We start from the raw sequence: 57,671 nt of genomic DNA, 5'->3' as shown, positions 1-57,671 counted from the left end.
GACAATGACCATATGGTAAGAGCGCTAGGCGTTAATACGGATTCAGTGATTCTCATGGGGTTGGCTCTTTCTAATGGATTAGTGGCCTTGTCCGGTGCGCTGATAGCTCAGTCTCAATCGTTCGTGGATGTTGGTATGGGGATTGGTATGGTCGTGATCGGGCTGGCCTCAGTGATTATTGGGGAAGTGGTTTTTGGCACAAAGACTCTGCTTAGAAGGCTTATCGCGGTCGTTCTGGGGTCCATTCTTTATCGATTGATTATCGCCTTTGCACTTGAAATCGGAATGCCCCCGACAGATTTAAAGCTTGTTTCAGCGGTTATTGTTGCCTTGGCAATGGCTATGCCCATCATTAAGAAGCGCCTTTCTGTTGTGAAGCGGAAGTTAACGGTGACACATCATGAAAGGAGCAAATAACCTGATGCTTAGAGTAGAAGCGTTACGTAAGACGTTTGGTCAAGGAAGCAACAATGAAAAAGTGGCTCTTGATGAAGTCAACCTAGCCCTGCAAGAAGGGGAATTTGTGACGATTATCGGAGGCAATGGTGCCGGGAAATCCACACTGCTTAACTGTATCTCTGGGGTATATGAAATAGATGAGGGTAAGATTATCATAAATTCGGTGGATATGACATTCGATCCAGAGTTTAAACGCTCCAAACATATCGGGAGGGTGTTTCAAGATCCATTGAGGGGAACGGCCTATGATATGACAATCGAAGAAAACTTAGCCATCGCTTTTGCCAAGGGGAAATCGGTGGGTTTAAGTCCAGGGGTGACGAAAAAGGATACTATCCATTTCAAGGAGCGACTAAAGCTCCTTGATCTGGGTCTTGAGAATCGAATCAAGCAGAAGGTAGGACTCCTTTCTGGTGGACAGCGGCAAGCCCTTACGCTTTTGATGGCGACGATTGTAAAACCTAAGCTTTTGCTTCTTGACGAACACACAGCAGCCCTCGATCCGACAATTGCACGGAAGGTCTTGGATTTGACTCGTAAAATTGTCTCTGAGGAGAAACTTTGTACATTAATGATCACCCATAATATGAAAGCTTCGTTGGAATTCGGGACAAGGACGATTATGATGCATGAAGGGAAAATCATCATGGATCTTCAAGGTCAGGAGAGAAGCAATATGACCGTGGATCGACTGATCGAGCAGTTTGAGAAAAAAAGCGGAGAAGAGCTTGATAATGACAGAATGCTTTTGAGTTAAATTTGTCTTGCAAGGTGCATATTGCGGGTCGAAACGGTTAATAATATGATCATAAGGGTACGTAATTGGTTGAGCCGAGATTTATATATGCTCTAATGGGTGTGTATGGGTGGGCTAAAGATTATGTTCAGGTGGTAAAACACTTGTATCTAGTCAGAGGGAAGATTTTTTATGGTGGGGAAAAGCTTTGATACAGTCTTACGATTGTTTTGGGGTTCAAACTTACCGTAAAGAATCGAGCTAAGATTTTTCAGGGTGTTGAAGGTTTCTTACCAACCATATGTCGTTTGATATATGCATGTGTAAGAATTTCTGGTCATGTATAACCGTGAGGCTGTATATGGCTGGGTAGATATCTTGAAAGGTTGAACGAATCATCAATATAGGTGATGACTTGCTTGCTGATGGTCGCAAGATCATAGTTACGTAATAAGTGATCTGTATTGGTGTTAGGGAGATCATTACGTGCTCTTATATGTAGGCGACCTGTACAATCTTTAACAGGTCGCCTCTTTATTGTCTGGAAATGATTCTTGTTTTTTGCAGATTGAAATTGAAAGTGTATTAGACGAAAAGGAAGGCTAAAGCCATGATAGCGTAGGCTGCCAGAAGCTGTGCACCTTCAAGCCAGTTGGAGCGCCCATCCATACTAATCATTGCGGTAATCACGGTACCCATGATAATGACGATGAGTTCATATCCTGTAAAGAGCAAATCAAGAGGTCGGCCCATGAAATATCCTATAAATACCAGCAGGGGGGCAACGAAGAGCGCTATTTGAGTACTGGAACCGATGGCGATTTCTAGACTGATTTCCATTTTGTTTTTTAAGGCCATCATTACGCTGGTGGAGTGCTCGGCAGCATTGCCGATGATGGGGATCACTATGACTCCAATGAAAAGTTCGCTAATGCCCAGAGTTTTTACGACAGGTTCAATTCCTCCAACCAGAAATTCACTTTCAATGACCACAAAAAACGTGGCAATAAGTAAAATCAGCAAGGCTTTTAACTTTGACCACTTTGGAGTTTCTGAATGGTCTAGGCTGGGACGAAAAACGTCCTTATGTGTATGAAGAGAAAATATTAGACTTAGTAAGTAAATCAGCATCAACACTGTAGCTACTCCTAGGCTTAAGGGCTCTGCAGCGGGATTGGTGTGTGTGTTAATAAAGACTGCAGGAATGATCAGTCCGGTAACTGCCATCAGTAGCATCGAAGTGTGCATACCAGCTGCTGCCCTATTAAATTTCTGAGTTTTAAACTTAAAACCACCTAGAAGCATGCTAAGCCCTAATACCAGGAGAAGATTACCGATGATAGATCCTGTTATAGAGGCTTTGACTACTTCTGCTAGACCCGCTCTTAAGGCGAAAATGGTGATGATGAGTTCTGCCGCGTTGCCAAAAGTGGCATTAAGCAAGCCTCCAACTCTAGGACCAACATAGATTGCTATTTCTTCTGTGGCTTTACCCATATACCCGGAAAGGGGAATTATGCTTAAACTAGCAGCAACAAAAAGTAAGACGGGCGAGTAGTCCATCAATCGCAGAAGAATGCTGATGGGAATAGCCAAAAGTAATAGATTGAGAAACTTCATTATTTAAACCTCCTCTAACTTCAATAATATTTACTAACAATCATTAAATGATATTAATAGTAGGTGTGTCAAATATAATGCTGGTTTGGGATACTTTAAAAAGTTATAATAGTTCTTGGTGTTTGACTGAGGATCGGTATGAGAAATTACCTTTATGATCAGATGAGATTAGGCAAGGCTGGAGGCACTTGGTCCCAGCTTGTTTTTACGTAGAAAGGGTGAAAGAATTTGGATATGGATGAAAAAGGATGCGTTAGTTCAATCGATACTAAGTTGAATGATTTAAAATTAAGATTCGCGGAGATAAAGGATGTTATTCTGATTTTAGGGTTCATCAAGGAATTGGCTGACTATGAAAAAATGCTGAATGAAGTTGTAGCAACAGAAGAAGTTTTAAGAGAATCTCTGTTTGAACGGAAAATGGCTGAGGTTATTATTGGCGAATACAAAGGTATTCCGATTGGTTTTGCTTTATTCTTTCACAATTTTTCTACGTTCTTAGGAAGGCCAGGCATTTACTTAGAAGATTTATATGTCAAACCCGAAATGAGAGGAATGGGGATTGGGAAGACTATGCTTTCCTTTCTAGCGAAATTGGCGGTTGATCGGAAGTGCGGTAGATTAGAATGGTGGTGCCTAGACTGGAACAAACCCTCTATTCAATTTTACAAGCAATTAGGAGCGGTCCCTATGGATGAGTGGACTGTATACAGGGTCGATGATCAAGCTTTAAATCACTTAGCGAGGAATTTTGATGAGTAACATGCGAGAAGAAACCCGCAAATTAATTAAATTTGAGGGAGGCTGTTTTTATGAAAGATTTGAGATTAGCAGGACTGAATTCTGAGCGGAGTACCATTGAGGTTAATGGGGTAACTATTGGCGGAAAAGAAATTATTCTAATAGGTGGGCCTTGTGCTGTAGAATCGAGTATCCAGATGAGCCAGGCTGCCGAGACGGTAAAAAGGGCAGGAGGAAAGATCCTGCGTGGTGGGGTTTTTAAACCGCGCACCTCTCCCTATAGTTTCCAAGGTTTGGGGCAAGAGGGACTCAATTATTTGGTTCAAGCCGCTAAAGAACAGGGCCTACTGTGTGTAACTGAAGTGACAGATGCTCCAAGCCTTGACTTAGTGGTTGACAAGGTCGACATAATTCAAATAGGTGCCCGAAATATGCAGAATTTCGAGCTTCTTAAATTAGCTGGCAAAATCAATAAGCCAATTATCCTGAAAAGGGGCTTGTCTGCAACCATCGAGGAATGGTTGTTGGCCGCCGAATATATTTTAGCTGCTGGTAATCCTCATGTTATCCTTTGTGAACGGGGAATTCGCACCTTTGAACCCAGTACCAGGAATACCTTGGATTTAAGTGCCGTTGTAGTCGCCAAAGAACTTTCTCATCTACCAGTTATTGTTGATCCAAGTCACGCAGCGGGCAGAAGAGACTTGATATCATCCTTATCGAAGGCTGCACTTGCCGCTGGCGCGGATGGTTTGTTGATTGAGATGCACCCTAATCCGATCGAGGCTGTAAGCGATGGACCTCAGTCTCTATACCCAGAAGAGTTTGTCCAATTAGCCCGAGAACTTGGTGTGGTCGCCGAATCAGTCAAGAGAGTCTTCTTGGGTGGAGAGGGTAACCTCGAATCCCTGCGAACAAGTATTAATGACATTGATCAAAGTATCATCGAACTATTAGCGGCTCGCATGCAGCTCGTAAATAAATTAAGCTCTCAAAAACGACTGGATCGGGTCAAGGATGCAAGCCGGGAAAAAGAAATTATTCAGCGTTTAGTTAACTTGGCCACAGATCTACAACTTCCTTCAGAATTAGTAAAAAGAATTTATTCATTAATTTTTGAGTTTGGAGTTCAATCTCAAATTAAAAGTAGACTTGCTCAGGAAAAAAAATTAGACCTATCGTTCTACCCCACAGGAAGTAAATGATGTGCCACATCAATGATACAAGATGAGAGATAATGAAAAAAAGAGGGGTTTCTATAACATGCTCGAGCGTCATGCGATTAAATATTTAGCACCAGGATGGTTTGCTATGATCATGGGCACAGGGGGGCTCGCAAATATCTTATATCAATGGCAAACTGTCTTTTTTGCAGGACACATTTTAGGAATGGTTTTAGCGATACTAGCGGATGTCCTTTATTTCGTGGTTCTTGTCCCCTGGATTATCCGCTGGATTTCTTTTTTCGAGTACGCGCAAAGGGACCTTCACCACCCGGTTGCTGGTAACTTTTTTGTGACTATGCCCGTAGCCACTGTCATTGTTGGAACAAATATTTATACTATCTGGAGCGGATATTTGGGCGGATCTCTGACCTTTATACTTACGACCTCGGCTTGGATAATAGCGAATGTAGGAGTAATATTCTTTACCTTTTATACGACCTTTAGAATCATGCAACTTGAAGTAGCGCCTAATCCAGAAACAACGAATTTTTCCTGGATTATGGCGCCCATTGCCAATATGGCTTTGTTGTTGATAGGTAATCCCGTCTTAAATTTAAGTTTAAAGTATGCACCGACATGGAGTATGTCCATCTTAATGGCGAACATAGCCATGTTTGGTATTGGCTTCTTTTTATTTATCTTTATTAGTGCTGTGATTTTCGTTCGTCTCGTGCAACATCCGCTTCCACCTGCAGGGTTGACTCCCACGTTCGGCATTTTTCTAAGCGCAATTGGCCTTGCGGTAAGTGCAATTGTTGATATTGCAAAGAATGCTCAAAACATGGGAGTTTTGTCCTCCGTTGATTTAGCTAATATTGGAGCAGCGATTATTTGGGGTTTTGGCATTTGGGTGGTTGGAATCATTGGAATGATTTGTTTTTATCACTCCCGTAGAGAAGGGATTCCATTCGGTTTGGGATGGTGGGCCTTTATCTTTCCCCTGGCAGCCTATACAATAGCCAGCCAGAAAATAGCGGCGATTTTTCACTCTCCCCTTACATATGGATATGGAGCTTTCTTAACGATACTTCTTATTCTTCTATGGTTCTATGTGTTTTTAAAGACTGTTGTGGGGGTCGTCAGTGGAAGACTGTTCATGGGTAGTCCGATTTCTCAACTGAAAAATAACTTTCATTGACATAATTGCGATTTTCTAGTCACTTTTACTGTGGCGTTGCTTTCGCAGCTTTCCATGATGCTGCGTACTCCTCAAACGTCTTTTGGACGGTTTCCCCGATTTCACGATAAGCTTCGTCGTTCAAGTTGGCAAGAGACGTTCGAATGGACCACTCCGGTCCGCCGAATCCGCCGCCGTTGAGGAGCACAATAGAAGATTCCTCTGCTAGCCGAAATAGAATGTCAGTGGGCTCATAGTTCTCTTCTAAGTACTGAACGAATTCGTCACCGTACTTGATCTTTGCCCATACTAATAGATCGATCTGACTATAGTAAGCAGCATCAAATACATCATTGCGTAACTCTAGACCGAAGCCTTCGTACAGTAGTGCTTGTCGATGGTGACAAATTTCCTGTGTCAGCTTCTTATAACGGTTCTCTTTATCAAGCAATGCAAAGAGCGCAAAAAGACTCATTTGTACCTGCTGAGGAGTGGATAAACCTGCCGTATGATTCAGAGCGACTTGACGGCTATCCGCAACCATTCGATCAATAAAACGAAGTTGTTCAGGATTTAAAGTCATGGTTCCATAGCGTTCAGCCAAAGCGGCTTTTTGTTCGTTCGGCTGTTCTTTTAGTAAATGATCAAAGACATTGTCTTGATGAAGGGCGATAACTCCAAGACGCCAACCCGTTGCTCCGAAATATTTAGAGAATGAATATACTCCGAGGGTATTAAACGGCAAATCCGCCATGAGCGAGCGAAAGTCATTGACGAACGTACCATATACATCATCCGTAATGATCATTAAATTCGGATTGTGTTCCTTGAGAACCTTCAAGAGGTAGTCCTTTGACTCTGTTCTAATTGCTACAGAGGGTGGGTTACTAGGGTTCACAACGAATAATGCCTTGATACTGGGATCGGTTAGTTTTTCGATCTCTGAATTGGGATATTGCCAAGTATTAAACCCACGTTCATCGATTTCATTTGCTCTAATCCTGACAACATCAAACTGATAGCGTGATAGATGTGGAATCTCCAGATACGGAGTAAAAGTTGGCACCATAAGCGCAACTTTGTCTCCGATGGACAGTAAATTGTTAGCAATTAAAGAGTCGAATATATAACACATCGCTGCAGTGCCACCCTCAACGGAGAACAAGTCGTATTTTCCGGGAGGAGAAACTTTATCACACATTTCTTGAATTAGATAACTATGAACAACCTGTTCGAGGTGAACGAGCATCCGATCCGGTACTGGGTAGTTATCGCCAATGATCCCATCCACAAGTTCATGTACCCATGTATCCGGGTTAAACCCCAGATTGGTGGTGCCATAATCAAGGCTGGCCTGGAGAAAATCGACTCCGGGTGAGTCTTGATGCTTTTCAAGGTAGGTTCTCAGACGTTCTGCGATCCTTTTTTTCCCAGGCATGCCGGCGAGATCCTTATCTTTCCAAACACTACGGGTTTCCTCCATAGCAAATTGGCCTAGAGTAAAGAAAGCTTCTCGTGGAGTGGCTGCAATCCAATTGGGGTTGCCTCTTCCGGCGTTGAGCATTGCCCAAAGGCTAGTATCACCATGTTTATGTGCAAGGCTAATTAATTTGTTTTTAAGTTCAAAAGGGCTAAGTGGCTCGTAAGAACGTTCCATTTCTCGGCGAAGGGTGTTGTCGTTATTTATGGTGATCATTCCTTCCTGATTTGAACTCCTTGGTTAATCTGGTTTCTTAAGGTCTATTAGTATTGTGCCGTAAAACTATCTCTACTTGTCATAAATCAATGCTATAACTGTACTCTGCGCTGTACTCGTGGCATTTATACGCTTCTCTTGTCAGGGGTGAATTGGAGAACGTGGAGAACGATGTTTCACTATAATCATATTATGAGTAATGAAACAAGGTTAGATGCGTTTAATTGTACTAACTTTGGCGCAACTCCCACACAGATTGAAGATTGGACTAATAGGGGCTAATCTAGAACTGAATATTTCTTCAGTCTCATTAGATTGAAGAGACCTGGAAGAAGATAAGGTTGATACGAATTGAGATGAGACCATGGAGTTTTCCGTCCTTTCCGGACAGAGGGCTCTTTTTGTTTATTATGAAGTCGAAAGCTCCGTAGGCTTAAATGGCACAACAAAGAAAAATAGTTTACAAATGCGAAGGAGAAGAGAAACACCTAGTTTTTTGACTACTAAGTGCAATAGTAGTCAAATTTAGCGTAGTAAATTTCTTCCAAGAGAAAAGAGGGATTCGATGGCGGATGGAGAAAGTGATTTAACAACGTAGACTTATTAGGATGGTTATCTAACGCCTAGCATGACCTAGATTATTAGTAGGAAAGGGTGGAAAGACCTAGGGGTTTTAACGACTCGGAAAAATTGGACTAATAATTTCTAAGTATGGAGGGGTAATAATGTTAAAAGGGCTATGTGTGGTTGATTTTTCACGGTACTTACCAGGACCATTTGCTAGTCTCCGTCTTGCTGACTTAGGTGCGGAGGTAATTAAGGTTGAACCACCGTTGAGTGGTGATCCTGCCCGCCAAATGGGTGGAGAACTAGGAGGAACAGGTTTATTGTTCTTGGCCAACAACCGTGATAAAAAAAGCGTCACAATTAATCTTAAAGAAAAGCCTGGTCAAGAGTTGGCCTTTATGCTGGCTAGTAAGGCGGATGTTGTAATCGAGAGTTTCCGACCAGGCGTGGCCGATGCTCTTGGTATAGGCTATCAGGCCCTAAAGAAAGTACGACCAGATTTAATATACTGTTCGCTGACAGGTTTTGGACAATCAGGACTATTAAGCGATTTAGGAAGTCACGATCTAAACTATATGGCACTAAGCGGGGTATTGGTACAAATGAAGGATAAGCAAGGTAGGCCTGTTCAGCCATGTCTTCAGTTTGCCGATATGATTGGTGGAATTGGTGCTTCTGAGGCTATATTGGCGGCCTTAGTAAAACGTTCTCTGACTCACGAGGGATCGTATTTAGATTATGCTATCACAGATACCCTAATTGGGATGACGACTTTACACTCCTTAATTCAGAAGGTGACGGGAACGGGTTATGGGATTTCTGATATTACAGGGGGAATAATTGCGTACAATATTTATGAAACGGGTGATGGTCGTTATCTCAGCCTTGGGGCGTTGGAGAAGAAATTCTGGGTTAATTTCTGTCGCGCAGTTAATCAGGAAGACTGGATTAAAGATCATTTTAGTCCCGCGGACATGGCTAATGCAACGTACATTGATCTTATGAAACTTTTTAAGAGCAGAACATTTGCTGAGTGGGCAGAGTTTGGGCTAAAGGTGGACTGCTGCCTGATGCCCATTTTAGAAAACGATGAGATGATGAGTCATGACTACGTAGCGTCTAAGAGTTTGGTATGGGAGCAGAAAACAGACAGCTGGGGAAATCTAATACAGGTAGCCACCTCTGTGGGCGGTGTAGGTAGTAACGTAACAGCCACTGAACCTCCGACGCTGGGCCAACACACCCAAGAAGTTTTGCGAAATTTACTTGGCGCAACTCCCAGTCAGATTGAAGATTGGACTAAACAAGGGATAATTTAGCACATATTATTTAAAAGATTAAAGCATAATTTTAGTCTTAAAATTTCGCACTTGAATGCTAGGGTGGCAATTATTATGTGGGATTTTGTAATGTGAGGTAAGATGAACAATTCGGTTATCTAGAAAGTTCCTTGACAACAATGAACCGCTATCTTATAATAGTAAAAATTATACACAGTAGCTGATGATGAGAAATAGTATGTCTTAATGGGAGTGTCTTAGCGAGTCAGAGGTGGTGAGAGTCTGATACAATCTCTTTGACTGAATGGTTCTCAGAGGTGTGATCCGAACGCTCCGAGGCAAGTAGGTGATTCCGGGGGTTTCCCGTTATAGAAACAAGGGTATCGAGGAAAGAGTTTTTTCTCCGTACCTGAAAGATTGAGGTATTAGGTAATTTTTACTTCTATAGTCCAATTACGTTTCTTTGACTGGACTAGAAAAGAGTTACCTATACGAATTAAGGTGGTACCACGGAGCTTTCCGTCCTTTTAGGATAGAGGGCTCCTTTTGTTTTACCCATCAAAAATCCCATGAAACAAAATAGCATAAAGAAGACTGTAAAGTTCATAAGTACGAAAGGAGATTTTCCAATGGTAATGGTCGAGAAAATACATGTTTTAACAGCTGAGAGGTGCGAAACAAGTGGGCATTTTGGGCCCTATGGTGGTGCCTATGTTCCAGAAACACTAGTACCCGCTTTGAGTGAATTGGAGGAAGCTTACAATAAGTCTCGCCAAGATGAGAGTTTCCAACGAGAATTTAAAGAGTATTTACAAAAGTACGTCGGGCGCCCTTCTCTATTATATGAAGCCAAGCGCTTAACGGAGCATCTGGGTGGGGCTCGAGTTTTTCTTAAAAGAGAGGACCTCAATCATACTGGCGCTCATAAAATTAACAACACGATAGGGCAGGTTCTCCTTGCAAAACGTATGGGCAAGAAACGAGTGATTGCCGAGACAGGTGCGGGGCAACATGGAGTCGCCACGGCCACGGCTTGTGCTCTGTTTGGTCTTCCGTGCGTGGTTTATATGGGAGAAGAAGATGTTCAAAGACAACACTTAAATGTCTTGCGCATGCGGTTACTAGGAGCGGAGGTTCGTACAGTAACCCTAGGTTCGCGTACACTCAAAGATGCAATTAATGAAGCTCTTCGGGATTGGGTGACGAATGTCGGAGAGACATTTTATTGTTTCGGGACAGCAGCCGGACCGCATCCTTATCCAACCATTGTTCGGGACTTTCAAGCAGTGATTGGGCAGGAGACGAGGGAGCAGGCCATAGAGGAGGTAGGAAAGCTTCCGGATGTTGTTATAGCTTGTATCGGCGGAGGAAGTAATGCGATTGGAATTTTCCATCCGTTTATCGCTGACACAGAGGTAAAACTAATCGGAGTGGAAGCTGGTGGAACAGGGAACAACAAGGGAGAAAATGCAGCTAGTCTATGCCTAGGCGAACCGGGGGTTCTGCATGGTGCCTATAGTTTTTTGTTGCATGATGAGGATGGCCAGATCGTAGTTACGACCTCTATTTCCGCAGGACTCGATTATCCAGGTGTTGGACCTGAACACAGCTATCTCAAAGAGAGTGGCCGGGCGGAATACGTCAGCATATCTGATCGGGAAACCCTTGAAGCGTGTACCTTACTCTGTCAAACTGAAGGAATTTTACCGGCCCTGGAAAGCGCGCATGCCGTTGCATATGCGGCGAAACTTGCCCCTAGGCTCTCAAAAGATCAGGTGATCGTCGTAAATCTTTCGGGAAGGGGAGATAAAGACGTAGAAACTCTGGCTCAGTATTTGGAAGGGGGGAGCAAATCATGAGTGAAAGACTTAACGCTGTTTTTAGAAGTGCTCCTATTGGAGTAACTCGTCTTGTTTCCTATTTAATGGCAGGAGATCCTAATGTAGAAACGAGTCTTCGTCGCCTACGAGGGCTAGTGGATCATGGAGTGGATGTATTAGAACTGGGGGTTCCCTTTAGTGATCCGATGGCGGATGGACCGGTTATTCAAGCTGCCGCCGAGAGGGCCCTAAACGGGAAAATGACGGTTAAACGAACCTTAGATCTTGTTCGGGAATTCCGCAAGATCAATGAAACGACACCGCTTCTCTTAATGAGCTATCTCAATCCGTTGCTCACTTATGGGTGGGACCATTTGATGGAGGATTCTGCTGACGCAGGGGTTGATGGGTTCATTTTGCCAGATTTGCCTTGGGGAGAAGGAAAGGCTCTTCGTGCCAGAACGAAAAAACATGTCGGCGACAAATTGGTCTTTATTCCGATGATTGCTCAAACGAGTCGTGAGCTGGATATAGAGGCCGTTGCTCACGAAACGGAAGGATTTGCCTATGTTCTTTCGCGGAATGGAATTACTGGAGGCGAAGTTGAAATCCCGGCGAATGTTAGCCAGTTCATTGAAAACTTGGGAAAAAGCTTACAAATTCCTCGTTGTGTCGGCTTTGGGATTCAGAAACCAAAGCAAGTCCAAACTTTAGCTAACGTTTGCGATGGAGTCGTGGTAGGCAGCGCTTTAGTCGATAAATTTGCGAGACTCGACCAAAGAAAACTAAAGGAAGAGGAACTTATTGAGAAGGAAAAAGTAATCTTTGAATGGTTAGCAAGCCTCAAAAGGGTTCCTAGCGATTTCAAGAGACTCGAGGGTGTTCTATGCTCTTCCGTCAAGTGATGAAATCCTCTTGCCTGAAAAACAGATCCGGCGAATTACTCTGATCGGTAGTGAGAGCAAAAGTCGGATATGGAACCAAATCATAGCGGATGTGTTTGATTATAGCGTGGTCGTCCCAAGGAATTTATTCCAGTTTTATCTTACTTCGGCTAACTTGGGAACGCCCCTGGCACTTCGGTGTTAGGGGTGTTTATGTTAGCAAGACTAATCTTAGCAAGACTATTATGTGAGCAATGAGGTGCGTAACTAATGAAAATCGTGGCCATAGGAGATTCAATCACTGAAGGATATCCTTTTAGTCATCAGAAGTCTTGGGTAGAATATGTAGCTAAGGCTTTTAGAGTTCAGGTTTTAAATCAAGGAATCTCTGGAGATTTTACGGGGGGGATGCGTGAACGATTTTTGCGGGATGTCATTGCCCATGCCGCTACCCATGTCATTATCCTTGGAGGGGCTAATGATGCTTACGAAGAGTACCCTTTGATTACGGTAAGCGCTAACTTTATTGCTATGGTGGAAATTTGTGGGCAACACGGGATTACTCCTATTCTTGGCTTACCAACGCCGTCCTTATTACCCAAAGAAGAACAATTTTTGGCGGAATACAGGGATTGGCTAAAAAGTTATGCCGATGAGAGGAGAATAGAGTGTATTGACTTTTATACGCCATTCCTGAATAGGATAAGAGCTGGTCAGTCTGCCCGACTTTTCGTTGACGATGTCCATCCTAGCATTGAGGGTTATGCCGAAATGGGAGAAGTCGCTGTCCGATCCTTAATAACGATGAAAAACTTGAACTTTAAAAAACAGTCTTAGAGATTGTTTCTCTCTATGCAATAGTTGCTTTTACATTGAAATTATCCAATGTCATTGGATTTTGTGGCAGGGTAAAGATATAATAGGATTTAATAATTGTAGGCGTTATTATTGTGTGTTGCTCAATCAACCCTAGATTAGTTTTCGAAGAATTTAAGTATTTGAAAAGGTGTGAGGTAGAAATGTCAATTAAGCCGCAGCGAATCTTTGCAGAACAATGGAACCCATCAAAGGAACAGATTGATCTTTTATTACCAATGGATGACATTGCCGCAGAAATTGGAAGGGATCCCGGCATTAAGGTGCTTCGGGATGATGAGATAAGACTTGCTTATCCAAGTCTTTATAATATCTCAGTGCAAGCAAGAGCACATAATCTGGAACTGGTCGAATTATTACAGGAATACTATGACCCTTATAAGAATAGCCCCGAACTTACAAGTCTATTGGGAGTACAATTACCCCAGATCAAGTGGGTGGACACCCTGGGCTTTGAGGAATCTGTCATTAGCGTACATTTATCAAAACTTAACAAGACTGAAGTTTTCATCAATGATATCGTATTAGTTAAAAATGATGATTTCGATTCATTGAGTGATGGTGTTCTCGATAAGGTATTTCATAATATCTCTGTGTTTGCGAGAGAGCAAGGGGCTAAGTTCCTGTCGGGATATGCAGTTGATAAAAACATGTTGAATCTTTTAAAAAGAAAAGGATTCGGAGTGGACCGACGAGAAATAATGGGTAATGATTATATTTGGGAAATAGCCGCCATGATAGGTGAACAGTTTCCTTACTATAAAGAATTGTAAGGATTTATCGCAAACAGGGCTTGAGTAATAATGGTGTTTTGGAGGGAAAGTCATTGGCAAACAAAATAACGATCTTTTCAGATTTTCTATGACCCTTTTGCATGATTGGGAAAGTCCCACTTGACCAGTTGGCCAAGGACAGAAATCTAACAGTAGAATGGAAATCCTTTGAGCTAAGGCCAGAGGGTTTTGAAATTCCTGAGAAAACTCCGGAATATCTAGCTCAGGCGAAATTGGGTATTGAAACTTTAGGTCAGAAGTATGGACTTCAGATGACCTTTAATGAGAAGAGTAAACACTCCAGATTTGCTTTGGAAGGAGCTAAATTCGCGGAGGAACAAGGGCTTGGCGATAAATATCATAATGTCGTTTTTGCCGCTCAGTTTCAAGAATATAAAGACATTAATGATCTAAATGTTTTGACTGAGCTTGCTGTACAGAGCGGACTTGATAAAGAAGAATTCCGACAAGCACTCGTATCTAAAAAATATGAGGAAGCAGTTTTACAAGATATTGAAGAAGCCCAGCGAATAGGGATTCCAGGTGTGCCCTATTTTATCGTTGAGGGTCGAACAGCCTTTGGGGCTCAGAGCTATGAAGATCTGGAAAGACTTCTTCTAGGGTACGATTCTCGCCCTGTAATTAATTTATTAGATAAGCCTGATAATGGAGAGGCGTAATTAACGTGAACGTTTAAGTAGCTCTCATATAGCCTTTAGTATAAAGATGGCATACTTCTTCCTAAGAAGGTACGCTGAAATTTGAAAACTAAGTCCTGTTAGAACATAGAGGAGGCTCCCATAGTGATGGAATTAACAGATGAACAGAAGAAATCCTTACAAGGACAGGGATTTATTGCACTGAAGGATGGTGTGCACTTTAGCTGTCGTGTTTCCATACCGTCTGGTAAAATGAATGCCCAAGAATCGCGTAAAATTGCCGACGTTAGTGAGAAATATGGCAGGGGTTCTTTTAGCCTAACGCAAAGATTAAATGTCGAAATTCCCTGGATACAGTATCAAGATCTCGATAATGTAAAAAGAGAGCTTAAAGAAGTGGGACTGTCTGTTGGTGGCACAGGCTTGAGAGTTAGACCCGCTCATACCTGTAAAGGGAATGTGTGTAGCAGGAGCTTATTTAACACCGAAGATGTAACAAAAGAAATCGACGCACGATTTTATAAAGGGTATTATGATGAAAGACTCCCTAATAAATTTAGAATCGAAGTTAGTGGGTGTGGTAATGGTTGTTCTAAGCCTAGGTTCGGATGTGTTGGCTTACAGGGTAGAAAACCAGACCAAGTAGCTATTTTTATTGGGGGAATGTCTGGAAAAGAATACTCGATAGGAAGGGTATTGCCAGGTCTCTATTCATTAAGTGAGGCACTGGATATTGTCGAAAAAGCTATTATCTATTATAGAGATAATGGCACACCGAAAGAACGATTTGCCAAAACGGTTGAAAGAATGGGATTTGATACGGTTGGAAGCTTCCTCTGTGGTCTTACACTCTCAGAATTCAATCGTCAAATTAGTAGTTTGTAGCCATGTTTACTGGAGGAAAACATCTTTGATTTTACATCGCGGAATAAGAGGTCGCCTAACATCAGTTAGGCGGCCTCATTTTGACTTTCAGGGCTCATAGCGAAGGGTGTACCGGAATAGCTCAGAAAATATAGATTAGGACCGTTAGAATAAAGGGATATACTGGATTTTACCGAATCATAGAGATCGAGAAACTAGAAGAAACATACATACTTAAGTAACTAGCAAGTATGTTATTAGGATAGGTGTGCGTCTAATCCAAACTGAGGAACTATGGGGGGTGGAAAAATGGGGAATTATTATATTGATACCATCAATGCAGTCTATGTAATATGTATGAGTCTAGGGGTCATACTTAGTATCACGGCTTTGATCTTCGGAAATGGTCACGGGGCATCGCACACGCCACAAGGAAGCTTTGACCATACCGCGGTACATATTGGTCATCACGCTGCAGTCTCTCAGGACACTACTTCAAGTAATAATGTTCCACTCTTAAATATAAATGCTTTATTTGCCTTCCTGATTGGTTTTGGTGCAACTGGACTAATCTCATATGGAATAAGAAGAGAAGCTATTTTGTCATTGATGCCCGCCCTTGCTATTGGGTGGTTATGCTGGTATGCAGTACGGAAACTGCTTTCTGCTATGCTGAAAGGACAGTCGAAATTCCTCACTACTACTTTAGAAGACATTATTGGAGTAACCGGTACGGTAAGTTCGGTAGTATCAGAACATCGGGTGGGAGAGGTGATTTACACCCTTGAAGGAGATACAAGGGCAATAACTGCCAAGCACAAGCAGACAGGGGACGTGAAGAAAGGGGAAGAGGTCGTCATTATTGGTATCGTTAATGGTGTCGCCATAATCGTTAAGAAAGATAAATTTAAGATGGAATACTAAAGAAACGGGCAATGCGAAGGGGAGGGTGTTGGTTATATGGGTTTATTTCAAGTTATCACAATTATTCTTATAGCAGTGATTGGGCTCTTGTTAGTTGTAACCGTTCTGGCTAAGATGTTTCAAAAGGTAGGTCCGGATGAGGCTTTAGTAGTTTTCGGTATGGGCGGAAGTAATGTCATAACGGGTGGTGGTAGAGTTGTGTGGCCACTTGTGCAAACCTCCAAACGATTATCTTTAGCGTTAATGTCCTTTGATATCGCGCCACAAAATGACTTGTATACAAACCAAGGGGTGGCAGTGACGGTTGAAGCGGTTTCTCAGATTAAAGTTCAGGATAACTCAGATAGTATCAAAACGGCCTCGATCCAGTTTCTTAATAAAGATTCTGAAGAACGTGAGGCGATGATAAAACAGGTCATGGAAGGACATCTTCGTGGGATCGTCGGGACGTTAACCGTTGAAGAAATCGTTAAGGACCCTGAAATGGTTCAATCTCGGATGCTTGCCACTTGTCAATTGGATCTCTCTAAAATGGGTCTGGAAGTTAGATCGTTCACCATTAAAAATGTTAAAGATGCAAATGGTTATATCGAAAATATGGGTAAACCGGAGATTGCGCGTGTCTTAAAAGAGGCTCAGATTGCTCAGGCTATTGCCGAGAAAGAGACAGAAACAACCAAAGCTTCTGCCAATAGAGACGCAGCGATTGCGAAAACAAACGCCGAACAAGAACGAGTTATGGCGGAAACAGCATCTCAATCAAAACAAGCCGAGAATATTAAGGAACTAAATCTTAAAAAAGCAAAATATGACACTGAAGTCGAGACTGCAAGAGCAGATAAGGAAAATGCCTATAATCTTCGTACAGCCGAACTCAAACAAAACCTGACCCAACAGGAATGGAAGATCAAGGAGATTGAACGACAAGGGCAAGTAAATGTCGCAAATGCAGAAATTGAACGTAAACAAAAAGAACTAGAAGCAGACATTATCAAGCCAGCTGAGGCACACGCTAGAGCAATTAAAATAGAAAATCAAGCTAAAGCCGAAGCCAACGCTCTTACTATTAAGCTTGAGAATGAAGCAAAAGCAGAAGCGACTAGGGCAGTTGGTAATTCGGAAGCGGAAATCATTCGAGCCAAAGGCAAAGCCGAAGCAGATACTATTTTAGCCAAAGCACAATCCTTCAGTAATTACTCTCAAGCAGCCATTCTTGATAAACTCTTATCAGGAATCCCAGAGTTAGCAAAGGCTATTGCTAGCCCTCTAGAAAACATAGATAAGATCACAGTCATCTCGACGGGTGGAGATAACTCAGGTATGCAAAAAGTAACGCGCGATATCACGGATATGATGGCCCAAATGCCAGAAGTTATCGAACAACTAACGGGAGTTCAAATAGGTAATCTTATTAACTCCTTGAAAGTACCTGTAGGTAATGAAAATAGTATAGGTGCAGATGACAATATTATGGATACTGCAAGCAAATCAGAGGATGAGTAAACGCATACATGCAATATCTTGAAGATTTATAGAAAGTTGTTTATATGGCTATTGTCTTCTTACTAATCATAATGTTCAATATAATCTTGACCTTTATGGGTATAGACTGGTAACATTAGTTGAAATTATGGGTTGGGAGGGGTAGTATGTTTACTTCGATAGCTGCTTTTTTAGTTAGTTGGGAAAAGGAGTCGGAATCTACTCAACGGATACTTGATGTATTAACCGATGATTCCCTCGATCAATCAGTCACAATGGATGATCGTAGCTTAGGGCGAATTGCCTGGCATATCGTAACAACCATACCTGAAATGACTTCGAAAACCGGTTTAGTCTTCGATGGTATCCAAGAGGACGCTCCTGTTCCGAATACCGCACAGAAAATAGCTGATGCTTATAGAGCGGCTAATAAAGTTATGTTAAATGAAATTAAAAGTCGCTGGAATGATAGTACTCTTTTGGAGGAACGGAACATGTATGGAGAATGTTGGACTATTGGCACCACATTAAATGTTCTAATTGATCACCAAATCCATCATCGAGGGCAAATGACCGTGCTCATGAGACAGGCAGGGCTAAAAGTTCCTGGGATTATGGGTCCTTCTCGGGAAGAGTGGAGTCAATTCGGAATGGCGGCTCCGTCAGTGTAAAGGTAATAAAAATGAATAAGGTAAGAACCAAGCAAACTCTAGTTCGTGCTTGGTTCTATTTATAAACGGGTGTTATATTCATTGTTTCTGTTAATGCGTCGGAAAAAAATGCAGTTTAACTGAGGTTTAAAGGTATTATCCGATCAAAAGTTCTCGAAAGCAATTAGGTAAGTGGAGGAGGCATGCCCCGTGACTAAAATTGAAAGAATCCTGGCGGCTACACGCTTTGAGCGTGTGGATCGCATACCTAAAGGAGAATTTCATCTTGACGATGGATTTGTGGCCAAATTATTAAACCTAAACAATAACGTCACGTTTAAGGATAGGGTGGAGGCTTGCGAGCTTTGTGGGTTAGATGCGTTAGCGTTTTCTTCCTCTTCCTCACAAAAAGATAAAGGAAAGGTTTGGGACGGGTTCAAACCATGGCGGGAAGAGACAGATTTTTTTATTTTTGCTTTAATTAATGGTCCATTTCAAGGAACAGCAAAACTTTTTCCGTCGTTTAGCGATTATTTGATAGCAATCGCAAAAGGTGACCCAATATTACCTAGCCTGGTCGCAGAGTCGGTCGCTAACAATCTTGAACTAGGCTTAAATGCTCTAGCTTCAGGGGCTAATGGAATAATCATCGCTGATGATATAGCTTATCAAGGTGGAACGTTTATTTCCCCTACGGCTCTGCGTAACAACTTTTTCCCAGGTCTTTCAGAGCAGGTTAAGGGGTTACGAATACATGAAGCGCCGATTTTCTTCCATGCCGATGGAAATTTATTGTCGGTCATAGACGATATCGTTAGTTCAGGGGTTAATGGTTTGCATTCCTTGGACTTTTCTTCGCTTACGGACATAGCTAGTGTTAAAACGGCGACAAAAAATAGTCTCTGTTTAATGGGGGGCTATGATTTAGGGTGGTTTGAAAAGGATAACAGAAAGGAAAGGGCTTTGGAATTATTGGCTGTGGCTTCTAAGGGGGGCGGGTATATCTTTGGTAGTAGTTCTGGGATTCTTGGAAATGATCAGTCGGTAGAACAGGTAATGGATGTGTATCAATTCGTGAGTAACTTCAACATATGAGTTTGGAATTTAATGGGATATAATACCAAATGACCTTCTCGTTGAATATAGTAAGTAAAGAAAGGAAGGTGTATTTTGATGTATGGTGCTCAATGTAGACCAATTTGCTGTCCCCCACAATATATTGTTCAAGATTATTACACTCAACGGTTAGTTCCTGTTATTCATCCCATTGTGAATATTAGACGCCAAAATATTGTCGATGTTCCCCAGCATATTTATCAACAGACTACGAGAAATGTGGTTGTCGACCGAGGTTTTCAAGCTAACCCAGGCTATGTTGGTAACCGTAACAGGTTATTCTTTTGATGCAATGAATAATCCTTAAATTTATATGGAATTTTTAAAAACATGGGGTTGCAACAAAACTGGAAGGCTAAGTCTGTTATAACCCCATGTTACCTATATTGGGGATATGTTAATCTAGTTTTAATTTTTGTACTGAATAATAAAGTGCAGTTGCCTATTGATAAAACGAGTTTCAATAATTTTTTGATAGACAATTATTCAATAGTTGGTTAGAATAGATTCTGTAGAGAAACCTGAGAATTGTTTCACAGGTTTGTAGTAGGGTAGAACTGGTCCGCATTATCTTTATCTAAATGGAAGGATGGTAGAATTTGAAGCATTCTGTGATTGTGCTTTAGTAGCTATCCTTTTTGGGTAGCTATTTTTTGTGTTTTGAATTTTTGCGAAGAAAGGTTGGTTAATAGTGATTTGGGATTTAGGGAAAGAATGTATGAGCCGTAGTCGGCTGGAAGAACTACAGCTTGAGCGACTGAAGTGGACTGTTAACAGAGTGTACAACAAGGTGCCCCATTATAGAGCCAAATTTGAAGAATTGGATGTTACTCCTGAGGATATCAAATCTTTAGACGACTTAAAGCGTCTCCCTTTTACGACGAAGGTTGATTTAAGGGACAATTATCCCTTTGGACTTTTCTCCGTGCCCCAAAAGGAAGTAGTTCGTGTTCATGCCTCATCGGGCACTACGGGTCGCCCAGTGGTCGTTGGCTATACAGCTAATGATCTTAATAACTGGACAGATCTAACAGCTAGGATGGTCACTGCGGCGGGTATAACCTCGGAAGATGTTGCTCAAATTGCATTTAACTACGGCCTTTTTACAGGGGGATTTGGCCTTCATTATGGACTGGAAAGGGCAGGCGCCCTTGTCGTTCCTGTCTCGGGAGGGAATACAGAACGACAGCTGATGTTAATGAGAGATTTTGGCACAACTGTTCTGATTTCGACTCCTAGTTATTCGCTCTATATCGCTGAAGTTGCCGAGAAGATGGGGATTGATATCTCCTCCTTGAATCTAAGGATTGGGCTATTCGGGGGTGAACCCTGGACGGAGGAAATGCGCAAGGAAATTGAATCGAGATTGAACATCTCTGCCTCAGATAACTATGGACTAAGCGAAGTTATGGGACCTGGAGTGGCCGGGGAATGTCAATACAAGTGCGGCCATCATATTGCTGAGGACCATTTTATTGTTGAGACGATTGATCCTGAGACTGGTGAAGTTCTCGAACCTGGCCAGGAAGGTGAACTAGTCTTCACTTCCTTGACTAAGGAAGCATTTCCCGTGATACGTTTTCGAACTAAGGACATATCCCGTATCAACCAGGAACCTTGTCAGTGTGGTCGGACCACAGCGCGTATGCGCAAGGTTGTTGGTCGTACGGATGATATGCTGATTATCCGCGGAGTTAATGTCTTTCCTTCTCAAATTGAAAGTGTCTTGATGAATATCGAAGGCATCGGACCTAATTACGTGATCAATGTCCACAGGCGGAACTTCCTCGACGAGCTGGAAGTGGTGGTGGAGCTTACTCGCGAAGACTTGCTTGAACCATATTCCAAGCTTGAGGATTTCACAGGACACATTCGTCAGAGGCTCCACGGCGTACTTTCTATTAATGTCCGCTTGAAAATAGTGCAGCCAGGAACCCTCGAACGCAGTGCCGGTAAAGCTAAAAGAGTCTTCGATTTTCGCAATCAGTGTGTGGAATAGGGCAAGTCCTACACGGATCCCTTAACATTGTGTATAACTCTTGAATTAAATTTTAAAGTGGGGTGGTAGTAAGGATGTTAATTAGTTCACTATTGTTAACATTGACCCCGATTGCAGTCATAATATTGATGCTTGTCGTATGGAAAAAACCTGCCGATCTAAGTGGGGTTGTAGGATGGATTGTTGTTTCGGTTATTGCGTTCTTATTTTTTCAAACAAGTCCTGAAGTGATCCTTCGCTCTACCATTGCTGGTGGGGTAAAGTCATTTGCGGTTTCCTTGGTTGTCGCAACGTCTTTATTACAGATGGCCTATATGGAGAAGACGGGGGCTCTAAAAAGAATTATTATTTTTATTAAAACGATTGCTAGTGAAAACAGGGCTGTACAGATAATGATGATCAATATTGGCTTCGGAACCCTGATGGTATCAGTTGGAGCAACCCCTGTCTCTTTGCTCCCCCCCATTATGCTGGCGCTGGGTTACTCCACTTATGTTTCTATTGCGCTTCCGTGTATCGGGTATGATGCTCTTTGCACCTATGCTTTGTTGGGTGCACCTGTGGTTGTGTTTGTTGACATGGCCAACTCTTTTCTAGGTAAGGGGCACGAAATTAGCTTATCTCAGGCAGGCAGCGTGTTTTTCATGTTCCTGCCGGTTATCTCTACCTTAATTGGTTTTTGCATGCTCTGGATTGTCGGCAGGTGGCAGGGAATCAAGGACGGCTGGCTACCTTGTCTGATTACTGGCGCGGTGATAACCTTGGTCTCATACTTTACGAACAAGGTGGATAGATTGGTGGTGCTGACAGGTATTATGTGCGGCGCTGCCGTTATCATCGCTATGGTTCTTTACCTTGTGACCACAGGAAAAAAAGTCATCGATAAAAGCAAGCTTACGGACGAGGAATTGCAGTATGAAAAGAACTATCCTCTTTGGAAAGCATTAACCCCTTGGGGTCTGCTGATTATTCTAATCCTTGCCCTTAATCTACCGACGGATATGTTTAATTTTCTATACAGAAAAGTGACACTTCCTATCGTCGGCTTGTCGGCAGATGGTAAGCCAATTATGACAAGAGCATTGTGGAATGCTTATACATGGATTTTCGTGAGTATCTTTCTTTCTATTCCTTTTATAAAACCGACGTCTGCTCAGTTGAAAGAGACGTTCAAGGTATGGTGGAGGAGGGCCCCTAGACCAGTCTTTGCAGTCGTTATCTTCTTTAGCATTGGGGAGATTATGAATTTTTCCGGCTACGATATGGTAGCCAATAAGTTCGCTGTCGCAAGCATGGTGCAGGTTTTGGCGAATTTCTCGTCCCAGATCTTTAGTAATGCCTACGGAGCTGTGGTCGCTTTCATTGGTTTATTAGGCGGATTCATCACGGGTAGTGAGGCATCTACGATCGCTATGTTCTCGATGTATACCATGAAGACGACAAGTTTGCTCCACATGGGATTACAAGGAATGCTTATTGTTACTGCTGGATTGGCCTTTGGCGGGGGGTTGGCAAGTGTCATTTCTCCAGCTAAGTTGCAAAATGCTGCTGCAGCCATTGATAAGATGGGGGAAGAAACGAAGGTCATTAGAATCGCCTTCGTATTTTCCTTAATCCTAATTGCAGTAACCACTGTTTTAGTTCTGGGATTATTAAGGATTTATGTCTAACTAATCGCATTAACCACAACTTTAGAACCGGCCAATATGAGTGGCCGGTTTTAGATCAGAGCAAACTGAAATGGACTTTTACAAGTGGAAAAGACGAGGCTGGAAGCAAGTAAATATGCTTCTAGCCTCGTAATATTTGAATGCTTGAGTTCAAGCGTTAATAGGGATAACATCATCGTAATCTTGAAAGCCCTTGTCCGAGTACCTAGAAAAACCTTATAATAAATGTGGGCGGTCATTAAGGAGGAAATCAATGTTTATTAAAGGGTATGTTAGTTTAGAAGAGAAGACTTTAAATGAAGTTCTTAAGCTTGAGAGAATTTGTAATAAGTATGATGACCTTGAGGGAAGCATGTTCTTAGACCCATCTTTAAATTTCAATTGTCATATTAAAAATGTCTTTCTGCTCTACGAGAATCAGGAGTTAATCAGTATGTTATCCATGTTCATCCCTACACATCTGGAAGCAGAAATTACGGGTTATACCTTACCCGAATATAGAAGAAATGGATATTTTAAAAAGTTACTAACGAAAGCAGCCAAGGAACTTAGAAAATTCGACATTTCCGAGGTGCTGTTTGTATGCGAATCCCGATCGAGCTCCGGTAAACAGCTAATCGATGCTCTAGCTGCTGAGTATGAGCATACCGAGTATTTTATGAGATTAGATCGGGATGGATCGAGAAATCGATCTGGGAGTGTGAAGGGAAATGCGTACACATATCGACTATCTCTTTTGCGGTCCGAGTTGAAAGACCTTGAAAAGGTAATCGAGACGAGTATCAGAACGTTCGATGAGCCTTACGAAGATGCTAAAAGCCGGATTGAGAATTGTTTTGCATCTGAAACTCGGGAACAGTACCTTGCGGCTTTAAACGGTGAACTTATAGGTTTAGGCTCGATAAATCAAGAAGACGGTGTAGGGTCAATATTTGGGTTTGGGATAGTACCCGAATATAGGGGCAGGGGATATGGAGAAGAACTACTACATCAGATTGTCGATAGTTTATGGCAAGGCGGAAAAACTGAAATAACGCTTGACGTAAATAGTGTCAATGTACAGGCGTTGGGGCTTTATAAGAAATTTGGTTTTAAGATAGAGGTCGCCTATGAGTATTATCGAAAAGATGTGGACGCGTTATTGAAGTGATAGAGTCGAAGCACGATCCTTGGATGTCTTGAAAATGCAATCAAGTTGTAGTGGTTATGCGACTTTTTTTAAGGTTTAACCCTTAAGGATTAAAAAAAAACCAATGAATTAATCCCTTTAGGATAAGTCCCAATTTACTAATTGTTTAGTAAATTGGGACTTATTTTAATATTAAAAATAATTATATTGTGTTCTTGAGTGATTTGGTATGGAACTTGCTTATATTTATAATCAGGTAGGCGCGAAGAAGCACAAAAAACTGCGCATGGGGCATAAGTAGAGCAGTAGTGTCAAGGTATAATATTCAGGGTAATTGCCAACAGGGGTAAACTATGTAACTTTGCGCCAAGAATGCCTTCCGCAAACAATTGGCTAAAGTGAAAACAACATTTAAGGCTTAAAATTAACCGAATAATTAAAAATCTTTTATTAGAAAGGAATTGATATGCGTTATGAACTGGGCTGAAGTCATACCTCTAAAACGTGAAAAAAGTTTTAATTAGCTTTGGCAGGAGATAATTAAAATTACACTATAACTTGGGATGACCAACAAGCAGACTAACCTTGGCGTTATTGTTTGTCGAACTGGAGGGAATATATATGCAGGCAGAGATTGTTCTTATTTCACCGAACAAAGAAGTAACCCAGCTAGTAGAGAAAGTCCGGAATGAAATGGATTCCTCCGTCTTCATTATAGAAAGTTCATTTAAAGCAGCTGTTACCCTGGTCAAGGATATCATATCCCAGGACCCTGACCGTATCAGGGTAATAGCCTGTGGTGGGGCTACTCTGAAGCTTTTGCGCAAAGAATTGCCTTCTGCACACATGGTCGATATCCATCCAACTGAGCATGAAATAGTCCTGGCGCTTGATCAGGCAAGGATGTTCGGAAAAGAAATAGGCCTGTTACTTCCAGGCTCTGAGAATCTTCCTGTTATTGAAAAGCTTAGCGGTGTTCTTGGTCTTCAGGTAAAAGTGTATGAATATAACAACTGGCGGGAACTTGAAATTCAGGTTGTAAATGCGCGTCGAAATGGTTGCAAAGTAGTGTTGGGTGTTGGCGAAAAAATCTCAGCTTTGGTGAGAAAGGAGGGATTACAATTTATTTCCGTGTCGGCTGGGGAAAACACGGTTAGAAATGCCCTTTCATGGGCTAAAGATATTATAGAGGCCGAAATTCGGGAGAAAGTAAATGTTGAACAGATGAATGCAATTTCGGCTTATGCGCATGAAGGAATCATAGTTGTTAACGAGGAAAATATTGTATCAGTTTTCAACCCGGTGGCTTCTAGGCTTTTTGGGTTGAGTGAAGCTGAAGTGGTGGGACGACCGTTGCAAGAATTAAGCTTCTGTCGGTGTTTGGTTGAAATATTTGAGGGTCTTGAGAAAAGGTTGGGGTACGTTCACCAGGTCTTGAATGGTACAGTTTTGGTAAATAAAATTCCTATTATCGACCAGCAGTGTCCAAAAGGTATTTTGGTTACGTTTATGGAAATTCCGAAGGTCCAAGATGAAACTAAGAACCGTAAAGAATTATTCACGAAGGGACAGGTTGCCAGGTATTATTTTGACGATATTATCCACGTAAACAGCAAAATGTCTTCTGTTATTGCAAAGGCTAGAAAGTATGCCAACACTGACTGCACTGTGCTTATCCGGGGAGAGAGTGGCACTGGGAAAGAATTGCTTGCACAAAGTGTTCATAATGAGCAGTACGTAAGGAGTAAAGGACCTTTTATTGCTGTGAATTGTGCTACCTTGGACGATAACTTATTTAAAAGCGAACTTTTTGGTTATACTGAAGGTTCCTTTACCGGTGCAAGTAAAGGCGGAAAACCTGGTTTGTTTGAACTGGCAAATGGAGGCACCCTGTTCTTGGACGAAATCGGAAAAATGAAATTGGATCAACAAGGCAACTTGTTGCGGGTGTTGCAGGAAAAAGAAGTGCGGCGGATAGGTAGCGATCGTGTAATTCCGGTGGATGTTCGGGTGATCGCCGCCTCTAATGAGAATTTGGAGGATTTAATCAACAAGGGCCCCTTCCGGGAGGACCTGTATTTCCGCTTAAACGTATTAAATTTAGTATTACCGCCTCTACGAGAGAGAAGAGAGGATATCCCTGACCAGATTGGTTTCTTCTTACAAAGATTTTCTAATAAGTATAGCAAGTCAATCTTCAGGTTGCCTCCATTGGTCATTAAAAAGCTTTCGAATATGGATTGGCCTGGTAACAGCAGGCAGCTGGAACATTTCTTGGAGAGATGTGTTGTGTTGGCTGACAGCGAGAGAGATGCATCTGAAATCGTGTTAGAGCTGTTGGAAGAGGAATTCGCTGAAGCTGTTTTTTCTGTTAAAAGTAAGGGTAGGCCTACCGAGGACCAAATCAGCGTCGGTATTAGTACTTTAGCGGAAATGAATAGCGAAATCGTCCGCAGAATTAGAGCAAGGGCCAAGCTTAGTAATAGTGAACTGGCATTGAAGCTGGGAATTAGCAGGCCCACGCTGTCTAAAATGTTGAACTACAAATAAATGAAGATAACGTACTAAGAAAGGCTGCAAATGTTTTGCGGCCTTTCTTAGTGCGCTTAGTTGATTGAGTGTTTTTAGGTAAAATTTTTTACATCAGAGGAAAGAATATTTACAGTTTGTGTGGTTGGCCTACCTCTTGTTTTCTCAGTTAGTTGCACCTAGTGGGGTGGCAAATCTTGTTATCGTGGCATGATAATTGCAATTATACAAATAACTGAATTATTAAAAAATTAAATCCAGGAATGGAGAGGAGGTTGTTTTCTCATTGACACCATGTAAGGACATTAAACTGTGTGTCGTCAGAGAACAAAGCAAACTAGTTTTGAGAAATACAGAAAGGGGATAAGAAGCATTTGGAAAGATGAAAGGAAATTGAGCACATTCCTGAGCCAGCTTTAATGCCGACTTATGAACCACTATTGGCTTGAGAGTGTGGATGAGTGGAAGTATCGTCGGGCTTCATTTGCAGAATCTATGCTTGCGGAATATGGGGCTCAGGTGATTCTGTTGAACGACAAAACGTTGGAGACCTGACATTTGGACACGATTACTTTGAATCGTTTTTGAAATCAACTTAAGGGAGGAAGGTCAATGTCAAATCACGGTTCACAATCCCGCTGGGGGCAACCTATCACTGGTCTTATTGCAACAGTTTCCTTTTTTATCATCGCTTTGATAACGTGGTACATTTTTGGATCTCCCAATGGAATCTTCAAATACTATGAACATCCCATTCTTGAGTATTTAGCCATGATGGTTTTGGTGGGTGTTTGGCAACATATTGTTTTTGGGGATTGGCCCTTCGCAAAGCTTAAACCGCTGACACGAGCGGTTGTGGAAACTGGGGTCAATATCATAATGACCTATGTGATTATTTATGATATCTTTCAAGGCTTTCTTGGAAAGCTTATACTTCCGCTTTGGAGTGTTGAGGCCTTGGTGCACAGGGGCATAGCAGAAGAATTAGCTAAAGAATACGTCGGTGGGGCGATTACAATGTTCGTCCTTATAGGGTTTTTCACCTATGCGTTTTGGACGCTTATTTTCCATAAGTGGCCATGGGGAGGTAAACTGACCCAGCCTGCCTTAGGTTTAGCGGAATGGGGAATCACCACTGTAGTGACGCTTTTGGCCTATGGAACGCTTATTTACCCCTTCTACGTTAGTGTAGTTCTAAAGCAACCTTTTGCAGCGGCTGCACCTTGGTGGGGGGGGATTGATGGCGTCTCGCACTTGAACTATGTCGTAGGAATTTGGGAATGGATGATCATTTACCTTTTTATGACAGGGAATATATGGTCCGGAAAACCGTTTCATCTTGCAAGAAAACAACCTTGGATTGGGCTGGTTGCCTTGGTTTCAATTATTCTTATGGCCTATCTAACGGTAAAAGTTTTAATGTTTGGGATGGGAGCGATATGGGGTGCCGTGGATCCAAAGGCTTCTGATGGGCCCACGTCCTTGGTATGGCGCTATTACCATACCGCCACCATGGCCGGGTTTACTTTATCACCGTTTTTGATCTGGAACCATTACTTTGACAACTGGCCACAGAAATGGGGAAACGTTGTTGGGTGGGTCGTTCGTACAGTTGGAGTTTTCGTTATTGGTATGGCCCATTATCTTATTTATTACGCACTATGTTTTCCTTTATTAGGACTGAAACCTGAACTTTCTAATCATGTTAACAAACCCTTGGTTTGGTTATTTTGGATGGCTATGATGGTAGTCCTTAATATTTGGTTTATGGGAAAAGGCCCTTTTTATAAGCTGGCAGATGAGCACACGAACGTGGCGGAATCAAAGGGGGTATCGAACGCGACAAAGGTTTTATAGAACCCAAAGCTGCAGTGGCGCTCAAATCTAGCCGGAATAGATACGTATTTATACGTCATTCCGGCTTTTTATTTGAGCATTGTAAGCAAATTTATTGTTTGGAATTTTTCGGAAGGTATTTTTTAACTAATGTTGAATAGGTTTAAAACATAAATTTATAGGTATATTCAGATAATTTATGGTTAACGAACAATTTTACTTGCGGAGAGATATTAGTTTAGCTAGGCGCTATCTTTTTCTATTTAAGCCACTAATGGAGGGGATAAAGTGATTTCTGAACACGTACAGCTAAACTCTAAACAACAACACCCATTTATACAAGGATTAAGGAAAGTACGCGAACAGCAGTTTTTACAACAGATTATTGACAATTCATCGGATGCGATATTTGTCATTGATAAATTCGGTAACGTGCTTTTTGCTAATGCGGGTGCCGGAAAGTTTATGGGGTATAAGGCTGAAGAACTTATTGGAAAAAATGTAGAAGATCTTCTAAAAGAAGGTTTATATGACTGGTCTCCAACTATGAAGGCAATAAAAACACGTTCCCTTGTTTCGGGGAATGTGAGAAACAATCGTGGAGTTCAGTCTATGGCTACCAGTAATCCTTTAATAGATGAAAATGGCGACATTGTTATGGTCATCACTAATGCACGTGAAAAAAATGTGATTGATGAGTATATCGCAGCTTTAGAAAAAGAAAAAACAACCGTTAATCGTTACAAAACTGCGGTAGAATATTTAAGTGAGATGGATTTGGAAAGTAAAGAAATAGTGGCTGAAAGTCAACAAATGCGACAAATTATTGAGGTCAGTAATGTCATAGCGAAAACCGACAGTACTGTCATGCTGATTGGAGAGACCGGTACTGGTAAAGAAGTAATGGCAAGGCATATACATCGAAATAGTTTTCGATCGAAGGAACCGTTTATCCCGGTAAATTGTGCAGCGATTCCCCATGAATTATTAGAGTCGGAATTTTTCGGCTATGTGCGAGGGGCTTTCTCGGGCGCAAATCCACAAGGAAAACCGGGACTAATTGAAGTTGCCGATAATGGAACGTTGTTTTTGGATGAAATTGCCGAATTGCCTTTAGCAATGCAGTCTAAGCTGTTAAGAGTATTAGAATCCAGTGAAGTACAAAGGTTGGGTGATACGAGCATTTACAAGGCCAATGTTCGATTTATTGCTGCTACGAATAAAGACTTAAAAGCGATGATTAGCCAAAAACTGTTTAGAAGCGACTTATACTATCGGCTTAATGTAATACCCATCAAATTACCGCCTCTAAAAGAAAGGGCTGAGGATATTCTTATCTTCGCTCACAAATTCTTAAAAGAATTGAATAAAAAATACGCCCTAAAGAAGGCATTCTCTGCGCAAGCGACTCAGGCGTTTCTCGACTATAGTTGGCCTGGAAATGTCCGAGAATTGCGTAATGTAATAGAGAGGTTGGTTATTACGTCAACTAGTGACATTTTATATTTTGAGTATGATTTAGAATGTTTGCCAGAAATAGATATAGCCTATCAAGGGACCTTGAAAAGTGTTATGAAAGCAGTAGAAGAGAAGTATATACATCAAATGTTGGCTGAATGTGGTGGGCGGGTAGACGAAGCGGCAAGGCGATTAGGGGTCCACCGCACTATGCTGTATCGGAAGAAGAATAATGAATTCAAATGAATATCGAAATCGTCCGCAGAATGAGAGCGAGGGCTAAGCTTAGTAATAGCGAACTGGCATTGAAGCTCGGAAATTAGCAGGCCCACGTTGTCAAAGATGTTAAACTACAAATAAAACATTAAACATTATCAAGGCTGTAAGTTTTTTACAGTCTTTTTTGGCGCGCTTAGTTTGCGTTGTTTAGATAAAAAATTTTACATATGAGGAAAAGAATATTTACAGTTTATTTTTGGTGTGCAGCCTTTTTACCTCGGATTAGTTGCACCAAGCGGTGTTGGAGTAGGTGTTTATCTTGGCACGGCAATTGCATTATAACCAAATATACTGAATTATTTAAAAATTTAATTTGTAGAAATAGAAAGGAGGTTGTATTCTCATCTACCCAATGGAAGCACATTGAACTGTGTGTGTCGTCAGGGCAACAAAGCAGATTGGTTTTGATAAAATACGGAAAGGGGATAAGAAGAATATGGAGAGATGGAAGGAAATTGAACGTATTCCAGCACCGGCATTAATGCCAAAATACGGGCCACTTACGGGTATGAGAGTGTTGATGACTGGAAGTATCGTTGCGGCTCCTTTTGCAGCATCAATGCTTGCGGAATATGGGGCTGAGGTCATTCATGTTGAGCGGCCAAACGTTGGAGACCCCTACCGCGAACAGGCTCCTGTAGTTAAGCACGGTGACAGGAAGGTTAGTGCCGGTTGGATTCAGGAGGCAAGGAATAAGCTCAGTTTAACCCTTGAAATTAATCTCAAAATCCCGGAGTCTAAAGAAATCTTTCTTTCCCTGATCAAGAACTGTGATGTTTGGGTGGAGAATATGGTTTGGACTGAGAAGTTGGGAATAACCGAAGAGATGTTGTTAGAAATAAACCCGAAGCTTGTCATTGCTCACATCAGCGGCTTTGGGAGGCCACAGTTCGGCGGTGTTCCCTCAGAGTGCGACAGGCCTTCGTACGACCCTATTGGCCAAGCCGAGGGCGGCTATATGTTTCTAAATGGTTTCCCGGAGCCATCCCCTCCTTCTCACGCAGCCACATTTATCAACGATTACTTGACTGCTATGTTCGCAGTCAACGGGATTCTGATGGCCTACCATCACGCTCAAAAGACAGGCCAGGGTCAAGCCATTGACATTGCTCAGATCGAGGCCATGAGTAAGTGCCTTAATGACACCTTCGTACAGTACTTCCTGCTAGACAAAATTAGGCAAAGATCGGGTAATAAGGTAGCCATCTTCCAACCTGGTAACCTGTTCAAGACAAAGGACGATAAGTATTTATACATTGGCGCCTATGGTCCTGCAGTTTACGGGAGATTCGTCAAAGCCCTTGGCCTCGACCTGAACAAGTACACCCACGAAGTGGCAGGTGGTTCGGTAGAAGCGATAAACTCTGAAATGGGCCTTGAGCTAAATCGTATTGCCTCTGAATGGGTAGCAGCGCACGATGCGGAGGAAGGCAAGCAGTACTTGCTGAGCTTGAAGGTTCCCTGTGGGATCGTGAGGACCTCTGCTGATTTGGCCGCCAATGAGCACTACCAGAAGAGGGGGAATTTCATTGAGTATAAAGATGAGACCATGGGGGAGACAGTGAAAGCCTTTGGGTTCTGTCCGAAGATGAGCGAGACACCAGCTCAAGTATGGCGGGGGGCTCCGAACCTTGGGCAGGATACCGAAGTTATTCTTAATACACTCCTCGGTTACAGTAATAGCGAAATAGCTGCTTTTAGGGAAAAAGGCATTATCTAGAGGGCGGTGCTTCAACAATGATGCGGAAATAGCTCAGAGATTAAGGGCAGGGGTTGTTAGCCTGAACGGATCAGAATGGAGAAAAATAGGGGAGGCAACAAACAAATGGAAAAGACTTCAATTTCCGAGATTGTTGATAGATTAGGTGTATCAAAATACACCTTTAGAATTTACTTTTTAATTGGGCTTGCCCTTATTTTTGCTGGTTATAACTACATGATTGTTTCCTATACAATGCCACAGATGGCTAAGGAATGGACTTTAACGAAGATTCAAATGGGGAGCCTTTCTTCGTGGAGCATTATTGGCTTATTGATTGGGGGAATGGGTGCAGGAGTAATTTCTGATCGCATTGGGAGAAAAAAGACTCTTGCTATCTTTGTTATCGTTTTTTCCCTGTTAACATTTCCAGTTTATTTTGTTCAAAGTTTCCAAGGGTTTGCTCTTCTTAGGATCCTAGGTGGTATCGGTTTTGGTGCATGTATCCCTATTGCCGTAACTATGATGTCCGAGAGCGTACCAACCAAAAACAGAGGCTTTTTCACCTCGTCGATCATGTCCTTTTATGTGTTAGGCTGGGTGCTGGCGGGTATAGTGGCAATGTATGTGGTTCCCGTATATGGATGGAGAGTTTGCTATCTTGTAGGAGGGATACCTGCTTTATACGCATTTGTTTTGATGGCTGCACTTCCTGAATCATTGCATTGGCTTTTAGGCAAAGGGCGAGAGAAAGAAGCAATAGAGTTAATTAAACGCATGGAGATAGCTTCAAATGGTGTAGCAGGTGAATGGGCCCCAAGTAGTTTAGTTGCACCACCTCCCCCAAAGAAAGTTGGAGTAAGTGCTTTATTTTCGCCAGAATATCGTCAGGCAACGTTGGCTCTTTGGGTCATATACTTCATGGGCTCAGTGGTAATATATGCAATCAATGGTTGGTTGCCAACCCTGCTTGTAGGAAAAGGGTATGGTTTAGTGAAGGGTTATTCTTTCGCCGTTTTACAAAATGTCTTAGGAGCAGTTGGTGGCCTGGGCACTGGTTATGTAGCAGACATCATTGGACGCAGAACAAACGTGATTTTAGGTTGGATCTTTACGGCTGTAGCCATTCTCATGCTAGGAGTTGCTACAAATCAATGGCAAGTCGTTATTTGTGGAATGTTAGTGGGCCTAGCAATGAATTGGGGTCTAAGTGGAACACAACCGCTCCTTGCTGAAGGGTACCCAACTGAATTTAGAAATACCGGTGTTTCCTCGGCTCAGGCATTTGGACGTGTTGGAGGATTTCTCGGCCCCATCGCAGGAGGGTATATACAGCAGTTAGGTGTTGGTTTTACCGGTACGTTTGTTTTCTTCGCTATTCCAGCAGTATTAGCATCAATTGTAGCCTTTTTCTTTATTGTTGAAACGAAAGGAAGAAGTATCGAAAGTATTGGCAGAATTAACGCTTAAGAGGCGCTTAAGAGGTATAGAGGCAATTGTGAAAAAAACTAACTTGACAGAAAGTAGATCCTTAGAAAAATTCTATGAAAGTGAGGGTGAACTTAAATGAGTAACTTACCTAAAGGAGGAAGTTTTCTCTTTGGTCAAACCAATCCCCAAGATGTTTTCACACCCGAGGATTTCACTTTAGAACACAAAATGATTTATCGGACGGCTGCGGGCTTTGTTACTGATAGTGTGTTGACTAGAATGGATGAGCTGGAAGCCAAAAAAGAAGGCCTGATCAGAGAGCTTCTGGAGGCAGCCGGAGAGTTGGGCCTTAATGGTGCCGATATTTCGGAAGACTATGGCGGCATGGAGATGGATAAAATTAGCACCACGATCATTGCTGAGTGTATGGGGCGGTCTGGGTCCTTTGCCATGACTCAGGGTGGCCAGACAGGTATTGGCAGTATGCCTATCGTAATGTTCGGTAACCATGAACAAAAGAAAAAGTACCTACCAGGAATAGCCACAGGCGAAAAAGTCGGGGCCTATGCTTTGACTGAACCAGGAGCGGGGTCGGACGCTTTGTCTGCAAAAACCAGGGCAGATTTAAGTCCCGATGGTAAATATTACACCTTAAATGGAACCAAACAGTTTATTACCAATGCTGCAATGGCAGATATATTCATAGTTTACGCCAAAATAGATGGGGATAAGTTTTCTGCTTTTATCGTTGATGGAGATTCTGAGGGCCTTTCTAGCGGGGCAGAAGAACACAAAATGGGCATTAAAGGCTCCTCCACCAGGTCTGTCATCCTTGACGATGTAAAAGTGCCAGTGGAAAACCTGTTATTTGAAATCGGCCGAGGGCATGTAGTGGCTTTTAACATCCTGAACTTGGGTCGCTATAAACTAGCAGCAAATTCTGTGGGTAATGCCAAGTTTGCCCTAGAACTGGCCGCTACCTATGCCAATGACCGCAAGCAGTTTGGCACCCCCATTTCGAATTTTGGTTTGATTAAGGAAAAACTGGCTGAAATGGCTATTAAAATTTATGTGACCGAGAGCATGGTCTACCGTACTGGAGGCCTGTTAGAAAACATGATGGACAGTCTGGATACCTCAGGTGATGACGGGGGCCAGGTTGCTGCCAAGGGTATTGAGGAATATGCCCTGGAGTGCTCAATGAATAAGGTTTTTGCCACGGAAGCTCTGGCCTATGCTGTAGACGAAGGGGTACAAATCCATGGAGGGTATGGGTTTAGTGCCGAATATACCATAGAAAGACTTTACCGGGATGCTAGAATTTATCGTATTTTTGAAGGGACGAATGAAATTAACCGTACGATAATCCCCGTAACCCTGCTGCGACGGGCGACTAACGGGAATTTGCCTCTTCAGGAAGCCATCGCAAAGCTTAAGGAAGAAATCGCAGCGGGAAGTTTGGTCAGAGAAGGGGAAGAAGGTTTAGTACAGGCAGCAAAGGATATCTTCCTGCTGACTATGGATACCGGGATTCAGAGGTATGGGAAAGACTTGCCAAAACAGCAAGAAATTATTGGTAGGCTAGCGGATTTAGCTATTCAGGCTTTTGCAATCGAAAGCGCCTGGCTCAGGGCTCAGAAGGCCTTAGCTAATGAGGGCGAGGCCAAGTCAAAACTTAAGCTTAGTATGGCTATGGCCTACATTAATTCGACCGTCGGCCTTTTGGAATATACGGCCAAAGAAACTTTGACAGCCCTTGCTGAGGGTGAGGAATTGCCAAACCTACTGGAAAATCTGCAAAAACTAACCAAGTATACTACCCGAAACACTGTGGCGTTGAGACAGGAGATTGCTGCAGCAATCTCAGGAGAAGGTAAGTATGTGGTGTAGCTAAAGAAGTCTAGGGATAATAGGGTATACCAAACTTGAAATAGGAGTCTTCAGGGGGAGTAGTAGAAAGCATTTACCCCCTTGAAGGCTATATTTAACAGATAGTGCTATATGCCTCCTTTAGTCTGATAATGATTATTATGGTTAATAGTATCTCTATGGCATCTTACGATGGAAGTATACTGCCGGTTTTTTTATCAACGCTCCGTGTCTATAAAAAGGAAGTGCGGAAATTGCATACGTAATTAACTGAACAGTAGAATTATTACTGTTATTAAGGAAGGTTTATTGACTTGAGTTTAAGAGAGTAGTTATTCATGAAGGGACAGGTATTGATAAGAGGAAGAAAAGAGATGAGTGATTTAAGATCACAAACTCGTATAAATGGATCTCGTCGTTTAGACCTTTTTATTAATCATAGGGTTTATAGAATCTAACGACTTAGTTGGTATGGTATACTTGCTACCTTTATGGAGGAAATATTTTTGTCAATCAGTATTCAGAGAGGAGCTTGATTGTGCGTTATGAATCGAACTGAAATTCTGCGTTTACAGCGTGAAAAGGTTTTAACATACTTAGCAGAAGATAAGGATAACCGTGCAAAATGGTTAACGGCACTGATGGACATTGATGATGAAATAGAAGAAATCGAAGAAAAATGTATCTATCATCCGGGTCAGATGAACTGCTTTTCCGAGTAAGGGTAGCCCTGCCGAGGAACAGATCAACGTGGGTATTAGCATTTTAGTGGAAATGAATATCGAAATCGTTCGGAGAATGAGAGCAAAGGGCAAGCTTAATAATAGTGAACTGGCATTGAAGCTCGGAATTAGCAGGCCAATGCTGTCAAAGATGTTAAATTACAAATAGTAGTAAATTGGTTTTTTAAGGCTGTAAGTTTTCTGCAGCCTTTTTTGGTGCGCTTAGTTGGCAGAGCATTATTTTAGACAAAATTTTTTACAAGAGAGGGAAAGGATTTTTACAGTTTATTCGTATTGTGTAGATATATTGTCTTCCGTTAGTTGCACCAAGGGGTGTTGACACACTTGAGTATTCTGGCACAGGAATTGCAAGTATTATAATTAACTGAATAATACAAAATATGAATCTCGTATAAGTCGAAGGAGGCTGTACTCAACGTAGACAATACTTTGATCGCATGAATTGCTGAATTTATCTTAGGAGGATCTAGAATGAACAAAGTTTTAATTACGAGTTTCGCCAGAACGGCCGTTGACGCGTACTGTCGTGGACTAAAGACAGTATCCGTTGAAGAACTTGCCGCACTGGTTGTCAAAGAAGCACTTAATCGGTCTGAATTAAGCAATATGGATATTACGTATCAACGACTGAATGCAAATGGTGGCGGCGTTTCTTTGGGTCATCCCCTAGGCTGCAGTGGTGCAAGGATTACGGGTACCTTAGCCTACGAATTGGAGCTTCGCTAGGGTCATTACGGTATTTCAAGTGCGTGCGTTGGCGGTGGGCAAGAAATTGCGCTGCTGATTGAAAGAGCTTGAAAGAGGCAAGAAGCTTCCAAAGAACATAGGGAAAAAACGAAAAAAGACATAGGAGGTATGAATGATGTCAATTAAGAAAATCGGGGTATTAGGTGCAGGTTCAATGGGTGGGGGAATTGCCCACCTGGCAGCAGTGAGGGGTTTCGAAGTCGTACTCTGTGATGTGGAACAACGTTTTGTGGAAGGGGCAGTTAAGCGTATTGCTGGTTTCATGGACAAGAGCATCGAGAAGAAGAAAATGACGGTCGATGAAAAAGAGGCGGTCTTGAAGCGGATCAGCATCACCACTAATATGGAGGATTTTGCTCCAGTTGATTTGGTAATTGAGGCTATTTTCGAAAATCTTGAAATTAAGAAAAGTGCTTTTGAAAAACTGGATAAGATTTGCGGTCCTGAAACGATTTTTGGTTCTAACACGTCTTCCATGTCAATTACTGCTTTAGCTTCCGCCACCACCCGTCCTGATAAGGTTGTTGGGTTGCATTTCTTTAATCCTCCTCTGATCATGAGGCTGGTAGAAGTCATTCGGGGTTATTACACCAGTGATGAGACTGTGAAGTTGGCATCAGAGGCTGCTCAAGGTATGGGTAAGACTCCTGTAGTGGTTCAGAAAGACACTCCTGGGTTCATCGTCAACCGCATTATGATGCCCCAGTTCCTTGAGGCCATTCGCATTGTGGAAGAAGGAATAGCCACTCCAGAGGATATTGATACAGCCGTTAAACTGGGTCTGAACTATCCAATGGGTCCGTTTGAACTCATGGACTTTACCGGCGTAGAAATCTCGGTGCATGTAGCGGATTATTTATTCAATGAATCAAAAGATATGAAATGGAATTCACCCGAGCCCATTAAAGCCCTTGTACGGGCTGGACGCCTTGGCAAGAAGACCGGTGCAGGGTGGTTTGACTACAAAAAATAGATTTACTAGTAAAAAAAGTTAATAACCAAGTATTCCATGAAATTCAAGAAAGTTGCTGTTCTTGGTGGAGCCGGCACCATGGGAACGGATATACCTAAGCAGCAGCAGCTTTTTGTGAACAAATTGGCAAAAAGAGCATCAAGGCTAAAGAAACCCCTGGCTTTTTGGTGAACTATCTTCAGATTCCGTTGCTAACGTAACGGGGCGGTAGCAGCGTACGAGGCTGGATTATCCTCGACACAGTCTTGGACGTATTCAACGTTATGTACGAAGGGACCGGAGACATGAGGTTTTGGCCGCGTACGCTTCATAAGCGGTTGGTTTAAGCTGGACATCTCGGTCGAAAACAGGGCAAGGCTTCTATACCTACAATCAATAGACATGGGAGGAAGTAAAAATGGCTGAAAATAAGGTTGTTGAACTCACAATTGATGAAAGTGTGGGAATTATTACCATAAATAATCCCCCTGTCAATGCTCTCACCCTTGATGTCAGAGAACAATTGAAGCAAGTTCTACAGGAAGTAGAGGGTAGTCATGAGATCAGGGCCTTGGTGATTACAGGGGCTGGACCAAAGTTTTTTGTTGCAGGTGCAGACATTAAAGATTTTCCTAAACAGATGGAAAGCGGTCCGCGGGAAAATGCTACTATCTATAAAGATATGTTTACCTATCTGGAAGAAACACCTATGCCTGTCATCGCAGCATTGAATGGTCTGGCCCTGGGTGGAGGGTGTGAGTTGGTTTTGGCATGTGATCTCAGAATAGCCGATGAGAAGGTGAAAATCGGTTTGCCCGAAGTGACCCTGGGGCTGATTCCAGGACTGGGTGGCACGCAAAGATTGGCTAGGTTGATCGGGCAGTCTAAAGCAAAAGAACTGCTGTTTACAGGCACAATTATCTCTGCCGAAGAAGCCTTCCGGATTGGTCTGGTAAATCAAGTGGTGCCTCAAGGTACAGCGTTAGAAGAAGCTCTGAAGCTAGCCAAAAAACTAGCCAAGGGAGCCGGCGTGGCCATGGCTTATGCGAAGCATCTCGTAAATAAGGGAACTGAACTTCCTTTGCAGGATGCGATGGAAATGGAAATGCAGCATGTTGAAAAGATCTTCCATACAGAGGATCTTCAGGAGGGTCTTGAAGCATTTATCAATAAACGCCCTGCGGTGTTTAAGAACCGGTAAACATTGGGTAGGGATTTTAGAAGGTACTATTTTAATAACCGGAGTTGGAAACAAAATTAACTAAATTGGAGGTTATTCAAATGTATTCAAAAGCTTATATTCCATATGGTGGTTACTACAGTACACCCTTTGTTCGCTGGCAGGGAAGTTTGCAAAATGAACATTCTGTTGAACTGGCAGCGTCAACTGCCAAAAAATGGTTTGCTACAAAGGGAATTGATCCCAAGATTTTCGAATACCTTGTTTTCGGTAAAACGATTGGACAATTGCATACCTTTTACGATGCCCCTTGGGCAGCGGCTTTAATGGGAGCTCCAGATATTCCTGGCATGCATATTAGTCAAGCATGCTCTACTTCAACGACTGTCTTAAGTCAAGCGGCTTCAGGTCTTGAGAATGGTCTTTACGAAACATCATTTTGCTTGGTAACAGACCGTGCTTCTAATGGTCCATACACACTCTGGCCTAATCCAAAGGGTCCTGGTGGTGAAATGATCAAGGAAAGTTGGATGATGGATAACTTTGCCACAGATCCTTGGGGCGGAGTTGCCATGATTCAGACTGCTGAAAACGTGGTCAAAAAGGCTGGCGGAATTACCAAGGAAGACGTGGATCGGGTTACGGCAAGACGTTACGAACAATATCAGGATGCTTTAGCGAATGAGCGGACGTTCCAAAAACGCTATATGGTCCCAGCGGAATATGCCATAAGCAAAAAGAAAACGGGAAAAGTTGAAATGGATGAAGGCATAACTCCCACAACCCTTGAAACGTTGACTCCATTAAAACCAGTTATTCCGGGTGGGGTACACTCATTTGGTGCTCAAACTCATCCGGCTGATGGCAACTGTGGGCTTATTGTAACAACCAAGGAGAAAGCTCGTGAACTGAGTACTGATAAGAATATTGAAGTTCAGATCCTATCCTATGGTTATGCTCGTGCCGAAAAGGCTCATATGGCGGCAGCAGTAGTGCCGTGCTCAAGAATGGCGCTGGAAAAAGCCGGGATCGGTGTAAAGGACTTAAAGGCTATCAAATCGCACAATCCATTTACGGCCAATGATTTGTACATGGCTAACGAAATGGGTATTGATGTCATGAAGATGAATAATTACGGCTGTTCACTTGTTTACGGGCATCCACAGGGACCTACTGCCGGTCGGGCAATAATGGAAATGATTGAAGAACTGGCTATTCTAGGCGGCGGTTATGGTCTATTCACAGGATGCGCAGCCGGCGACACCGGTGCAGCTCTGGTTATCAAGGTCTCCTAAGAGGCAGTTTCTTAATGATTTCTTGGTCGGAATCGATGTTTCCTTCCGAGTTCTCTATTGGGAACAGGTTAAGGAATCCAAAAAAGTAAGTAGAGATCTGTATTAAGCTGTTCTTATCTAGTGGGCAGATTAAGGCACATAGTTGAGCATATAAAGTCGATGGGCTTTCGGACCAAGCGTAACCTAGTTTATGCTTGGTTCTTTTTCTTAAAATGACGAGGATGTTTTCAGGGGATGTCGAATACTACGATAGACTGGGTGACAAGAGCCGACTTACCGGTGTATATGTTGTCTTTAATGCCGAAAAATTAATGTAATGGGAAGGAAAATCGAATATGTGTTTAATCTTTTTTGCGTATGATTGCCACCCGCGCTACCGCTTGATACTGGCAGCGAATAGGGATGAGTATTACAATCGACCAACTGAACCAGCCCATTTCTGGGCGTCTCATCCTAGGGTTTTAGCAGGCAGAGATTTAGAGATGATGGGGACTTGGATGGGGATTACGAGATCAGGCCGTTTTGCTGCACTTACAAATTTCCGTGACCCGTCTGCACAGATCCTAAATGCTAAATCTCGTGGGATGTTGGTAGGCAATTTCCTCTGTTCTAATGAATCCCCCGACCAGTACATGATTGATGTTGCGAACAATCGCGCTCTGTATAATCCTTTCAATTTATTAGTGGGTGATTTGTCAAGATTTTTGTATTTCAGCAAACAAGCATCGGAAGTGGAGGTGATTGAACCCGGAATATATGGTCTTAGTAATCATTATTTGAATACTCCGTGGCCAAAACTGCGAAAAAGCAAACAAGTTTTAGCGAATTATTTAGAAGATAAGATGATAATTGAACCGCAGGCTCTCTTTGAAATTTTGGGAGATAGGAAACTTGCGCAGGACAGTGAGTTGCCAAATACCGGAATTGCCCAAGAACGAGAAAGAATGTTATCCTCAATTTTCATCCAGGGGAGTGAGTATGGAACCCGATCTTCTACGGTACTTTTAATAGATAAGAATAACCATGTGATTTTTCAGGAGAAAAGTTTCATTTTGGGTCAGGACATTTGTGGCGAGATGAATTATGAGTTTGATATCAGTCACTAAGTGCCATTCAAAATGCCCTTTGAGCTTAAAAGGAGTATGTGAATGACACACTTCTTATGGTAAAAATGATATTAGAAAACACGATAGTTGAAATAAGAATAGATAGTATAGATGATGGGGAAATATTGATTGTTAATATAGTTACAAGTGTGAACTCTCATGGTATAGTTAGTTAAAATGTGAAATGTGTATAAATTCGGAATTCTAAGAAATAAACTATAAAGAAGGACATGACTATGTTAAACCAGACAGAGAAGCCTGTGATCCTTGCAGAGCAGGTTCAAACATCCATCACCAACCTCGAGCCCCTCACACGGAAAGTGTTTCTGTCTCTTACCCCGCCTAGCCCCTTGGATAATCGAGCAGATGTCGATCAAGTTCGGCAAGGACTGGAACGCCTATATGGCTCTGTTATTGTGCCACTGGCCTTAATGTCAAGAATACCTGTAATTTGCCGTAAGGCAGATTGGCAGGTCACTGCTACTCTGGCTGACACAGACCAAGGCTGGAAACTAATAGAGCTAGAACCCAACGATACTACCAAAGAGCATTTAGGATTAGCAATCGACATTGGGACTACAACAGTGGTTGTATATCTTGTCGATCTATTTGATGGCACGGTTCTTGGTCACGCTGCCGATTATAATGATCAAACGACCTTAGGCGAGGACATTTTGAGCCGAATTCTTCATGCTGCTCAACCTGGGGGTTTGGTCCGCTTGCAAAAAGCAGTTTTGGATACCCTTAATCGTTTAATTAGGCGCCTTTACCCGCTACCAATGAAGACAAGTAAGATTACAGCTGCAGCCATAGGGGCAAATACGACCATGATCCACCTTTTGCTAGGCCTGGATCCCGCTTCTATCTGCCGTGCCCCCTATACCCCGATCGTCAATAACCCAGGTCTAATTCCAGCAGGAGAAATTGGGCTGGATATTCATTCTTTAGCACCAGTCTATTGCCTACCAAGCATAGGAAGTTACCTTGGCGGAGACGTCATCGGCGGAATCCTAGTCAGTGGCATGCACCAACAGCCAGATATCTCGTTATTCGTCGATATCGGTACTAATGGAGAGATTGTGATGGGGAACGAAGAATGGCTTGTCGCGTGTGCCGGAGCTGCTGGACCTGCTTTGGAGGGTGGGGTCACAACCTATGGCATGCGTGCTGAACCGGGTGCTGTGGATCATGTGAGCATAGATCCAGAAACAGGTCAGGTGCAGTATTCAACTGTGGGCAATATCCCTGCCCGGGGCATCTGTGGCTCTGGGCTGGTGGACACACTGTCCGAACTCTTTCTCAATGGCCTCATTGACCGGACTGCCCGTTTTCAAAATGGCGTGGAAGTGTTTGTCGTAGTTCCTGGCATAGAATCAGCCTCGGGAGAAGATATTGTTGTTTCACAGGTGGACATTAATAATTTCATGGCCACTAAAGGAGCAGTTAATGCGGCTACCGATCTTTTGATGGAAAATGTAGGATGTGACTGGCAGGAGATGAAGCATTTTTATGCTGCCGGGGCATTTGGTCAATATTTACCGATTGAGTCAGCCATTACTATTGGTCTATATCCGGATCTTCCGCGCTCGGCGATCGTGCGACTGGGTAATAGTTCGGGCGAAGCTGCTCGCCAAGTACTCCTATCCCGCCTAAAGCGGGTGGAAGCGGAGGCTATTGCCGCCAAGGTTACTTATTTTGAGCTAAATGCAAATTCTACGTTCATGGAGAAATTTAGCGGCAGTAAGTTTCTTCCTCACACGGACCTCGATCGTTACCCCAGTGTCAAAAGACGGTTAGAAACTCGTATCTAATCTGTTTTAATGACATCCCACTGTTGGCTCTCGCTTTGATTGACGTTAAAGGGGCGCCTTTTTTTTCTCCAATTGTCGTTAATTATAGAAATTGGCGATTACAACCTTAGGCTGTCAAAAAAATAATTGCAAAAATACTTCTAAATATTGAGACAAATATGAATTGTTTATGTTACTATATATATACACAAAAATGTATTTATTTGTGCTCTAAGGGAGGTGAGAGGAGGGAAGAAGAGAGTTAATAATTCATGCGTAATTATTATTAATTAATACTTATTACTATTATTATTGCAAAAATTAAGGGGGAGAATTAAATGAGTGCACAAGAGGTAAAAGTTAGTTATACTGGTGCAGATCCTACGGCTTTCGGAGTCTTGGGTTTGGCAATGGTATGTTTCGTAGCTTCATCTGCAAAATTAGGATTTACTAATCCTAAAGCTACTGCGTTGATTGTTGTTTGGGCAGCGTTGTTGGGTGGACTTGTTCAGATTATGGCGGCAAGCATTGATTTTAAAAAGGGTAACGTATTTGGCGGCACAGTTCTGGGCGCATATGGTTTTTTCTGGGTGGGAATGGCTTTTTCAATGGGAACAATGAATGGTATGTTTGGCGCGGGTATGCAAGCTGCAGTGGATCCTAAAATGTTGGGAGTAGTCTATATCGGTTATCTTATCTTCTCACTTTTTATCACTATAGCCTCTTTCGAAGTCAACTATCCTTTTATAGGGATGCTACTTCTCATCGATGTCTTATTCTTCTCTCTAGCTGCAGTTTCCTTCAACATGGGTCCAGTGGCTATGTATGCAAAACTAGCAGGTTGGACCGAATTCTTTATTTCACTTCTTGGTTTCTATGCTTCAGGAGCTATATTCTTCAAATTCTTCTACGGTCGTGAAGTATTGCCTCTTGGGAAGCCACTCAATTTTATTAAAAAAGCTGCTCCTGCTCCTGTCCAAGTTCAAGCCCAAAAGCTTAGTAGATAGGGACAATTTAGTTTCGTAGTGAAAAGTTCGAGCATAACTCGAACTTTTTTTTATTCAATTCTGTGACTCCCACTTCTTGTAGATAGGAGTTCTACTTTCCTGTGGGGGGAGAGTCCCTCACCTAAGTCTCTATACTTAGTTTAGCTAGACGAGTTCACTTGCAGAAAAGATTCTGTTAGGGGGTTTCACTTACAAGAGCAGACCAGTTTTTGCCTTTATAAGCGTTGTAGCCGCGTGTATGGGCATAACCGTAGATTTTGCTGCCCAAAATGTCCTCTACAAAGATATATCCGTAGGTTTCTCCTTTCATTGCAAGTCGAGCAGCATTAAGGTGCTTTAAATTGTCCTGAAGAATACCTTTGCGGCTCCGGCAGGCGATGACGTAGCCATCATTGTTGATAATAAAAATGTCCCCATTCTTACCGATGCGAGCTGAATCTATAATGTCATAAATATATTCCCAGTTAAATCGTGTGGAGAAATATCCCAATAACTGACCTTCATCACTACGTATAGGGCATGTGTAAGCTACAGTCTGTGCCTTGCCAACGGTGGAAAGATAAAGGTCGCTTACAGAAATAGCGTTTACAGCCTTGGCATCTTTAAACCAGGCTTTATTTGCCATGTTCTGGCCGATAAGCTCGTGGTGAACACCGGAAGCAACGATTGTGCCTTCTGTATCTAGCACATAAAGGTCAAGGTAAACCTCATAGATGTCAACGAGCTTCTTTAATAGATCATTCGTTACAGAAAAGCGATCAGGAGCAGTTGAGCTAAAACAGTTCTTAACTTTATCGAAACCAGCCCATGCTTGAGCATCACAATTGCGTTCGAAAAGGTTCCGATCAATTTTATCGATCGTGTCATAAGCTACATCAGCTGTTCGTACGGCCATGACTTCGTTTGCTTTGCTCTGAATGTTCTCGATGATTTTGGTGCTTTCCTTGGTTGAAGCTATGCTGCGTGTTGCGAGTTTTTTAATTTCATCTGCTACGACGCTAAATCCTCGGCCCGCTTCGCCTGCTCTGGCTGCTTCAATCGCTGAATTTAAAGACAATAGATTTGTGTGTTGAGCGATTTGCCGGATGGATTCGATAACTTGACCCATTTCTTGATTTGCTTCCTTGAGTTCACTAAGCAGAATAGAAGTATCGATCGTTAGGTTTTCGTGTGACATATAAATACCACCTCCAATAAAAATAGCCTACCCGAAAAAATCAGGTAGGCTTCATTGCCAATTCTACTTTTCTATTATATGACAGAGATAGGAATTTGCAAGGTATTTCTTCTTTGCTCAGCAGGGACTATCGTTTGCAGAAACTGTCGTTTAATTCTGGTACTCTGAGCTAGGGGTGGCAAAGTATAAATTACTAAACGTAAGTACGTCGTTAAATTCGAGAAAGTTATAGTCGCTTTTCCTGGCATTTTCCATAAGTTCAGAAATTGGGGTTGTCGTAAGAATAACATCCTTAGGTTCGAGTAATTGCTTAATTAGGCCGAAGTGCTGTGAGTTGAAGCGAATCGCAATGTGGACTTCGTTTGCCCAGGTGACTTGAAGGACATAGGCATCCTTTTGCTCTGTTGCAAACCAGTTGTAGGTATACCCTGACAGAGCGGACTGATTTATTGCTCTAACTTCCTTGCTGAATTCCTTGACGTAAAGTATAAGCACGTCACGACCATTCTCAAGTTTACCAAAGGCAGATTGTTCGGGTGAATGAGCCTGAGTAAACATCTAACACCTCCTTGGATAGTTGTCCTATTAGATGTTGTTATTATAGTCTATTTGTTTAGCAGAGGGAAGAATTTCGATACACATTTATGAGGTCACTGTAAAAAACACTATTGCAAGGAGAACACGTTAAATCGGAATTGCGTAAGCGAACGTAGACAATAGCGAAAGTAATAATTGGCGAATCTGCCGGAACAAAAAGATGTATTTAGCAATACTATATTGTAAAAATGTACGGAAGGTGAGCAATTTGTCTACACCACTTGACCCAAATAACATTCCGAAATTTCTTGACGAATTAGTGATCCCACCAGTATACGAGCCGACAATTGTCAAAAAACCGTTCACAAACATCGTTAAAAGTCATGACTATAGAATTTCTGTTAGCCAATTTTCTCAACAAATTCTTCCCTCTGGCTTTCCCGAGACGATCGTTTGGGGATATGGCGGCAAAGCCAAAGATCCAGAAACGGGTGAAATCATGCCTGATTTCCGTAATACGCCTGGCGCTACTTTTGAGGCTTTGAGAGGTGTTCCAATCAACGTACAATGGGAAAATAATCTCGGGGGACCTCATCTGCTTCCGGTCGACCCAACTCTGCATTGGGCCAATCCGAATAAAATGGGCATGCCTATGCCACCTTTTCCGGTCTTTCCTCCAGGGTTTCCACTGGCACAGGCTCCTGTTCCTATCGTTCCTCACCTGCACGGGGGTGAAACCGAGTCAGCCTCTGACGGTCATCCAGAGGCTTGGTTTACTGCGGGAGAGGCTATAACGGGACCAACTTTTGAAAAATCCCGGTATCATTATGGAAATACACAGGAACCCACGACACTATGGTATCATGATCACGCACTGGGAATTACTCGCCTTAACGTGCTTATGGGTTTAGCCGGCTTCTACTTGTTACGAGATCCACATAATCCCCTCGACAAACACACATCTATCCTCCCACAAGGGAAATTTGAAATCCCATTAGCTATCCAAGATAGATCCTTCAATACTGACGGCTCATTTGCGTTCCCCGATACGGGTATTAATCCGGATATTCACCCCTATTGGATGCCGGAGTTTTTCGGTGATACAATCATGGTTAATGGTAAGGTCTGGCCAAACCTAGCCGTTGAGCCGAGACAATATCGTTTCAGGGTTCTAAACGGCTCTAACGCACGGTTCTACAACTTAAAGTTCTCCAATCAGATGCCCTTTGTTCAAATTGGCAGTGACGGGGGTTACCTACCAAAGTCTGTGCAACTTATATCCCTGCTCATAGCCCCTGGCGAGAGGGCAGATATACTTGTCGACTTTTCAGCAGTATTACCTGGTTCCAAACTAATTTTAGAAAACGATGCTAACGCGCCCTTCCCGACTGGAGATCAACCCGATCCTCTAACGGTAGGTCAAATAATGCAGTTCACAGTACTTGATAAACCGGCTGTTACACCACCACCACTTCCGCAAAAACTTAATACTATACCACCCCTAATTGTTAATTCAAAAAAAAGAACATTGGTTTTATTTGAGGTTGGGGGACCAAACGGACCGTTAGAAGTGTTATTAGATGGTCAAAAATGGCATTCCCCAATCTCTGAACTTCCTCTAGTCGGGTCGACCGAAGAATGGGAAATTGTTAATCTTACGATGGATGCTCATCCTATTCATTTACACCTAGTTCAATTCCGCTTAGAGAGTCGCGAAGCGTTGCTTGATATGCAGTATATGGATGATTGGATAGCGCTTAATGGAATGCCGCCACTTAACCATCCAACCAAGGTACTGAACACTGAACACTATCTTCTAGATGGGCCGATGTATCCGCTGCTTAACGAACAAGGATGGAAGGACACGATAAAGGCTTTTCCAGGTGAGGTGACAACGATCAGGGTTCGATTTGCTCCACAGAATGCTCGGATCTCTATTCCAGGAATGAATCTTTATCCTTTTGACCCTTCGAAGGGCCCTGGCTATGTTTGGCACTGCCATATTCTCGACCACGAAGACAATGATATGATGCGGCCGTATAAAGTTCGGAGAACGCAGTTGAAGAGAAAAGATTAGGGATAGAGAGTGACTCATAGAGGAGGTAAAATGAAATAACGGGTAGCGGTAATGCTTTCCCGTTATTTCGTTTTACCCCTCGTGGTCACGGGAAGTAACATTTTCCGTTTTCAGACCGCAATGAAGGAAAAACGTTGTCCGAAGTAGAATTCAATTTAATGAAAGAAATAATAATTATGTGTGGAAGGAAGAAGATGTAATGGGTAATCCTTGTGGAACGACCAAGGCCAAGGTTTATGAGAATATAGAGGTTAACGGGATCCCTATTTATTTTGGCTCTGGGGTTAATCCGGTTAATTCTCCTGCGCAGTTTTTTGTAGCCTGGGGAAAGGAGGTTTTGTCGAGGGGGTTAATTCATACATTTAATAGTGAGTCATCCGAACAGGGGTCTTTGTGGTTTAGCGACGAAGATGAGGCGGAGGCCAAATATGCCCAGATACAGCGGATCTTGGCAGGCTGATTCTAACCCTATAGATTTGAAAGTTTCATAAGTGGAATCATAGCTATTTCCTTTTTTCCAATCAAAGAGTATAATATTGTTAGATATTTAGATTGTTGTCTAAATATCTAAATTGGTATTTGTATAAGGGGGTGTACCGTTTAATGCTTAACCTACCATTCAAAGCACTTGCAGATCCGACTAGGCGAAAGATTATTTTATTGTTGAAAGATCGAGATTTGACTGCTGGCGAAATCGCAGAACAATTTGACATGTCGAAACCAAGCATTTCTCATCATCTTAATACTCTTAAACAAGCTTTGTTAGTGACTGATGAACGAAGGGGTCAGAATATTTATTACTCGCTGAACACGACAGTATTCCAAGAGGTCATTAAGTGGTTTTTTAACACAACCCACGTTAACGAAGGAGGGCACGAAGATGAATGAGATAAGTAGTACGGTGAAGAAAGATTGGTTGATATTAAGCTTGATCGTTCTGGGATTTGCACTAGGGGTTTATTTTTATCCCTTGCTTCCTGACAGAGTACCTGTTCATTGGAATGCGAATGGAGAAGTAAACGGGTATGGAAGTAGGCTTTTCGGAGCATTCGGACTGCCTGTGATAAATCTAGCAATGTATGTTATGTTTCTAGCCCTTCCATACATTGATCCCAAACGTAAAAACTACGCCAATTTTAAATCAACCTATCAATTTCTAAAATATTTATTAATTGTCTTTTTCCTCGGGATGGAAGTCATTACCTTTCTTATCTCCACAGGGATTGTCGTTAATAGACCGATTTTTATTCAGGTCATGATTTCACTGTTATTCATATTTATAGGAAATGTCATGGGCAGGGTGAAACACAACTATTTTATAGGAATAAAGACCCCTTGGACTTTGGCTAATGAAGAAGTATGGAGAAAAACCCATAGATTAGCTGCTCCGTTATGGGTATTCGGTGGGGTCTTGAATATACTGTTTACTCTTACAGGTGCAACGTTAAACGGATATGGTTTTATAAGTATTGTGGTAGTGATTTCACTGGTGCCGACTGCTTATTCATATTTTGCCTATCGGAAAATCACTAACAAGTAAACAAAGCATCTGCGCCCGAAAGCGCAGATGCTTAAATTTTGTTTTTACCAAGCGTGATGATGTCTCCATCTATGAAAAGGACGGATAATTAACCAAATGGGTTGATGTCTCCTATACCGTCTGTGATGTCTACCATCCATGTGAGACCATTGATCCATTATTATCACTCCTAAAAATTTATTGCTATGAGATATTCTAATTTCTTTGCTTACAATCCCATTATATGGGAAATACAATATGTCTGGTTCCCTACTCAGCCTGTATAAAGCAAAAATATTATAAACAGGTATAATGTCGAATGATTTTTGATTTAAATCAAAAAACGTTCGACAAAGAGTTGACCATTGTCGTAATTTCTTGTAATATATAACTCAGACATGCGAAGATAGAGTTCATATAGTAGCAGAGATAAGGTCTGCAAGTTTCTACCGGGCTGCCGTAAATGGTCCGACTATGAGCGAAATTGGATTACACCTCGGGGATAAAACCCAGGCGGGTAGATTTCTCTCGTTCATTTGAGTTGAAATCTTTCGCTTGGGTATTGTTTTTTGGACAACTTGTATAGCGTTATTTTGTTATTATATGAACATCGGGAGATACTCAAAAAGGGTTGGAAGAAGGAGGAAACCATATGCCTAATAAGGAAATGTTACTCATCCCAGGGCCTACACCCGTTGTGGATGAAATTTATGAAGCGTTAGCTAGTGAAACTTACGCGCACACTGATCCTCGAGTTGTTAAGATTTTTAAAAACAGCCTCTCTTTAACCAAGCGGTTATTTAACACGGATGGAGAGGTTTTTGTCGTGGCTGGCTCAGGGACCCTAGCTATGGAAATGGCGCTTATCAATACTGTCGCTCCAGGGGAAAAGTTACTGGTCATAAGTCATGGCTATTTTGGCGACCGCTTTATCCCGATAGCTAAGGCTTTTGGAATCCAAGTAGAGTCTCTTCAGGCAGAGTGGGGAAAACATATCCAGAAGGAACTGGTCGAAGAAAAGTTGGCTGAAGGTGGCTTTAAGGCTGTAACTGTAACTCATGTTGATACTTCGACTGGGGTTATGGCTCATATAGAAGAACTGATTCCGGTTGTTAAAAAGGCAGGGGCGCTTTTTATTCTCGATGGAGTTTGTGCGGCTGCAGCGATAGATGAAGATATGCAGAAAACCTACGGACACCCTGACTACAAATTGGATGTGGTGTTAACAGGCTCCCAAAAAGCGATCGGGGTTCCGCCTGGACTCGGTATAGTGGCATTTGGTCCGAAGGCTTTGGCTGCTCGTGAAGCGATGGCTAAAGTCCCAGGGTATTATTTGGATATTAAAAATTGGATTTCAATTATGAATGATCCGGGCAAATACTTCGCAACTCCTCCGGTTAATATGATCTATGCCTTTAATAAAGGTATGGAAATTGTTATGGCAGAAGGGCTGAATAACCGTTACCGGCGCCATGCTGCTTTAGGTCAAGCCGTGAGAGCAGGATTGAAAGTTTATGGAATGAAACCTTTGGCGGCTGAGGAGGCTGCGGCTCCTACCTTGAGTTGTATAGTCTATCCAGAAGGTGTCAATGATGTGGAGTTCCGTTCCCGGTTAGCAGCTAAAGGCATGGTGATCGCTGGTGCTTTGGCTTCTTTAGCAGGGAAGGCTTTTCGGATCGGCCATATGGGGAATGTCACCGAAGAGATGTTTGTAAAAGCAATCGAACTCGTCGGAGAAACTCTTAAGGAAATGGGACTTGAAGCCAACATGGAAGCAGCGGTCGAAGAGTTTAAGAAAGTATATCATTCAGTTTAAGTTGAAAAATTCGTGATTTACGATAATCATGGGATACCTTATATAACGTTACGTACCAAGGCTGCGAGTATATGCTTGCAGTCTTGTTACGTTTTAAGTCGAACGATTAACAGATTTAAACGGTGAACGTTCGAAAAAACTGTTGACCTATGTCGGAATTCCTTGTAAAATGAAATCAAGGCAAACGAATATTGTGTTCATATAGTAGCAGAGATAAGGTCTGCAAGTTTCTACCGGACTGCCGTAAATGGTCCGACTATGAGCGAAAGTGTACCTAGGGTAAAAAATCCAAGTGATGCAGAATCGCCACTCAACTTCGGCTTGAGAAGTAGAAGTTTTTAGTGGTTGGTTAGTCGTGGATAAAACCCAGGCTGACAGATTTCTCTCGCGTTTTTTGAGTTGAAAACTGTTCGCCTGGGTTTGTTTTTTTAGATAACAAGATTGACTACTAGGAGGGGCTGGAGTGTTTACAGTACTTGATTTAGTTCAACCGAATAGCCTAGATGAAGCATATCAGGTTCTTTCTAAAAAAAGAAACAATACAATTCTTGGTGGGTGTGCTTTTTTGAAAATGGGTTCCAAACGAATTGGTACAGCGATTGACCTTTCCGACCTTAAGCTTAGCTATATCGAAGAACAGGATGATTTCATTGAGATTGGGGCTATGACAAGTCTAAGGGAGATTGAAACCAATACGATGTTGAGAGAGCATTTCAATGGGGTGCTATCCAAATCGGTTGAAAATATTATCGGAGTGCAATTTAGAAACGGAGTTACTGTGGGCGCTTCGGTTTTTTCTAAATACGGTTTTTCCGATTTGATCACGGCTTTATTAGCGTTAGAAACGGAAGTCGAGTTATACAAGAATGGGAGAATGCCCTTAATTGACTTTTTAAGCAAACCCTACGGAAAAGACATATTAGAGAGACTATGGATTAAGAAAAACAAGCGTCTAGCCAATTACCAGAGCTTTAGAAATTCGGCCAGTGACTATCCGATCTTAAATGTTGCAGTTTCAATGCTTGATGATCGATGGACAATCGTTGTGGGGGCAAGACCGAGAAGAGCGGCAATAGCTAAGAAAGCTTCGACAACTCTGTCCACAGTAACCCTAACAGACAAGGAGATCGAGGATGCGGCGCAACAAGCCGCAGCCGAGTTATCCTTTGGCACAAATATGAGGGGGACGGCCGACTATCGCCGGGCTCTCTGCCAAGTGCTCGTCAAGAGGGGAATAATGGAGGTTCTGCAATGCAAATCGAAGTAACGATTAATGATAAAGTAGTAACTTGGGACGTAGCAAACGGTGAATTTCTGGCGGATACTTTAAGGGCCCAAGGTCTGCTTAGTGTTAAGAAGGCATGTGAAACAAGCTGCTGCGGACTATGCACAGTCTGGATTGATGGCAAGTCTATGCTGTCTTGTTCAATCCTTTCCTCGCGTGTTCACGGTAAAAAAGTCACAACTATTGAAGGGGTTCCCAAGGCGGCAGAAGAATTTGCCCAAGTACTAAGCGCAGAAGGGGCAGAACAGTGTGGTTTTTGTAGCCCAGGGTTCATCATGAATGTGCTGGCCATGAAAAATGAGTTGGTTAATCCTTCAGAAGAAGAAATAATACACTATCTGACCGGTAACTTGTGTCGTTGTACGGGCTATATGGGGCAGCTCAGAGCAGTTAAGACCTATCTGGGGGTGGAGTAGGGATGAATAGCCTAGGTTTAAAAAATGTAGGTCAAAGTATTCGCAAAATTGATGGTATGATGATCGCTACCGGCAAACCAGTGTACACTGAGGATTTAGTAATGCCAAATGCGTTGGTCGTGAAAATCCTGAGAAGCCCCCATGCATATGCTAAAATTAACTCGATCGATATCTCTGGGGCAGAGAAGTTAGAGGGCGTGGATTGCGTTCTTACTTATAAAGATGTTCCAAATGAACGCTTTACACTTGCCGGCCAATCTTATCCCGAGCCCTCTCCCTATGATCGCCTAATTCTTGATCGAATTGTTCGGTATGTGGGAGATGAAGTGGCGATTATCGCTGCGGTGGATGAAAAAACAGCGCTTTTAGCCATGAAGAAGATTAAAGTTGATTATGAAGTTTTGGAACCTGTTTTGAATTTTGAGCAGGCCTTGGGACATTCTTCGATAATTCATTCTGAAGAGGATTTGCACGTTAATTTCGATATTGGACTAGATAAGGAAAAAAATATTGCCTCCTCTTACTACGAAGCAGTAGGAGATGTTGAGGAAGAATTTGAGCGTTGCTCCGTGGTAGTAGAGGATGTTTATTATCCGCAAGCTCAGGCTCATGCCATGATGGAAACGTACCGCGCTTTTACCTACCTTGATCACACTGGAAGGCTAGTTGTGGTCAGCTCTACTCAGGTTCCTTTTCATATTAAAAGACAGTTAGCGAGGGCTTTGCAGATTTCCGCGGGTAAGATTAGGGTAATCAAGCCCAGAATCGGCGGCGGTTTCGGAGGAAAGCAAACAGGCGCTGGTGATGTCTTTGCAGCGATCGTAACCTTGAAGACTGGAAAACCCGCCCTCATCATTTATGATAGAAAAGAAACGTTTAGTTGTACGACCAGCCGTCATGCTATGAGATTGAAGGTCAAACTGGGAGCGGATCAGGAAGGGATTATTCGAGCGATCGATATTCAAGTCTTATCTGATACTGGAGCGTATGGGGAACATGCCTCCACCGTCTTAAGTTGTGTAGGCCATTATACTCTTCCACTTTACAATAAAGCGAGAGCGGTTCGGTTTACTGGAAATGCCGTGTATACGAATAAAATGCCTGCAGGAGCTTTCCGAGGGTATGGGGCTACTCAAGGAACGTTTGCCTTAGAATCGACAGTTAATTTGTTAGCAAAACGATTAAATATGGATCCGACTGAGATTCGCTTAAAAAATATCAGCAAAGTCGGAGAAACCTTTCTGACCGGTCAAGGAGTTCTGCTGGGAAGCTCGTCTTTAGATCAATGTATAGTCAAGGGTAAAGAGCTGATTGGCTGGAAGGAAAAATTCCCGCGACGAGCGATCGGTCACAAAAAAATAAGAGCTGTGGGAATGGCGATTACGATGCAGGGCTCAGGGATTGCGAATATCGGTACTGCATCCGCTGAAATTAGATTAAACGATGATGGATATTTTACCCTTCTCATTGGAGCAACGGACATGGGAACTGGATGTGATACGATCCTCAGTCAGATGGCTGCGGAGATTTTGGAGATTCCGATGGAGATGATAATTGTAAACGCCGGGGATACCGATACTTCTCCTTATGATCCTGGGTCTTATGCCTCAAGTACGACCTATTTAGCGGGGTCTGCGGTTGTAAAGGCAGCGGAGGAATTGAGAAAGAAGATTCTGGAACAGGGTGCGACGTTTTTAGGGGTTTCTTCGGAGGACGTCGAACTGCATGAAATGGCAGTTCGCACGGTTAATGGGGATCAAGAGATGAGTTTTGCCAAACTAGCAGAGCTTACCATACTGGGTACGGGAAAGCTCCAGCTCGTTGGTTATGCAACCCATGGAAGCGAAATTTCCCCTCCGCCCTATGTAGCAGGCTTTGCGGAGGTAGAAGTTGATCAAGAGACTGGAAAAATAGACTTGATCGACTATGTTGCGATCATAGATTGTGGAACTGTGATTAATCCTAATTTAGCCCGCATTCAGGCCGAAGGTGGGATTGTCCAGGGAATAGGGATGGCCCTCTACGAAGATGTAAACTATAATGAGTTTGGCAAAATGGCTACGAACTCCTTTATGCAGTATAAAATCCCGTGTCGCAAGGATGTCGGGAAAGTGCGGATAGAGTTTGAAGAGAGCTTTGAACCCTCGGGGCCTTTTGGAGCGAAATCTATCGGAGAAGTGGTTGCCAATACCCCACCGCCGGCCATTGCCCATGCGATTTATAATGCAGTGGGGGTCAGAGTAAACCATTTACCGATTACTCCTGAAAAGGTATTTGTAGGATTGCAGAAACTGTAAAACTATTTAGCTCCCGGAGCCTGGGTGAAAATATAGTAGTTATAAGCAAAGTTAGGATAGGTTTTATAGGTAAGTGGAGTAAGAAACAGGCTGGAAGCAATGCTTCCAGCCTGTTTCTTACTGTTTATTTTCTCTCAAAATCTTTATACAGCAGGCTAGGCTGAACACCACGATTGTTTTGGTATTTACCGGAACAATATTTGTCGAAATCACCTTCGATCGAGTGATAAAAAATTTGACATATTTCAACTCCTGAGTAGATGCGGATTGGGTGAACACAGTGCATTTCTAGTGTCCAGTAACCAGCAAATCCGACGTCGCCGAAGCCTGCAGTTACGTGAATATATAAACCAAGTCTTCCTATAGACGATCTACCTTCTAACATGGGTACATAATTATCCGTCTTTGTGTATTCTACTGTTCTACCTAAATAAAGTGTTCCAGGTTCCAGTAATAGACCCTCAGGGGGAATTATTAAGGTTTTTACCTCGTTGTTCTTTTTCATATCAAGAATTGGGTCAGTATAGATAAGTAGTTCGTGATGCAACGTTAGATTATAACTATTAGGGTTTAACTGGTTTTCATTAAAGGGCTTGATTGTAATTTCGTTTCCAAGTTTTTTCTTAACTTCCCTTCCGGATAAAATCATAGAGTGCCTCCCAATTCTCGGTTATTATTCGTTTGGAGTGATTAATTTTAACATATTCTTGTCGCTTGATAAAACAATTGTTAAACATTAATTCTTTGTCAAAATAAATTGGATTATAACCTTTGAAGTGAATTTATATGTCTATTTTCCATAGAAGTAAAATGAATTGCCATAAAATGCAATCGTCTAGAAAGTTATTGAGAAAGTTTCTTTCAGTGAGAAGAAGGAATGTTTTGAGTTATGACGAATTGTCTGAAATGCCGCAAAAGAGGAAGAAGTCTACAGCTGACGAAGGAGCGATATCATGGCCATTATAAAGAACTTAAAACTTGGAGCAAAGTTAAGCATCTTTTTAGGGGCAATTCTATTGCTTTTATTGTTATCAAGTTTATTTGGTTATCTTGGTCTGACACAAAACAGTAAAGAATTCTATGAGTATGGAAAAATAGCCAACGAGGAAGTGTTGGCTGGAAGAATCCAGACTAATTTATTGGAGAGCCGGATCGCCTTTAAAAATTTTATTGAGCTAGGGGATGATTCCCAACAACAGATTTTTGAGGATCGCTTTGCTAAGATGCAGAAATTTATCGAGGATCTTAAGTCTACTACGGATGATCAAGAACGGGCTAGAAGTGTTGAGATTATTTCGCTGAGGGCAAATGAATATAAAGAAGGCTTTAAGAAAGTAGTCGCTTACAAAACCCAAAAAATAGCCATATATAACGTATTGATCAGTAAGGGACCCGAGATGGAAGAGGCCCTCTCCAAAATTGCGCAGTCAGCCAATAATGATAACAATCCAGCAACGGCCTATTGGGCAGGAAATGCTGAAAAGAATTTACTTCGTTCTAGGTTATACGTTGGTAAATACCTAGAGAATGATGATCAAAATGCTATAAACTTAGCGAAAACGGAGTTGGACGAATTAGAAAAATCACTGGATTTGTATATTAAATCGAGTGGTGCAAAAAACAAGGAACAGATTGATCTCGTTATTAATGATAGAAACATTTATTTAAATAACTTTGTTGAAATTGTTTCAGTGATAGAAAGTAAGAAAAGTGTGATTAAGAGCTTAGATATTATTGGTCCTGAGATCTCAGGTAATGCAGAGGGTATTAAACAATCAATCATAAAAGAACAGGAGACCTACGGCCCAAAGGTTAAACGAAATAGCGACAATTCAATTTACGGAATGATTGCTCTATCGTTGCTCGCAATTGTTCTAACGGTGCTTATTTCTATAGGTATTTTAAAGATGGTTGTTGTACCAGTAAAAACAGTTACCAGTACTTTCAAAGATATCTCTGAGGGAGAAGCGGATTTGAGAGTAAGGTTGAAAGTCGTTTCGACAGATGAACTAGGAGATATGGCGGCTTATTTTAATAAATTCATGGAAAAACTTCAGGTCATCATGAACCAGAATAAGAATCAAACGTGGTTGAAAACAGGCCAGGCAGAATTAAGTGGAAAAATTCGTGGGGATCAAGATATTATTTCCTTAGGCAATAATATTATTTCCTACATTGCTAAATACATAAATGCCCAGATAGGAGCCATCTATCTTTTTACGAAAGATCAACGCTTAAGAATGATAGGTAGTTATGCTTTTACCAGGCACATAAATCCTTCTAACGAACTCCGATTAGGCGAAGGGTTAGTCGGGCAGTCAGCCTTGGAAAAGCAAAC

General features: G+C 42.3%; 50 protein-coding genes and 2 riboswitches (2 of these 52 running past the window's edge). Of the genes, 45 read left to right on the top strand and 5 right to left on the bottom strand.

Translation table 11 applies throughout. The annotated features are described in order from the left end of the window. Both E4K68_RS05725 and E4K68_RS05720 read left to right on the top strand, forming a co-directional pair. Window positions 1-417: the final stretch of an ABC transporter permease gene (locus tag E4K68_RS05725; protein WP_135377995.1), read on the top strand. 492 nt of this gene lie to the left of the window's left edge; 417 of the gene's 909 nt are visible here — the last part of the coding sequence; its start codon lies beyond the left edge, outside the window; it ends in the stop codon at window positions 415-417. A 4-nt stretch (window positions 418-421) separates the two neighbouring features. After that, window positions 422-1,216, top strand: a complete 795-nt coding sequence (locus E4K68_RS05720; RefSeq protein ID WP_135377994.1) for an ATP-binding cassette domain-containing protein — start codon at window positions 422-424, stop codon at window positions 1,214-1,216. A gap of 564 nt (window positions 1,217-1,780) precedes the next feature. Here the strand turns inward: E4K68_RS05720 and cax are convergent. Next, entirely contained in the window at window positions 1,781-2,815 is a 1,035-nt protein-coding gene (gene cax / locus E4K68_RS05715; protein WP_135377993.1) for a calcium/proton exchanger, read from the bottom strand. A gap of 234 nt (window positions 2,816-3,049) precedes the next feature. On the opposite strand from cax, the gene E4K68_RS05710 reads away from it, so the two are divergent. From E4K68_RS05710 to E4K68_RS05700, 3 genes are read left to right on the top strand one after another with little or no spacing between them, the layout of a single operon-like run. Beyond that, window positions 3,050-3,577, top strand: coding sequence for a GNAT family N-acetyltransferase (locus tag E4K68_RS05710; RefSeq protein ID WP_199241704.1), 528 nt, complete (start codon window positions 3,050-3,052; stop codon window positions 3,575-3,577). Between the two features lie 50 nt (window positions 3,578-3,627). Continuing rightward, window positions 3,628-4,761, top strand: a complete 1,134-nt coding sequence (locus E4K68_RS05705) for a bifunctional 3-deoxy-7-phosphoheptulonate synthase/chorismate mutase (protein ID WP_135377992.1) — start codon at window positions 3,628-3,630, stop codon at window positions 4,759-4,761. Window positions 4,762-4,819: 58 nt separating this feature from the next. Then, entirely contained in the window at window positions 4,820-5,920 is a 1,101-nt protein-coding gene (locus E4K68_RS05700) for a C4-dicarboxylate ABC transporter (protein WP_135377991.1), read from the top strand. 25 nt (window positions 5,921-5,945) lie between these two features. On the opposite strand, the gene aspD is transcribed toward E4K68_RS05700, so the two are convergent. Beyond that, window positions 5,946-7,595, bottom strand: a complete 1,650-nt coding sequence (gene aspD, locus E4K68_RS05695; RefSeq protein WP_199241695.1) for an aspartate 4-decarboxylase — start codon at window positions 7,593-7,595, stop codon at window positions 5,946-5,948. 725 nt (window positions 7,596-8,320) lie between these two features. Between aspD and E4K68_RS05690 the strand changes: the two genes are divergently transcribed. The 31 genes from E4K68_RS05690 (at window position 8,321) to E4K68_RS05545 (ending at window position 44,209) form a co-directional block, all read left to right on the top strand. Continuing rightward, on the top strand, window positions 8,321-9,481 hold the full coding sequence (locus E4K68_RS05690) for a CaiB/BaiF CoA-transferase family protein (protein WP_135377990.1): 1,161 nt from the start codon (window positions 8,321-8,323) through the stop codon (window positions 9,479-9,481). Between the two features lie 596 nt (window positions 9,482-10,077). Then, on the top strand, window positions 10,078-11,301 hold the full coding sequence (trpB, locus tag E4K68_RS05685) for a tryptophan synthase subunit beta (RefSeq protein ID WP_135378128.1): 1,224 nt from the start codon (window positions 10,078-10,080) through the stop codon (window positions 11,299-11,301). Beyond that, a complete protein-coding gene (gene trpA / locus E4K68_RS05680) occupies window positions 11,298-12,167 on the top strand; it encodes a tryptophan synthase subunit alpha (RefSeq protein ID WP_135377989.1) in 870 nt (289 codons plus the stop codon). The genes trpB and trpA overlap by 4 nt, the downstream gene beginning before the upstream one ends. Before the next feature lie 249 nt (window positions 12,168-12,416). After that, the gene (locus E4K68_RS05670) at window positions 12,417-12,983 is read left to right on the top strand and encodes a GDSL-type esterase/lipase family protein (RefSeq protein ID WP_135377987.1); all 567 of its coding nucleotides are present in this window, start codon (window positions 12,417-12,419) and stop codon (window positions 12,981-12,983) included. A gap of 182 nt (window positions 12,984-13,165) precedes the next feature. Next, window positions 13,166-13,795 carry a hypothetical protein gene (locus tag E4K68_RS05665; protein ID WP_135377986.1) on the top strand — a complete coding sequence of 210 codons (630 nt, stop codon included), beginning with the start codon at window positions 13,166-13,168 and terminating at the stop codon, window positions 13,793-13,795. 53 nt (window positions 13,796-13,848) lie between these two features. Next, window positions 13,849-14,475 (top strand): DsbA family oxidoreductase, encoded by a 627-nt coding sequence (locus E4K68_RS05660; RefSeq protein ID WP_135377985.1) that lies wholly within the window; start codon window positions 13,849-13,851, stop codon window positions 14,473-14,475. A 126-nt stretch (window positions 14,476-14,601) separates the two neighbouring features. Then, window positions 14,602-15,339 (top strand): sulfite reductase subunit beta (hemoprotein), encoded by a 738-nt coding sequence (locus tag E4K68_RS05655; protein WP_135378127.1) that lies wholly within the window; start codon window positions 14,602-14,604, stop codon window positions 15,337-15,339. Window positions 15,340-15,627: 288 nt separating this feature from the next. After that, window positions 15,628-16,242: an NfeD family protein gene (locus E4K68_RS05650; protein ID WP_135377984.1), complete on the top strand. Its 615-nt coding sequence runs from the start codon at window positions 15,628-15,630 to the stop codon at window positions 16,240-16,242. 36 nt (window positions 16,243-16,278) lie between these two features. Further along, window positions 16,279-17,745, top strand: coding sequence for an SPFH domain-containing protein (locus E4K68_RS05645; RefSeq protein ID WP_135377982.1), 1,467 nt, complete (start codon window positions 16,279-16,281; stop codon window positions 17,743-17,745). A gap of 146 nt (window positions 17,746-17,891) precedes the next feature. Next, window positions 17,892-18,395, top strand: a complete 504-nt coding sequence (locus tag E4K68_RS05640; protein WP_135377980.1) for a DinB family protein — start codon at window positions 17,892-17,894, stop codon at window positions 18,393-18,395. Window positions 18,396-18,584: 189 nt separating this feature from the next. Continuing rightward, window positions 18,585-19,469: a uroporphyrinogen decarboxylase family protein gene (locus E4K68_RS05635; protein WP_135377978.1), complete on the top strand. Its 885-nt coding sequence runs from the start codon at window positions 18,585-18,587 to the stop codon at window positions 19,467-19,469. 78 nt (window positions 19,470-19,547) lie between these two features. Continuing rightward, window positions 19,548-19,778, top strand: a complete 231-nt coding sequence (locus tag E4K68_RS05630) for a spore coat protein D (RefSeq protein WP_135378126.1) — start codon at window positions 19,548-19,550, stop codon at window positions 19,776-19,778. Window positions 19,779-20,181: 403 nt separating this feature from the next. Continuing rightward, window positions 20,182-21,489 (top strand): phenylacetate--CoA ligase, encoded by a 1,308-nt coding sequence (locus tag E4K68_RS05625; protein WP_199241694.1) that lies wholly within the window; start codon window positions 20,182-20,184, stop codon window positions 21,487-21,489. Window positions 21,490-21,563: 74 nt separating this feature from the next. Continuing rightward, the gene (locus E4K68_RS05620) at window positions 21,564-23,159 is read left to right on the top strand and encodes an L-lactate permease (protein WP_135377974.1); all 1,596 of its coding nucleotides are present in this window, start codon (window positions 21,564-21,566) and stop codon (window positions 23,157-23,159) included. Window positions 23,160-23,412: 253 nt separating this feature from the next. After that, a complete protein-coding gene (locus E4K68_RS05615; RefSeq protein ID WP_135377972.1) occupies window positions 23,413-24,309 on the top strand; it encodes a GNAT family N-acetyltransferase in 897 nt (298 codons plus the stop codon). Between the two features lie 600 nt (window positions 24,310-24,909). Beyond that, window positions 24,910-26,838 carry a sigma 54-interacting transcriptional regulator gene (locus E4K68_RS05610; RefSeq protein WP_135377970.1) on the top strand — a complete coding sequence of 643 codons (1,929 nt, stop codon included), beginning with the start codon at window positions 24,910-24,912 and terminating at the stop codon, window positions 26,836-26,838. 408 nt (window positions 26,839-27,246) lie between these two features. Next, the gene (locus E4K68_RS21365; protein WP_282432964.1) at window positions 27,247-27,372 is read left to right on the top strand and encodes a hypothetical protein; all 126 of its coding nucleotides are present in this window, start codon (window positions 27,247-27,249) and stop codon (window positions 27,370-27,372) included. 57 nt (window positions 27,373-27,429) lie between these two features. Further along, window positions 27,430-28,674: a hypothetical protein gene (locus E4K68_RS05605; RefSeq protein ID WP_135377968.1), complete on the top strand. Its 1,245-nt coding sequence runs from the start codon at window positions 27,430-27,432 to the stop codon at window positions 28,672-28,674. A gap of 315 nt (window positions 28,675-28,989) precedes the next feature. Next, on the top strand, window positions 28,990-30,357 hold the full coding sequence (locus tag E4K68_RS05600) for a sigma 54-interacting transcriptional regulator (protein ID WP_243450281.1): 1,368 nt from the start codon (window positions 28,990-28,992) through the stop codon (window positions 30,355-30,357). 469 nt (window positions 30,358-30,826) lie between these two features. After that, window positions 30,827-32,110, top strand: a complete 1,284-nt coding sequence (locus E4K68_RS05595; protein WP_135377964.1) for a CoA transferase — start codon at window positions 30,827-30,829, stop codon at window positions 32,108-32,110. 105 nt (window positions 32,111-32,215) lie between these two features. Continuing rightward, a complete protein-coding gene (locus E4K68_RS05590) occupies window positions 32,216-33,559 on the top strand; it encodes an MFS transporter (RefSeq protein WP_135377962.1) in 1,344 nt (447 codons plus the stop codon). A gap of 96 nt (window positions 33,560-33,655) precedes the next feature. Continuing rightward, the gene (locus tag E4K68_RS05585; RefSeq protein WP_135377960.1) at window positions 33,656-35,410 is read left to right on the top strand and encodes an acyl-CoA dehydrogenase family protein; all 1,755 of its coding nucleotides are present in this window, start codon (window positions 33,656-33,658) and stop codon (window positions 35,408-35,410) included. Window positions 35,411-35,934: 524 nt separating this feature from the next. After that, complete coding sequence (locus E4K68_RS20580; protein WP_199241693.1) at window positions 35,935-36,111, top strand: hypothetical protein; 177 nt, start codon at window positions 35,935-35,937, stop codon at window positions 36,109-36,111. Between the two features lie 492 nt (window positions 36,112-36,603). Further along, window positions 36,604-36,858, top strand: coding sequence for a hypothetical protein (locus E4K68_RS05575; RefSeq protein WP_199241692.1), 255 nt, complete (start codon window positions 36,604-36,606; stop codon window positions 36,856-36,858). A gap of 136 nt (window positions 36,859-36,994) precedes the next feature. Then, window positions 36,995-37,852, top strand: a complete 858-nt coding sequence (locus tag E4K68_RS05570) for a 3-hydroxyacyl-CoA dehydrogenase family protein (protein ID WP_135378125.1) — start codon at window positions 36,995-36,997, stop codon at window positions 37,850-37,852. Window positions 37,853-37,888: 36 nt separating this feature from the next. After that, window positions 37,889-38,023 (top strand): hypothetical protein, encoded by a 135-nt coding sequence (locus E4K68_RS21360; RefSeq protein WP_282432963.1) that lies wholly within the window; start codon window positions 37,889-37,891, stop codon window positions 38,021-38,023. Window positions 38,024-38,249: 226 nt separating this feature from the next. Next, window positions 38,250-39,032, top strand: a complete 783-nt coding sequence (locus tag E4K68_RS05565; RefSeq protein ID WP_135377958.1) for an enoyl-CoA hydratase — start codon at window positions 38,250-38,252, stop codon at window positions 39,030-39,032. An 80-nt stretch (window positions 39,033-39,112) separates the two neighbouring features. Further along, window positions 39,113-40,306, top strand: a complete 1,194-nt coding sequence (locus E4K68_RS05560; RefSeq protein ID WP_135377956.1) for a thiolase family protein — start codon at window positions 39,113-39,115, stop codon at window positions 40,304-40,306. Between the two features lie 335 nt (window positions 40,307-40,641). After that, a complete protein-coding gene (locus tag E4K68_RS05555; RefSeq protein WP_135377954.1) occupies window positions 40,642-41,412 on the top strand; it encodes an NRDE family protein in 771 nt (256 codons plus the stop codon). A gap of 236 nt (window positions 41,413-41,648) precedes the next feature. Next, window positions 41,649-43,223, top strand: a complete 1,575-nt coding sequence (locus E4K68_RS05550) for an ASKHA domain-containing protein (protein WP_135377952.1) — start codon at window positions 41,649-41,651, stop codon at window positions 43,221-43,223. Window positions 43,224-43,540: 317 nt separating this feature from the next. After that, a complete protein-coding gene (locus E4K68_RS05545; RefSeq protein WP_135377950.1) occupies window positions 43,541-44,209 on the top strand; it encodes a GPR1/FUN34/YaaH family transporter in 669 nt (222 codons plus the stop codon). Between the two features lie 175 nt (window positions 44,210-44,384). On the opposite strand, the gene E4K68_RS05540 is transcribed toward E4K68_RS05545, so the two are convergent. Together E4K68_RS05540 and E4K68_RS05535 are read right to left on the bottom strand one after the other, a co-directional pair. After that, window positions 44,385-45,386 (bottom strand): methyl-accepting chemotaxis protein, encoded by a 1,002-nt coding sequence (locus E4K68_RS05540; RefSeq protein ID WP_135377948.1) that lies wholly within the window; start codon window positions 45,384-45,386, stop codon window positions 44,385-44,387. 150 nt (window positions 45,387-45,536) lie between these two features. Further along, on the bottom strand, window positions 45,537-45,944 hold the full coding sequence (locus E4K68_RS05535; protein WP_135377946.1) for a hypothetical protein: 408 nt from the start codon (window positions 45,942-45,944) through the stop codon (window positions 45,537-45,539). Window positions 45,945-46,191: 247 nt separating this feature from the next. Here E4K68_RS05535 and E4K68_RS05530 point away from each other — a divergent pair, with 247 nt between their 5' ends. The 8 genes from E4K68_RS05530 (at window position 46,192) to E4K68_RS05495 (ending at window position 55,333) form a co-directional block, all read left to right on the top strand. Continuing rightward, a complete protein-coding gene (locus tag E4K68_RS05530; RefSeq protein ID WP_135377944.1) occupies window positions 46,192-48,000 on the top strand; it encodes a multicopper oxidase in 1,809 nt (602 codons plus the stop codon). Between the two features lie 199 nt (window positions 48,001-48,199). After that, complete coding sequence (locus E4K68_RS05525; protein WP_135378124.1) at window positions 48,200-48,460, top strand: hypothetical protein; 261 nt, start codon at window positions 48,200-48,202, stop codon at window positions 48,458-48,460. A gap of 143 nt (window positions 48,461-48,603) precedes the next feature. Continuing rightward, the gene (locus E4K68_RS05520) at window positions 48,604-48,888 is read left to right on the top strand and encodes an autorepressor SdpR family transcription factor (RefSeq protein WP_135377942.1); all 285 of its coding nucleotides are present in this window, start codon (window positions 48,604-48,606) and stop codon (window positions 48,886-48,888) included. After that, on the top strand, window positions 48,881-49,540 hold the full coding sequence (locus tag E4K68_RS05515; protein ID WP_135377940.1) for an SdpI family protein: 660 nt from the start codon (window positions 48,881-48,883) through the stop codon (window positions 49,538-49,540). Before E4K68_RS05520 ends, E4K68_RS05515 begins: the two co-directional genes overlap by 8 nt. Before the next feature lie 372 nt (window positions 49,541-49,912). Beyond that, window positions 49,913-50,014: riboswitch (purine riboswitch) on the top strand. A gap of 157 nt (window positions 50,015-50,171) precedes the next feature. Next, window positions 50,172-51,335 (top strand): alanine--glyoxylate aminotransferase family protein, encoded by a 1,164-nt coding sequence (locus tag E4K68_RS05510; protein WP_135377939.1) that lies wholly within the window; start codon window positions 50,172-50,174, stop codon window positions 51,333-51,335. A 177-nt stretch (window positions 51,336-51,512) separates the two neighbouring features. Then, window positions 51,513-51,614: riboswitch (purine riboswitch) on the top strand. 184 nt (window positions 51,615-51,798) lie between these two features. Continuing rightward, complete coding sequence (locus tag E4K68_RS05505) at window positions 51,799-52,602, top strand: FAD binding domain-containing protein (protein WP_135377937.1); 804 nt, start codon at window positions 51,799-51,801, stop codon at window positions 52,600-52,602. Continuing rightward, entirely contained in the window at window positions 52,587-53,036 is a 450-nt protein-coding gene (locus E4K68_RS05500) for a 2Fe-2S iron-sulfur cluster-binding protein (RefSeq protein WP_135377935.1), read from the top strand. Before E4K68_RS05505 ends, E4K68_RS05500 begins: the two co-directional genes overlap by 16 nt. Before the next feature lie 2 nt (window positions 53,037-53,038). Next, window positions 53,039-55,333, top strand: a complete 2,295-nt coding sequence (locus tag E4K68_RS05495; RefSeq protein WP_135377933.1) for a molybdopterin cofactor-binding domain-containing protein — start codon at window positions 53,039-53,041, stop codon at window positions 55,331-55,333. Window positions 55,334-55,457: 124 nt separating this feature from the next. Here the strand turns inward: E4K68_RS05495 and dcd are convergent, their stop codons facing one another. Then, window positions 55,458-55,982: a dCTP deaminase gene (gene dcd, locus E4K68_RS05490; RefSeq protein ID WP_135377931.1), complete on the bottom strand. Its 525-nt coding sequence runs from the start codon at window positions 55,980-55,982 to the stop codon at window positions 55,458-55,460. Window positions 55,983-56,286: 304 nt separating this feature from the next. Between dcd and E4K68_RS05485 the strand changes: the two genes are divergently transcribed. Beyond that, window positions 56,287-57,671, top strand: the start of a protein-coding gene (locus tag E4K68_RS05485; RefSeq protein ID WP_135377929.1) for a response regulator. Its footprint extends 2,497 nt past the window's final position; 1,385 of the gene's 3,882 nt are visible here — the first part of the coding sequence; the start codon lies at window positions 56,287-56,289; the stop codon falls past the right edge of the window.

This window comes from Desulfosporosinus sp. Sb-LF (genome assembly GCF_004766055.1).
In the GTDB taxonomy this organism is placed as follows: Bacteria; Bacillota; Desulfitobacteriia; order Desulfitobacteriales; family Desulfitobacteriaceae; genus Desulfosporosinus.
Note: the sequence above shows the minus strand (reverse complement) of the source record. Positions and strands in the feature narration are given on the sequence as shown.

What these genes read in the sequence shown, in the direction of transcription:
- E4K68_RS05720 (WP_135377994.1), top strand. Translation starts at nt 422, where the DNA reads ATGCTTAGAGTAGAAGCGTTACGTAAGACGTTTGGTCAAGGAAGCAAC.
- cax (WP_135377993.1), bottom strand. Translation starts at nt 2,815, where the DNA reads ATGAAGTTTCTCAATCTATTACTTTTGGCTATTCCCATCAGCATTCTT.
- E4K68_RS05710 (WP_199241704.1), top strand. Translation starts at nt 3,050, where the DNA reads ATGGATGAAAAAGGATGCGTTAGTTCAATCGATACTAAGTTGAATGAT.
- E4K68_RS05705 (WP_135377992.1), top strand. Translation starts at nt 3,628, where the DNA reads ATGAAAGATTTGAGATTAGCAGGACTGAATTCTGAGCGGAGTACCATT.
- E4K68_RS05700 (WP_135377991.1), top strand. Translation starts at nt 4,820, where the DNA reads ATGCTCGAGCGTCATGCGATTAAATATTTAGCACCAGGATGGTTTGCT.
- aspD (WP_199241695.1), bottom strand. Translation starts at nt 7,595, where the DNA reads ATGATCACCATAAATAACGACAACACCCTTCGCCGAGAAATGGAACGT.
- E4K68_RS05690 (WP_135377990.1), top strand. Translation starts at nt 8,321, where the DNA reads ATGTTAAAAGGGCTATGTGTGGTTGATTTTTCACGGTACTTACCAGGA.
- trpB (WP_135378128.1), top strand. Translation starts at nt 10,078, where the DNA reads ATGGTCGAGAAAATACATGTTTTAACAGCTGAGAGGTGCGAAACAAGT.
- trpA (WP_135377989.1), top strand. Translation starts at nt 11,298, where the DNA reads ATGAGTGAAAGACTTAACGCTGTTTTTAGAAGTGCTCCTATTGGAGTA.
- E4K68_RS05670 (WP_135377987.1), top strand. Translation starts at nt 12,417, where the DNA reads ATGAAAATCGTGGCCATAGGAGATTCAATCACTGAAGGATATCCTTTT.
- E4K68_RS05665 (WP_135377986.1), top strand. Translation starts at nt 13,166, where the DNA reads ATGTCAATTAAGCCGCAGCGAATCTTTGCAGAACAATGGAACCCATCA.
- E4K68_RS05655 (WP_135378127.1), top strand. Translation starts at nt 14,602, where the DNA reads ATGGAATTAACAGATGAACAGAAGAAATCCTTACAAGGACAGGGATTT.
- E4K68_RS05650 (WP_135377984.1), top strand. Translation starts at nt 15,628, where the DNA reads ATGGGGAATTATTATATTGATACCATCAATGCAGTCTATGTAATATGT.
- E4K68_RS05645 (WP_135377982.1), top strand. Translation starts at nt 16,279, where the DNA reads ATGGGTTTATTTCAAGTTATCACAATTATTCTTATAGCAGTGATTGGG.
- E4K68_RS05640 (WP_135377980.1), top strand. Translation starts at nt 17,892, where the DNA reads ATGTTTACTTCGATAGCTGCTTTTTTAGTTAGTTGGGAAAAGGAGTCG.
- E4K68_RS05630 (WP_135378126.1), top strand. Translation starts at nt 19,548, where the DNA reads ATGTATGGTGCTCAATGTAGACCAATTTGCTGTCCCCCACAATATATT.
- E4K68_RS05620 (WP_135377974.1), top strand. Translation starts at nt 21,564, where the DNA reads ATGTTAATTAGTTCACTATTGTTAACATTGACCCCGATTGCAGTCATA.
- E4K68_RS05615 (WP_135377972.1), top strand. Translation starts at nt 23,413, where the DNA reads ATGTTTATTAAAGGGTATGTTAGTTTAGAAGAGAAGACTTTAAATGAA.
- E4K68_RS05610 (WP_135377970.1), top strand. Translation starts at nt 24,910, where the DNA reads ATGCAGGCAGAGATTGTTCTTATTTCACCGAACAAAGAAGTAACCCAG.
- E4K68_RS21365 (WP_282432964.1), top strand. Translation starts at nt 27,247, where the DNA reads ATGAACCACTATTGGCTTGAGAGTGTGGATGAGTGGAAGTATCGTCGG.
- E4K68_RS05605 (WP_135377968.1), top strand. Translation starts at nt 27,430, where the DNA reads ATGTCAAATCACGGTTCACAATCCCGCTGGGGGCAACCTATCACTGGT.
- E4K68_RS05595 (WP_135377964.1), top strand. Translation starts at nt 30,827, where the DNA reads ATGGAGAGATGGAAGGAAATTGAACGTATTCCAGCACCGGCATTAATG.
- E4K68_RS05590 (WP_135377962.1), top strand. Translation starts at nt 32,216, where the DNA reads ATGGAAAAGACTTCAATTTCCGAGATTGTTGATAGATTAGGTGTATCA.
- E4K68_RS05585 (WP_135377960.1), top strand. Translation starts at nt 33,656, where the DNA reads ATGAGTAACTTACCTAAAGGAGGAAGTTTTCTCTTTGGTCAAACCAAT.
- E4K68_RS20580 (WP_199241693.1), top strand. Translation starts at nt 35,935, where the DNA reads ATGAATCGAACTGAAATTCTGCGTTTACAGCGTGAAAAGGTTTTAACA.
- E4K68_RS05575 (WP_199241692.1), top strand. Translation starts at nt 36,604, where the DNA reads ATGAACAAAGTTTTAATTACGAGTTTCGCCAGAACGGCCGTTGACGCG.
- E4K68_RS05570 (WP_135378125.1), top strand. Translation starts at nt 36,995, where the DNA reads ATGTCAATTAAGAAAATCGGGGTATTAGGTGCAGGTTCAATGGGTGGG.
- E4K68_RS21360 (WP_282432963.1), top strand. Translation starts at nt 37,889, where the DNA reads ATGAAATTCAAGAAAGTTGCTGTTCTTGGTGGAGCCGGCACCATGGGA.
- E4K68_RS05565 (WP_135377958.1), top strand. Translation starts at nt 38,250, where the DNA reads ATGGCTGAAAATAAGGTTGTTGAACTCACAATTGATGAAAGTGTGGGA.
- E4K68_RS05560 (WP_135377956.1), top strand. Translation starts at nt 39,113, where the DNA reads ATGTATTCAAAAGCTTATATTCCATATGGTGGTTACTACAGTACACCC.
- E4K68_RS05555 (WP_135377954.1), top strand. Translation starts at nt 40,642, where the DNA reads ATGTGTTTAATCTTTTTTGCGTATGATTGCCACCCGCGCTACCGCTTG.
- E4K68_RS05550 (WP_135377952.1), top strand. Translation starts at nt 41,649, where the DNA reads ATGTTAAACCAGACAGAGAAGCCTGTGATCCTTGCAGAGCAGGTTCAA.
- E4K68_RS05545 (WP_135377950.1), top strand. Translation starts at nt 43,541, where the DNA reads ATGAGTGCACAAGAGGTAAAAGTTAGTTATACTGGTGCAGATCCTACG.
- E4K68_RS05540 (WP_135377948.1), bottom strand. Translation starts at nt 45,386, where the DNA reads ATGTCACACGAAAACCTAACGATCGATACTTCTATTCTGCTTAGTGAA.
- E4K68_RS05535 (WP_135377946.1), bottom strand. Translation starts at nt 45,944, where the DNA reads ATGTTTACTCAGGCTCATTCACCCGAACAATCTGCCTTTGGTAAACTT.
- E4K68_RS05525 (WP_135378124.1), top strand. Translation starts at nt 48,200, where the DNA reads ATGGGTAATCCTTGTGGAACGACCAAGGCCAAGGTTTATGAGAATATA.
- E4K68_RS05520 (WP_135377942.1), top strand. Translation starts at nt 48,604, where the DNA reads ATGCTTAACCTACCATTCAAAGCACTTGCAGATCCGACTAGGCGAAAG.
- E4K68_RS05515 (WP_135377940.1), top strand. Translation starts at nt 48,881, where the DNA reads ATGAATGAGATAAGTAGTACGGTGAAGAAAGATTGGTTGATATTAAGC.
- E4K68_RS05510 (WP_135377939.1), top strand. Translation starts at nt 50,172, where the DNA reads ATGCCTAATAAGGAAATGTTACTCATCCCAGGGCCTACACCCGTTGTG.
- E4K68_RS05500 (WP_135377935.1), top strand. Translation starts at nt 52,587, where the DNA reads ATGCAAATCGAAGTAACGATTAATGATAAAGTAGTAACTTGGGACGTA.
- E4K68_RS05495 (WP_135377933.1), top strand. Translation starts at nt 53,039, where the DNA reads ATGAATAGCCTAGGTTTAAAAAATGTAGGTCAAAGTATTCGCAAAATT.
- dcd (WP_135377931.1), bottom strand. Translation starts at nt 55,982, where the DNA reads ATGATTTTATCCGGAAGGGAAGTTAAGAAAAAACTTGGAAACGAAATT.